Consider the following 55,472-nt stretch of genomic DNA (forward strand, 5'->3'; position numbering starts at 1 on the left):
TCAGGTCCTCCCCCCACAAGGCAGTATCTGTTTATGAAGGCCTTGGGGTTGTGCACCCCCCCCCCCCCCCCCCCCCCACCCCGAGCTCACAACGTCAGCAGACGCTGGAAGAACGCGCGGTAGCGCTGGAGCGCCGAGCGGAGATCCTCGGTCGAGGGCTCGCCGCTCGACCACTGCTGCTCGAGGTCCTGGTGCTGGCGGTCGAAACCGTCGGCCAGATGCTTGAGCACGTCGTCGACGAGCTTGTCTGCCTCGCTGACGGCGTTGCGCGGATTGTCGACAAACCCTTGCTGGATGACCTCCCAGCGGGCCCGGTAGTCAACGGCCGAGTCCTCGGCGACCAACGGCTCGTCGACGGCCGACGCGTGCTTCGCGGTGGCCGTCGTACGCTCGTCGCCACGGTCACGGTCGTCGTTGTCCAGGTCGCGGTCGTCCAGGTCGTTGACCCCGCCGCCCAGGTCGTTGCCCTCGTCGCCGAGGTTCCGGTCGCCGAGGTCCCGGTCGCCGCCGAGGTCGCGGCCGTCGTCACGCGCGTCCCGGCCGCCGCCCAGGTCGGGGTCGTTCTCGAGGTCGTCGTCGGTCATCGTGCGGTCGTCGTCCAGGGGGACGTTGTGACGGTCGGACGTGGTCATCGTTGCTCCTTGGTGTCGGTCCGGCGCGGGTGCCGCGCACGGGGCGTGGTCTGGCTGTCGTCGAGCAGGGCATCGACCAGGTGGCGGTACGCGGTGACTGCGCGCCGCAGGTCCTCGGTGTCGGCTTCGCCGCGTGCTTGTGCGACGGCGACCCGGTGTCCCTCGCGGTAGTGCGCGGCGACCTCCGGGTGCTCGACCGAGATGTCGTCGACCCGCTGGTCGAACTCGTCGACCGGGTAGCCGGACTCGCGCATCATCCGCAGTACCAGCTGGTCGGCGTCCGCGACCGCTCCGGCCGGCCGGTCGACGAAGCTCTGCTGTACCTCGGCCCACTCGGCCCGGTACATCGCCGCGGACGCCTGTGGTAGCGGCGTGATCTCCAACCGTGACACGCGGCGCTGCCGGCCGCGGAGCTCACGCTCGGCGCTACGACGATCGCCCGACTCCTCGACGGTGCGTTCGTACTCCGGCCCGAACCGGTCGCGCAGTTCGCCGGAACGTCTGCGCTGGTACAGGTAGAACAGGGCGGCCGCCGCGAGTAGCACGACGACGATGATCACGATGGTCAGGACGGTACCCATCAGAACTCCAGTCCGATCGCACGTGTGGATCCGCGATCCGCGGCCGCCGATCGCGAGGATCCCTGGCCGACGGTCCCCAGCGCCGCCTCATATCCCCGTGGTGCGGGACCGGTACCCAGGGCGAACGCCAACAAGCGTTCGGCAGGCCACTTGTGCGCGGTGCCCGGCCAAGCTGGACTTGCGATACGTGTTGGAGGAGTTCGAGTACGTCAGAGCTCCAGGGGTGGCTTCAGGACGCGCCGGAGATTGGGGTGGAGGCGTACCGGGTGTCGCAGGAGTGTGGGCCGCCGCAGGGCATGTGTCGGGCGCTGGAAGCGCTCGCTGCGTTGCCCGGACAAGACGCTCGCTGCGGTGTCCGGCCGAGGCGCTCGGATTGCTCGTCTGGCAATAGATGTTCTGTGGTTGAGATTATTTGTCTAGCGAAGTAGTTTTGCTCGCGAGCCAACTTCGACAGGTGAAGGTGAACCATGGACTACGGCCACGAGCTGGTCTTCGGAACGTTCCTGACCCCGGCGGTCGACGCCCCGGACCGCGTGATCGCCCTGGCCCAGCTGACCGAGCAGGTCGGGCTGGATCTGGTGAGCTTCCAGGACCATCCGTACCAGCCCAGACTGATGGACGCGTGGACGCTGCTGTCCGTGGTCGCCGCCCAGACCCAGCGGATCAAGGTGACCACGAACGTCGCCAACCTCCCGCTGCGGCATCCGGTCGTGCTCGCGCGGAGCGTCGCGACGCTCGACCTGATCACCGGTGGGCGGGTTGAGCTCGGCCTGGGCGCCGGTGGGTTCCTGGACGCCGTTGCGGCGAACGCCGGGCCGCGGTTGACGACCGGGCAGAGCATCACCGCGCTGGAGGAGGCCATCGCGATCATGCGCGAGGTCTGGACGCCTGGTGGCGGTGGGATCCGGCTGGCCGGCAAGCACTACACGGTGGCCGGTGCGAAACGCGGCCCGGCGCCTGCGCATGACGTGTCGATCTGGCTCGGTGCTTACAAGCCCCGGATGCTGGCACTGACAGGGCGACTCGCCGAGGGCTGGCTGCCGAGCAGTGGGTACGCCGGGCCGGATGAGCTCGCCGCGATGAACAAGGTGATCGACGAGGCGGCTGTAGACGCCGGCAGGGATCCTGCAGCGGTACGGCGGCTCTACAACATCGCTGGGCGCTTCAGTGGCAGCGGTGGGTTCCTGCAGGGACCGGAGGAGCTGTGGATCGACCAGCTGACCGAGTTGACGCTCGGGGAGGGCATGAGTACGTACATCCTTGCCTCGGACAACCCCGACGACATCAGGCGGTTCGCTGAGGTCGCGGCCGGCGTACGTGAGGCGGTGGAGGTAGCGCGCTCTGGAGCTGCTGTTCCTGCGGCACCTGCGGGGGCTGGTTTTGGTGTTGTGCCCACACCACCTCCGGCTGTGCGGCGTAGCGCCGTACAGCTATTGGACGAGTCGGAGCGGCCGACTGGTCCGGCGCAGGACCCGACGCGGACGTACACGCCGTACCAGCTCCAGTCCGGTCAGCATCTGGTCGACGTACACGACCACCTGCGCGCTGAGCTTGAGCAGGTGCGCGACCTGGTGGAGCAGGTCGCCGCAGGAACGCTAGGGGTCGGTGCAGCGCGGTCACACATCAACACGATGACCATGCGCCAGAACAACTGGACGCTGGGAACGTACTGCGAGTCGTACTGCCGACTGGTCACGACGCACCACTCGCTGGAGGACGCAGCGCTGTTCCCGCAACTGCGCCGGGCGGACCCTGCGCTCGTTCCGGTCGTGGACAGGCTGCAGGAGGAGCACAAGATCATCCACGACGTCCTCGAGGGTGTCGACAAGGCGCTGGTGGCCCTCGTTGACGGCTCAGGCAGCATCGACGGTCTGCGAGCAGCCGTGGACCTGCTCGACGACACGTTGCTCTCGCACCTGTCCTACGAGGAGCGCGAGCTGGTCGAGCCGCTGGCGCGGCTCGGGATCCTCTAGCTACTTCGCCTCGCCCAGCAGGGAGGCCAGGATGTCGAGCAGGCGGAGCGTCGGCACCTCGCCGAGCAGCCGGGCGGCGCTGGTCGCCGGCTCCGCGATCAGGCGGACCTGGAGCAGCTTGAAGTCACGGACGTTGGCCGGGTTCACCAGGTCGTCGCGGACGGCGGCCAGGAACGCGGAACCGGCTGCCGACGTGCCGTACGTCATCCGGATGAAGCTGTCGGTCACCGGGTACAGGTACGGCCGCTTGAGGTGCAGCAGCTTCGACTTCTTCGCGTGCCCGAACCCGCGGTGACCGGTGAATTTGTCGTCCAGCGCCATCGCGGCGTCGAACAGCGCGCTGCCCGGCGCCGCGTCCTCGAGCCGCGCGTCCAGCGGGATCGCGGCCAGTTCCTTCTCGACGTCGACCTCGATCAGCCATGGGATGTCCGCCGCGCGCAGGTCGGATCCGATCACCATCGTCCGGGCCAGGTCGTCGAGCGTGATCCGGTTCGGGTCGGAGCCGCCGGCGGTGGTCATCCCCGGCAGCCCGTCGTAGTACTGCAGCACGGCGCCGTTCGACTCGGCGTACAGCCGTAACTGCGCGATCGCCTCGTCGACGACGATCTTCCGGGTACCGATGTTCATGAGCCACACCCTCACACTCGTGGTGGCATACCCGCCAGCGGGCGGACCATCATTCGAACGTTCCTCACACACTGTTTCCGCAGATCGTAGCGACTTCCGGGCGACCCGCACGCCAGGGTCACTTCCCGTTATCCACAACCTGTAATCATCGCCTCCGCCAGGGTGCCGTTCTCCGTAAACTCTCTGTCACAACCCAACGACTGAGCGGAGGCGAATCATGCGGCATCGGCTACTTGCCTCCGAGGAACTGCTGGTGGGACATGGCTTCCTCCACGTGATCGATGGCGGCTTACGGAGTCGGCTGCATCTGGTGGCTCGGCCGGGACGCGTTCTTCTGGCGCCTGGCGACGATCACGGCGGCTGCGATCAGCCAGAAGGGCAGCAGCAGATAGTTCACAAGTCCACCAGGCGGGACGCCGGCGTTGCCCAGTGCGCTCAAGGCGCCGAGCACGACGGTCGTGATTGCGAACCACTTGGGCAGCACCGCGTTGCGCATCCCACCGAGGCCGGTGGCGAGGAAGGCGGTCGCGATGCCGATGCCCATACCCGCGAATCCGAAATACCCGACGTAGCTCAACACGTGGAGAGCCGCGTCGTCCTTGGCGTCGGCAGCCCCGTTGATCATGGCCCAGCTCGACACGACCATCTGCCCCAGGCCTGCGACGACCACGACCCAGCCGCTGTAGGTGATGCTGGAGTAGGTGGCTTCCCGGGCTTCGCTCGATCGGAGCAGATTCCGGATGGCCGTGGCGAAGAACAACAGGGCGATCCCCATCAGCACCAGGCAGCCCACGGCGGCGTAGTTGACGCCGAGGTTGTCGTGGATGACCGCCGTCGAGGCCGTTCCGGGGGCGTCACTGGTGTCGGTCCTCGCGAGGAGTTCGTGCCCGATCCAGCACAGACCAGCGATGACGCCGCTCCACGGGAGCAACCTTTCGAACTTGCTGAGCGGCATGTCCCGCTCCTTCCACTCCGAACGCCGGCGGCTTTCGCCGACGCGTTCACCCTGAGCGGCCCGCCGACCCGGCAGCACGATCCAGGTGTCCCGGTCGGCCCGGGAACAATTCCCGGGCCGCTTGGCGCAGCGCGCCTCGCGACCCAGACTTTGACCATGAGTCCCGTCATTGCCTTCGGGATGTCCGCCGTGCCGGTCGCGGTCGGCGTACTGGTGCTGTTACGCGCGAGCCAGCGTCTGATCGGGTGGCTGCTCATCGCACACGGACTCTTCTGGGGAGCCCTGCTCGCGTTCCCGAACCCTGGGACCAACGGCGCGAGCCACTTCGAGTTGGTCGTCGACCAACTCAGCGCCGGTAGCTGGGTGTTCCTGTTCCTCTGGTTGGCGCTGATCGCGTACCTGCTTCCCGACGGGCACCTGGCCTCACCGCGATGGCGGGCGTGGCTGCGGGTCGGGCTGGCCGGCGTCCTCGCCTTTCTACTCGGGGCAGCCGGAGACGCCGGCGGTTTTCGCGCTGAGCACCACGGCGCCGACCCGCCCCTGCCGTGGCTTCCTCAGCCGTTGTCGGGCCTGATGGGCGTGGTAGGCCTGCTGCTGACCGTCCTGCTCCTGCTGGGCAGCTTCGTCTCGGTGCGGGCCCGGCTGCGGCGCGCATCGGGTGAGCGGCGCCTGCAGTTGCTGTGGCTCGTGTGGGGAGCGACGAGCCTGCCGGTCGCGCTTGGCTTCGTCTGGGCTGCATACTTCCTGTTCGACCAGAATCGGGCCCTGATCAACGTCGCTCTCGGCTTGTGGGGAGTCGCCCTGCCGGTCACGATCGGCGTCGCGATCCTGCGACATCGCTTGTTCGACATCCAGGTGGTACTCAGCCGAACCCTCACCTACGGCGCGTTGGTGATCGCGGTGATCGCGCTCTATGCGCTGCTCCTGCTCGCCGCGGGCCGCCTGTTCGGCAACACGACGGCCGGCGGCCTGCTGGCCGTGGGCGTCGTAGCGATCGCCGTGCACCCGGCGTACGAGTTCCTGCGCCGGCGGATCGAGCGGTGGGTGTTCGGCTATCGCTCAGATCCAACGGTGGCTCTGCGCAGGCTCGGCGCAAGTCTGGACTCGGCCGACCCCCTTCACGTGGTCGACACGATCACTGCGTCCGTCGCCGAGGCAGTCAAGGTCGACCGCGTCTGGCTGGAGGACTCGGCGCCGCCAACGGCGAACGGCTTGCGAGTGATGCGGGTCCCGCTGGTCCATCGAGGCGATCACCTCGGCGACCTTGCCGTCGAGGTCCCGCCGGGCCGCACGTTGTCGGCGGCCGACACAGCCCTGCTGGAGGACCTGGCCCGGCACGCCGCGGTCACCGTCCGAGCGGCCCAACTCGCCACCGAGTTGAAGGCCTCGCGGGCGCGGATCGTCACCGCCCAGGAAGAGGAGCGGAAGCGGCTGCGCCGCGACCTGCACGACGGCGTAGGACCCTCGCTCGCCGCGATCGTCCTCAAGCTCAACGCGGTTCAGACCCGATCAGAGGAGTCCGAGCGCAACGCCCTGCTGGCCGAGATCCGTCACGAAACCAGGGCCGCCATCACCGACGTGCGCAGGCTCGTCGACGGCCTGCGGCCACCAGCTATCGACGAGGTCGGCCTTGCCAGTGCGATCCGGCAGCGTGCCGCCTCACTGTCGTCGGACACACTGAGCTATCAGGTGCACAGCCCCGAGGCCCTACCGCCCCTACCCGCCGCCGTCGAGGTGGCGGCATTCCTGATCGCATCCGAGGCGATGACCAACGTGGCCAGACACTCCGAAGCGACCCGATGCACAGTCGAGTTCACCATGGACGAAAGGCTGGCAGTGACTGTGTCCGACAACGGCCGCGGCATCGTCGAACCGGCCGGCGACGGCGTCGGCTGGACGTCGATGACCGAGCGCGCCGCCGAACTCGGCGGGTCGTGCACCATCTCGGCCAGACCCGCGGGCGGTCTCGTCGTCCGTGCCATCCTGCCGTTGCGAGCGGATGCCGGTGTGGAGCTCGTGCCGTGACCCGCATCCTCATCGCAGACGACCATCCCGCATTCCGGCGCGGGCTGGAGCTGATGATCGCCGACGCCGAAGACCTTGAGGTCATCGGTCAGGCGGCCACCGGCCACCGCGCTGTCGAACTTGCTTCCCAACTCAATCCGGACGTGGTCTTGATGGACCTGCGGATGCCCGACCTCGACGGCATCGAGGCGACCCGCCGGATCAGCCAGGAGACGTCGGGCACCGCCGTCGTCGTCCTGACCATGTTCGAAGACGACGACTCGGTCTTCGCTGCGATGCGCGCCGGAGCCCGCGGCTATCTGCTCAAGGGCGCGGACAGGGACGAGATCGTCCGCGCGATCCAGGCCGCGGCCGCAGGCGAGGCCATCTTCGGCCCCGAGATCGCCGCCAGAGTGATCAGCCACTTCGCCACCGGAACCGGATCGACCGCGGCGGCGTTCCCATCGCTCACCGACCGCGAGCGCGAGGTGCTGGAGATGGTCGCCGCCGGAAAGGGCAACGCCACGATCGCGCACGAGCTGATGATCAGCCTCAAGACCGTCCGGAACCACGTCTCCAACATCTTCACCAAACTCCAGGTACCCGACCGCTCGACCGCGATCGTGAGGGCCCGCCAGGCCGGCCTCGGCGAGACCTGAAGCTCAGTTCCGCGTCTCGGACTTTGTTCACCGAGCTGAATGCGTTGCCGGGACTATTCGGCGTCCTGTGTCTCGATCAGGTCGAGGTCACGGACGCAGAAGCCGTGGTGTTCGAAGGTTTCGCTGAGGACTGTGCGGAGGCATCGCTGCACCGAGCGGCCCCGGGCGTACGGCGGCCAGACATCGTCGTCGGGCACCGGCGCCTGGGCTGCGAGCTGGGCGGTGGTGACCTCGGCGAGCCAGGCCTCGAGCTCGGCGGCCTGAGCGTCGCGGACGCTCACGATCTCGTCGAGGGGCGGATCGAGCGAGAGGTCAAGACCATGCGCTTCACGGTGCGGCTCGACGGCCGGCCCGATGCCCATCGGCGTGAACAGCTCCTTCGAGCCCAGACAGCAGCGGCGGAACCACGTGTCGTGGACGAAGACCAGGTGGCGCATCGTCTGTACGGCCGACCACTCGTCGTTCACGCTGCGGCGCTCGATGCCGGGCGTACGGCGGATCCGCTCGATCGTCGCGGCCCAGTCCGCATGCAGCTGCCGCGCCGCCTCGCGCAGATCGGCAGGGTCCTCGGAGCGGATCAGTACCCGCACCGGATGACGCCGGTCGAGCTCTGCTTCCACGTACTCGGTGACCTCCACACCGTTCACCACGAGATTGGTTATCAGCCCGTCGATCACGGCATCCTGCATGACGACGCCGATCAGGCGCGCCCCGGTCAGATCGCACTCGCGGAACTCCGCGCCATGCAGGTCCTCTTCCATATATCGCGTCATGGCTCCGCATCCTAGGTCCGAGCACCGACAAGTCGGCCTGCCCGGCGACGCCCGGTCATAATTGGGTTGAGGGGCGGGGGCCGGGTGTTGATGATTGCGGCATGACTACGACCTACGGACTGTTGCTGACCGAACCTGTGGCCTTCTTGGCTCGGGTTCAGCAGCAGGCGGGTCGGCGTTGGGGGTCGATGCTCGGTCCGTTGTGATCGGGGTGGTGGTCGCGGGGCTCTTGGCTGGGTATGGCGTAGCTGTGCCGGTCGGGCCTGTCGGGACCTATTTGGTGGCGTTGACCGCGCGGAGTTCATTGCGGATCGGGGCGTTCGCGGCGCTCGGGATTGCCTCGGCTGATGGGGTGTACGCGGCGGTGGCCGCGGGTGCCGGTTCGGTGCTGGCTCCGTTGCTGGTGCCGATTGTCGAACCGTTGCGGTGGGTCTCGGTCGTGGTGCTGATCGGGCTTGCGGTGATGGGCGCGGCCCGGGCGGTACGGCGGTATCGCGAGCAGCGGATCGTCGCGTTGCACCAGGAGACGCCGGTCGGGGTGTGGACGGCGTACTTCGGGATGCTCGGGATGACGATGCTCAACCCGTGGACGATGATCTACTTCGCCGCGCTGGTGCTCGGCGGATCGGGTGTCGCAGGCGTTGGTGGGCGGATCGTGTTCGTGCTGGCGGCGTTCGTCGCGTCGGCGAGTTGGCAACTGTTGCTCGCGGGCGGTGGTGCGCTGCTCGGACGCGTACTGACCGGTCGGCTCGGACGCTTGGTGACGGCGCTGGCGTCATCGGTGCTGGTTGCCGTACTGGCATTACGGCTTGTCGCTTAGGATCGAGGTGTTACCCGGCCAGGAGCGAGTCCCTGGCCGGGTGACCCGTCGGCCGTCGGCGCAAGCTAGAGGCGTCGCTCGACGGCTGCGCCGGGGTTGAGGAACAGCAGGACCGGCGGGCCGGTGTTCGGGAGGATCTGTGCGTACGCCTGGAGTTGGGGCGCGTAGTACGCGACCCGGCTGTCCAGCGCCGCGGCGGGGATCGCGTCGGTCTTGTAGTCGACGATCGTGAGCCTGCCGTCGTCCTCGCGATAGATCAGGTCGACGAATCCCTCCAGGACAGTGCCGTCGGGCTGGACGGTGCCGACGTACGACTCGCGCCAGTGTTCGCGGGTGGCGGCTCGTCGTACGACGTCCGACGCCAACGCCGAGCGCACCAGCGCGGTGACGACGTCGGCGTACTCCAGGACACCTTCGGCCAGGCACTGCGTTGACACGGCGGCTTCGAGGCCGGCGCCGGTGGAGAGGTCGACGACCTGGAGTACGGCGTGGACGGCGCGGCCGATCGCGGTGCCGTAGCGGCCCTTCGACCACGGCGGGAGTTCCAGGTCGCGGGCGCCCTTCGCCGTACCGGGATCTACGTCGGCGAGGGCTACATCAGGGCCCGTGCCTTCGAGGCCGGAGGCGCTTTGCGCGGAGCGGGCGCGGCTCGCGGCCTGGGCTGCCGAGGCGCGTGCCTCCCATTCGGTGCGGGAGATCGGTGGGGAGACGTCCGGGCTGCCGGACGGTTCGCGATCGGGAACCGGCGGGCCGGCGAAGAGGGTGGAGTGCGGTGCTTCGACGCCGCCGGCCGTCGCGAGCAGCTCGGCATTACTGGCGTGGCGCCGGTTGCCTGAGCGGTGCAGCGAGACCACGAGGTGGTCGCGGGCGCGGGTCGCGGCGACGTACAGCAGACGGCGGCGTTCGTACTCGTCCATCTGCTCGTCCACAGGCTGTACGAGGTCGAAGTCCTCGGTCTGGACGGACGCCTTGAGCTTGACGGCGTACCCACCCGCCGGCGGCCACAGGACCTGCACGCCGCGCTGCCGGTTCGGGGAGGCGGTCATACCGGACAGGATCACGATCGGGAACTCGAGGCCCTTCGCGGCGTGGATCGTCATCACCCGAACGGCGTCGGCATCGGTCTCCGGCAGCACCGCCTCGGCGACACGGGACGTCTCCTCGCCCTGGTGGGCGGCCCAGGCGAGGTACGAACGCAGGCCGCCGTGCTCGACCTCGGACCACGCCCGCGCCTGATCGACGACGAAGCGGATCCGCCGCCATGCGTCGCGGGCGCGCGGGCCGATCGCGGCGACCTCGAGCATCCGGCGGTCGGCGACGATCTGCGCGAGCACCTCGCTCGGGGTGAGCCAGCGTGCGGCGTAGTACGTGCGCCGCAGCCACTCCATCGCCTCGCCGACCGGATGGGCGAGGAGCTGGTCAGGCACCGGCGCGGTCAGCGTGAACGTGCCCCCGTTGCGTTTCCACGTGTAGAGGTCGTCGTCGCCGCAGCCGAACAGCGGCGAGCGGAGCGTCGTGACCAGCGCGAGCTGGTCGCTCGGGTCGCCCAGCGCGCGGGCGCAGGCGAGCAGGTCGCGGACCTCGGCGGTCTGGTACACCAGCGAGCTGGCCTCGGCGCGGTACGGGATGTCGGCGCGGTCGAGGGCGTCCTCGAGGAACGGGAGCGAGGTGCGGGCGGGGACGAGTACGGCGATGTCACCGGCCTCGGCCGGGCGCCAGCTTTCGGCGCGGTCGTCGTACACGAGCCAGCCCTCGCGCAGCGCTTCCTCGATGACGGAGGCGACGTCGGTGGCCTCGCGTTCGCGGAGTACGGAGGCCTGTGCGCGGGGGAGGTCGTCGTGCGGTCCGGCGCCGAGGATCGTGACGGCGGGACCCGCAGCCGGGTCCTCAGGTTCGTCGGTGGGTGCGTCGGCGGCGTCGTCGCGGCGCCGGAACGGGAGGACCGCGGCGAGATCGTCGACCTCTTCCGGGGAAGGCTCGTCGAAGAGGCTGGGTTCATCGAAGATCGAGAGTTGGTCGCCCGCGACGGGGCTCGGGTCGGGGGTGTGGGGAGGCGGCGCGCCCGGGCCGGCACGTCGCGCTGGGGAGCCGGGCGAGCCGGCGGTGAGCGAGGCGCGGGTTGCGTTGGTGCGGTGCGGGGAGAGGGACTGGTACGACGGCTGGGCGGCTTCCTGGGCCTGGATCAAGGTGCCGAAGACGGTGTTGATCCAGTTGAGGATCGGTGGGACGGTGCGGAAGTTGGTCGTCAGGGCAACCGTTTCGCCGAGCAGGTCCTGGGCGGTCAGGTACGTCGCGATGTTCGCGCGGCGGAACCGGTAGATCGACTGCTTCGGGTCGCCGACGACGAACAGGCGGCCCTCGGGGACCTCGACGTCGTGCCAGTCGGGGGCATCGGCCTCGGCGCCGCCGGCGATGCGGACCGCGAGCTCGATCTGGATCGGGTCGGTGTCCTGGAACTCGTCGAGCAGCAGCCGTTCGTACCGTTCCTGCAGGTCTGCGCGTACCTCCGGATCGCGGCGGAGCAGGTCGCGGGCGAGTACGAGAAGGTCGTGAAACTCGAGCCGTCCGTCCGCACGGCGCAGCTCGGCCGACTCGAGCACCCGCTCGGCGATCCAGTGCGAAAGGTGCCGAAGGCAAGCGTCGAGAAGCAGTTCGACGAGAGAGCCGGCGACCTCGACGACCTCGGTGCAGTCGGCGCGGACCGATCCGATGTCCGGCCAGTTCTCCTTGCGCCCGATCCGGCCGATCTTCAGCCCGCGGAACGCGTGCAGGAACGACAGCTGAGTTTCCTGGTCGGACGCAGCCTCCAGCATCAGACCGAGCTCACGGATCTGTACGACCTTCGGCAGCAGGCGGTCCTCGGGATCCAGGCAGGACTCGGCCGCCGCACCGATCTTCGCGGCTGCGGCGATCAGCCCAGTGAGGTCCGGCATCGCGACGAGCTCGGGCGGGTCGACCAGGACCCGGTCGGCGATCAGGTCCCAGTCGTTGCCGAACAGGCGAGCCAGCGAGCGGAGATGCTTGAGCTCCACGCCGACTGCCATTGCCAGCAGCAACGGTTCGGCGATCGAGTCGTCGTCGAGGAGTTGCTGCTGCAGCTCGGCCCAGCGTTCCTCGAAGGCGACCGATGAACCGACCTCGTCGAGTACGTCGATGAGCGGCGGCAGGCCCGCCTCGATCGGATGCGCGAGCAGGATCTGCTGGGCAAAGGAATGCAGCGTGCCGATCGACGCCGAATCCAGGTCGTCCAGCGCCGCATCGGCCAGCTGCCGGTCCTCGCCCTTGCGGGCCTTCTCGAATTCGACGCGCAGCCGGTCGCGCAGCTCAGCGCCGGCCTTCTCGGTGAACGTCACGGCGGCGATGGTGCGCAGCGGTACGCCGTCGCGCAGGACCAGCGTTGTGACCCGGTCGACGAGCGCATGGGTCTTCCCCGAACCCGCGCCCGCCTCCACGAAGAGCGTGGTGTCGGTGTCGGACCGGATCCGTTCCCGCGCGGCTCCGTCGAGCAGCTGCTCACTCATCCGCAGCCTCCTCGGAGGCGAGGGCAGTGGGGTCGATCAGGCGGACCAACCGTTCCAAGACAGGGTCGTGGCGTTTCCGGTCCCAGCGGGCACGGACCTCGCTGTGGCCCAGGCCGTCGGGGTTGCAGTACGGGCACTGGACCCACAGGAAGTCGGGTACCTCGGGGGCCTTCGGCGGGAAGTAGCCGGCCGCGATCGAAGAGACGATGACGTCGAGCGTATCGACGTACCGCTCCTCCACCTCCGGCGTCAGCGGTACCGGGATTCGTTTGCCGCCGCGGCGTACGAACCAATACGACGCCTCGACCGGCGTGGACGCCTCGCCCAGACGCGCGCGGGCAGCGTACGCGTACACGGGAAGCTGCAGCTTCGTCCCGCCCGCGACCGGGTCGGTCTCGATGCCTTCGTACCGCGAGAAGCCGCCCGTCTTCACGTCGGTCACGTAGATCGTGCCGTCCGCGCCGAGGTCGACCTTGTCTGCGGAGCCCCGCAGCAGCACCCGCCCGGACGGTACAGGGATCTCCACCGGCGGCTCGCCGTCGAACCCGAACCGCAGCTCACTCGCCACCACCGAAGCGGAGCGTTCCGAGCGCCACCGATCGTCGTCGCTCAGCAGCACCATCAGATCGCCGAGGATCCGCAACCGCTCGCGCTGCCACAACCGTGGATGCCCGGTCAGCCCCTCCGCCTCGAACTGGTCCGCGAGATCCGCCCCGATCGCGAGCAACAACGACCGTTGCTCGTCCGTCCACGGCTCACCGTATCCAGGCAGCGAACCCGCCAGCCGCGTCACGAACGCATCCAGGCTGTTGTGGATCAGGTTCCCGATCTGCACCGGCGAGATGACCAGCAGATCCTCCGGCGCCTCGAGCGGCTCCACCTGAAGCAACCGCTCGACGAAGTACGCGTGCGGACAGGTCGCGTACGACTCCAGCGAGGTCGGCGACGCGATCCGGTCCTCGACCGCGAACTCGGGCAGCCCGGAAACCCCGGACAGATCCCCGTCGAACCGCGTGAACGCCATCGACGCCCGCCCGCGCAGCAACTCCCGAGCCCGTACGAGTACGCCGTCGTGCACCCACAACCGCGCCGCGGCCGCCCTCGTCTGCCACTCCTGCTCGGTCGCCGGCATCGTTGCCGTCGTCAACGAACCGGCGTACGACGCGGACGTCCGCAACACCTCGCCGTACCGGTCCCACTGGGTCGCGGGCAGCGCGTGATCACCGGTCAGCTCCCGCAGCGAACCGAGCAACCACCGCGTCGGCAACCGCCGCGATGACCGCCGCAGGTCGCCTCGCGGGAACGACGCCACCACCCTCGCACCCGCCGAGAACGCGACCAGCAGGTGCCGCTGCTTCTCGTCGAGCCGATCCCGGAACGAGGCCAGCTCCGGCGCGGCCGCTTCGCGTACGCGATGGGGGAGCAGCGCATCCTCGTGAACGCGTCCCGGATACAGATCCTCGGACAGGCCGACGACGTACACGAGGTCGGCCGACAGCCCGACGCTCGCGGACAACGGCGCCACGAGAACACCAGTACCAAAGGAACCGACGCGAGGAAGCGACTGCTGAAGCTCGAGATCGAGGACATCGCGCAGTACGGCGAGACTGGCCGGCGTGCCGAGCTCGTCGAGGGTCGACAACCCCTTCAACGACCCCTCCACCGCGGCCGCCGCGTACTGCTCCTCGACCGGCAATGACGAGTAGTCCCCGAGCAAGTCGTGGAAGAGCTGCAATACACCCTCAGACAGCGAGGACCAGGTCACCAACTCCGAAAGCTCGTTCAACCGACGGCGCAACGTGGACGCGAACGCGTGCAATCGCTCGGCTTTCGACGCGTTGTACTGCGCGCGGCGCACCGCGGCAGGCCGTGGATCCTCGGCCGCTTCCTCCTGATCCGCGGTCCGCCGCTCGGACTCGGCGTAGCGTGCCAACCGCAGATCCCAGTCGTCGCCGCGCACCACACCGGCCACCCGCGACATCCGCTCCCACTGCGGCACCGGGATCCGGTCGCCGGCGAAGTCCCGCGTCGGCGCGTTCGCCAGCGCCCGGAACACGTCCGCCCGCGGCAGATCCTGATCGACGAGAGCCAGTACTTCGAGCAGTGTCCGCGCGATCGCCCGCTCGTGCACCGGCCGCGTGCCCGGACCGTTGACCTCGATCTTCGCGGCGGACAGGTGCTCGTGGAGGAGCCGCGCGTACGGCGAGGCGGCCGCGTACAGCACCGCGATCCGATGCGCCGGCGTGTGCTCCAGCGCCGCCACCACGTCGCGGACCACGCACCGCACCTCGTCGTCGGCGTCGGACGCGTTCAGGATCTCGGTCGCGACCGGGTAGTTCTTCGAGATCGAGGTCGGCAGGTCGATACCGATCCGTTCGAGCGAACGCCGGACGGCGCGATCGGCCCGCCGGACATCGGTCAGGCCGACGATGACGGTGAGGTCCGCCGCGGCGTCCCCGAGCGCGGCGACGAACGCGGCCTCGGACTGCGTCAGCTCTTGCGGGAGATAGAGCACCAAGGCGCCGAGCTCGCGGACCGTGTCGGCCGTGACGGCGGCTGCGGCGGCCCGGAGCAGGTCGGTCTCGTCGTACCAGTCGGTGGCCAGCTCGGCCGTCACGTGACGATGCAGCCGGATCAGGTCAGGACCGAGCGCGGACGCCCCGGCGACCTTGTCCAGCGCTGGTTCGCTGAGGTCGCGGAGCTCGTTGTGTGCTGAGGCAAGCGCTTGGATGGTCGACGGGTGCTCGGCCACGTCCGCGAAGATGCCCGGCGCCTTCGCGAGCGCCGTACGCCAAGTGGCTGCGACGATCGGGCGGGTCGCGGGACGTCGCGGCGACAGTAGTCCGGCGGCGATCTGCTCGGCGAGCCGCTCGAGGGTGGCAAGGTACAGACCACCGATCGAGGTCTGCGCGAGATGGCGGCGAGCGATCACGCCGGACAGGTTGTTCGGCAGCAGCAACGTGACAGGCGTCATCGGATCGTCGGCCTTCAGCCGCGCGACCAGGGCCTGCAGGCGCTCCAGAGCCGCGGCGCCGTACGCCGTGCTCTCGATCCGCGTGCTGCTCATCGGAAAAGCCTCCCAACCTGTCATCGCAGACGCTAAACCCTGCCACGGACAGAAAGATGAAGGGGCGCGAAACGCCAAGTTTTCTGCAGGGTCGGTGGTGGCCTCGCACACTGGAGAAATGACGGGCACCGATAATGCTCCGATGACCGCTGCGGTGCATCACGTCGAGATCTGGGTGCCGGACCTGACCCGGGCAACCACGAGCTGGGGCTGGGTCCTGAACCGGCTGGGCTGGAAGGACGGTGACGGCTGGCCCGGTGGCATGACCTGGACCGCGCCGGACGGCAGTTACGTCGTGGTCGAGCAGAGCCCGGCGATGTCGGCCGCCGAGCACGACCGGATGCGGCCCGGGATGAACCACCTGGCGCTGAACGCGGCCAGTCGCGCGGAGGTCGACGGCATCGTCACCGAGGCGGGTGAGCACGGCTGGACGCTGATGTTCGCGGACCGTCATCCGTACGCCGGCGGCCCGCAGCATTACGCCGCCTTCCTGCACAACGACGACGGTTACGAGGTCGAGATCGTCGCGCCGGGCTAGCAGATGAGACGAGTGATACCGGAGTGACCACTGGGGCCACTGGTGTGACACGATTACCCCAGGCAAGAAGGTAGTCGCGGGGCAGAGTGTGGAAGGACCGATGCTCGTGACGGAGAAGCCTGACGGGGATCCGGCCGCGCCGGAGGTCCTGGAAGCGCGGATCCGGGGGTTGCAGCACGCGCTGGGGCAGTTGCTGGACAACGCGCGGCGGCTCACGTACGGCGAGCATCAGCGCGCCGTGAAGCTGCATCGTCAGCTGCAGGAGCAGACCGCGGCGGCGCGACGTGAATCCAGGTCGCTCGTCGACGCGAAGACCGCCGAGGCGTTGTCGGACGCCGAGCCGAAGGCGCGGTTGCTCGCGGACCGCCTCGCGCCCGGCCTGGCTGCCGTACCGCCGAACGACGCGCGCTGGCGTTCGCGCCAACTCGTCGGCGCGGGCGTCCCGTCGTACGTGCGGGTCGGCGAACTCGAGACCGGTACGCCGGTCGTCGCGCCGCTGCTCCGGACGAACGGCTGGAAGGTGACGGCCGACCGCAACGAGTCCGCGCGCCGGCTGCTCCAGAGCGTCGCGCTCCGGCTCGTCGCGGCGGCCGAACCGTTCCGGCTGCGGATCGACGCGTACGATCCCAAGCTCACCGGGACGATGGGGCTGCTCGGGCACCTGACCACGAAGTACCCGCAATTGGTGCCCAGGGCAACACATACCGCAGAGCAGTTGCACACGGTGCTGTCCGGTCTCGTCGACGTGTCGTCGCTGCGAGCCAGCCGGCAGGCGCAACTCGGGCACGAGCGGTTCGAGGACCTGCTGAAGGAGACCGGCCAGGTCACCGATCCTTATCGGGTCGTCGTCCTCTTCGACTACCCGTCGGGGATCGACACACTCGCGCAGCGTGACCTGCTCCGGCTCGCCGCGACCGCGGGCAAGCGGGGCATCTGCTTCCTCGTGCACTACGACGCGTCCACGGCCGCCGAGCTCGACGTCGACTCCAAACAGTTGCTCGAGCTCCTCAATCCGGTTGCCATTGTCAACGACCGGGTCGAGATCCCGCAGCTGCCGCCGGCCCGGCTGGACCGGCCGTTCGACGCGGGCATCGCCGCCGGCATCTGCGACGTGATCGCCGAGCAGGCCGACATCGCCGTACTGCCGACGATCGACTTCGACCGCACGCTTCCGGACCGATCGACCTGGTGGCAACCGGTCAAGGACGAGATCGGCACCGTGATCGGGTACGACGACCGCACCCCGGCGCTGGTGCGGTTGCGCAGCGGCAACCCGGCGCTTCCGCACGTCCTCGTCGGCGGCGCCGTCGGTCAGGGCAAGTCGAACCTGTTGCTCGTGATGATCCACGGTCTCGCGGCGCGGTACTCGCCGGCGGACCTGGAGATGTACCTGCTCGACTTCAAGCACGGTGTCGAGTTCTCGGCCCTCGGCCCGGGACCGGACCGGCCGCACTGGTTGCCGCAGATCCGTGTCCTCGGAGTGCACAGCGACCGCGCGTTCGGTCTCGCCGTACTGCGTCATCTGTCGGACGAACTCGCGCGCCGCAGCGAGGTGTTCAAGTCGCACGGGAACGTCGCCGACATCGCGGAGCTCCCGCCCGGACCGGAGCGCCCGCCGCGGATCCTCGTCGTACTGGACGAGTTCCAGGTGCTGCTCGAGGACGACGACGAACTGGCCGACGAGGCCGCGAAGCTGCTAGAACGACTCGTCCGGCTCGGGCGTGCGTACGGCGTCCACGTTGTTCTTGCGACGCAGACGATCGAGGGCGTGAAACGCCTGTCGACGCGGCGGGACTCGATCTTCGGCCAGGTGCCGTACCGGATCGCACTGAAGACGACACCGGCCGACTCGCAGGCGATCCTGCGCAGCGGGAACACGGCCGCGGCCGAGCTGCAGTTCCGCGGTGAGGCGGTACTGAACGCGAACTTCGGATCGCCCGACGACAACCAGCACGTGCTCGTGAGCTTCGCGGACAAGGGCGTACTGGATTCGTTGCGGGACGAGTTGTGGACGCGTGCCGGTTCGTCGACGCACCCGCCGCGGGTGTTCCATCTGGCGGAGCCGGCGCGGTTGACCGATACGGCGACGGCGGTGAAGCCGGAGCTGGGGCGGCCGTGGACCGGGCTTCCGATCGCGGTGACGGAGGAGCCTGTCGCTGTGGAGGTACGGCCTGAGCCCGGCGCGGGTGTGCTCGTGCTGGGGGACGGGCCTGCCGATGCGTTGGGCGTGTTGACCGGGCTGGCGGTGTCGACGGCGGCCGGTGCGGTGGAGCCGCCGAAGTTCCTGTTCGTCGACGGGACGAACTCGGCGCCGGCGGTTGCCGAGGGCAAGGATGCGCTGATCCAGGTACTGCGCGAACTCGGCTGCGTGGTCGAGACCGTCGACAAGCACGACGAGATCGCGCCACGGCTGTTCGCGCTGCGGGATGCGATGCGCAACGGACAGGCCGGCTCGACGTACCTGCTGGGCTTCGGGTTCCACGGCGTACCGCGGATGCAGTTGCACGCCGAGGGGTATTTCGAGAGCCCGGCGAACGCGCTGCAGGACATCGTGCGGGACGGTCCGGCGCATGGCCTCATCACGTACGGGTGGTGGAACCGGCTGCACGTCTGCACCGAGCAGCTCGGGTACGGGCGCGCCAACGTGGCGACACACGTGTTCCTTCGGCACCCGCAGGACGGCGTACGCGCGGTCGCCGGTCCGTTGGTGCGCTGGGCGTCCGAGCCGCACCGGGCGTTGCTGTGGGACGGGTTGCATCCCGAGGCGCAGGTCGTCGTACCGTTCGCGGCATTGCGGTCGGACGAAGTGGAACGTGCAGTGGAGTTGGTACGGCGATGAAGACCGACGAGGAGGTGTGGTCCGAGTACGTTCGCGCGTTGCGCACCGTTGCGATGGCGCGCGCCGACGCCCAGCAGGCGCAGGACCGGTTGACGGCGCACAAGTCGAAGGCCGAGGCGACCGCGGCCGCCGAGGCCGACGCGATGGCCGAGCGCGGACGGAAGCTGCAGACCCGGTTGAACGAGCTCGCCGAGAAGGCCGCCGAGAGCCTGCAGCGCGCCGGGCTGCCCGCGGAGGGCAAGCGGGCGAACCACACGTTGCCCGAGATCCGCGCGCTCAACGACATCGAGACCGTCGCGGAACGGATCACTTCACAGCTCGCTGACGCCGTCGACCAGTTGGAGTCGGTCCGCACCGCGGCCCGGGCGCTCCAGGAGCTTCGGCGGCGGCGTACCATCAGCGCGGTCCTGGCACTGGCCGGGTTCGTGCTGGTGTGGGTGGTCACCGGATCGTTCCTGGCCGGCGTCGAGGCTGCCGCGATCGCTGCCGTCACGATGCTGGCCGCGTCCCGGGTGCTGGGGCTGCCGCGGCTGCCCGTCGCGCGCTGGTGGGGCTGGGGTGGTGCCGGCCTCGTCTTCGTACTGATGGCGGCCGGACCGCCGTGGTGGCTCGGGATCCTGGTACCGGTCGTCGTGGCGGGTACGGCGATCGTGCTGCCGAAGAAGCGCAACTAGTTTGGGAGTGGGTTGAGGTGTCCGACGTACTGCGGCTCAAGGAACAGCTGCACCAGGTCTCGATGGAGGCCAAGCAGGCAGCGGGCGGCCTGGCCGGGTTCAGGCTCCGGTTCACGCAGCACAGCCAGCTCGTGGAGAGCCTGATCGCGGGCACCGCCACCGGCATCGACCGCGACATCACCGAGATCCTCGAGGCCGCGAGCAAGGCCGTGGAACAGGCCGCCGAGGCGCTGGAGATCGCGTCCGCCGGCTGCAAGAACTACGCCGACCAGATCTGACGCAGGCGTGCCGTCCGAGCTGCAGCGGGTCGCCCGCGGCCTGGTCGACTGCTTCGACGAGATCCCGCGCGTCGTCGACCAGTTGCTGCGTACGGCGGCCCGCTGCCGCGAGAACGCCCAGGTGGCCCTGATCGCCTCCCGCGGCCAGGCCACCGTCGCCGCCCAGCAACTCGACGCCGCCGCCCGCGCCTGCGAGGCCGCGGCGCACTACCTGCAGCTGGCACCCCCGAAGGCCCGCGGCTGGGCCGAGGCCTTGACCGGTACGCCGGGTCCGTCGACGTCACGCCCTTCGTCGGAGTCCGCCGACCGCAACAAGCCGACCAGCGGAACGGGTGCCGAGATCCGTACGAGCCGCCTGACGGTGACGTACGAAGACCTGGAAGTTGCCGAAGACAACGAACCCCCACTGGTCACAGTAGCCCGCAAAGCCTTCGAGAAGTACCGCAAGAGCCACGAGAAGGACGACGAGAACCAGGACCCGCAAGAGCCCCTGGAGATCGAGATCACGGTCAGTGAAACCGGCGAGATCATCCTCGAGGAACGCGACGAAAAAGCAGAAGCCGAACGCGCGGAACGCCTCACCCGCGACTTCGAACTCACGCCTGACCGCGACAACGACGACGAGCAACCCGAGTTCGAAGAACGCGACGAAAAGGAAGCCCAGAAACGCGCCGACCGGTTGACCGCCGACCACCAGATCGAAGTCGACCTCACCGAAGCGGTGAAGTCCCTTCTCGACTCCATGCCCATAGACCAGCAATGGCAACACGCCACCCTCACCATCACCACCAACAAACTCGAAGCCACGTTCGACCAGCGCGACCAACCCCGGCCTGCCCCGATAGCCGTGGACATCCACCTCCCGAACCAGCCGCCCCCACCCGACTTCGACCCAGCGTTCGACCCGCATCCCTTGGACGTGGACTTCGCCCCCGGCGTACACGACCCCGAGACCCCGTTCAAGCCGCACGAACGTGTCATCGCCGATCGGCTGGCGGAGGAAGGATGGCGCATCGACGCCCGGAGGGAGGACCATTCCTCGGGCGACAAGAACCCGGACGCGATGGTGCGCAAGGAGTCGGGCAGGTCTGGAACGATCGTTGAGTTCAAGACTCCGAACCGGAACGGGGCGACCACCGTCAGACGAAACATCAACGATGCGAGCGATCAAGCCGCCGAGATCGTGGTCGACGGACGGGTCATAGATCTTTCCGAGGCCGACGCGCTGCGTGCCTACCGCCGAGCTCTCGGCCAGCCAGGGAAGACTGTCGCTGACATCGTCCACGTCATCCTTGGTGACGGACGGCTGATCACTTATCGAAAGGAGAAATGATGTCCGTCGTCGACAGTGTCTTCCTGGCCGGGTCTGGGGGGCTTGCGGAGGTGGCGGATTGGCTGGTCGACGGCGTCGGCGCGGAGGTGATGTCGGTCGAGGCGGGGACGGTTCGGCTGCGGATGCGGGGGGAGACCGGGCAGGACTGGTTCGGGGTGGTTGTGCAGCCGAACGGGTACGTCGTGCCGGACCCTGAGCCGGACGAGGTACAGGCGATGGACCGATATCCGATCGAGATTCAAGTGCGCGGTGGTTCCGACGACGCTCTCCATCGGGAAGCTGGGCGCCTGTTCGAAGGACAGGTCGCAGCGCGTCCCGACGTACCCGCGCTGCTTGTGCACAACCTCGACACGTTGGTGTCCGCGTATCTGCCAGGCGCGGGCGCGCACACGTTCGATCCGCCGATCACGCCTGACATCGAAGACGTCGACACCTGGCGACCCTGGATTCGCCGCTGATGTCGACTGACGACGACATCTTTTTCGCGCTCCGTGGGCGGTTGCTGAGGGTGCGGAATGGATGGCGGGGGTGCTCGGGCCCGAGACGATGGTCGGCTCGGATCGGGCGAGAGGTGAGTACTTCTACAAGATGCAGTCCCGGCTGGTCGAAGGACGGCTCGTGCGCCTGCAGGTTGGTCCGAACATCCACGCGGTCGCAGATCCGGAGCCGGACGAGGTGTCGGCGATCGACCGGTACACGGGCCAGATCAGCGTTTGGCTTGCTGGCATGCGCGACGAGGAGGAGCAAGCACGCGAGGCCTGCGCGCTCTTCAACGAGTTGGCGGCGGCGCGGCCGGGTGTCGGCCTGGTGCTGAGCCATGGGTTGTCGTGGATCGTGGCGGCCTACCTCCCGGGCGCCGGCGTGGATGGGGAGCGGGTTGGGGAGGTTCTTGTGCCGGAATCAGGAGGGGATCCTCCCCAAGCCGGCTGTCCCCGCCGTATGCGAGCCAGGTGGGGGTTTCACGGTGTGTGAGATTTTTCTGGGAAGTCGCGTCATGAAGCGTGGGCGGGGCCGTCACTACCTGTGAACCCATCCCCACAGGGAAGTGGAAGTGATTGACGTGAAGGGTTGTCTTGCGAGGTCGCTGATGGGAACCGGCTCGACTCGGCGCCGGGTGTATTGAGATGGGCGACGGTGGTGATCCTCCCTCTGCCCTTCAGGTGGACGCCGGGCGGGTGGAGCGTCGTCGGGTTCGGGTCTGGTTCGGGGACCATGTGGTGGCGGACTACCGGGCCGAGGCGGAACTGGCCGAGCGGTACGCGGAGGCGATGTCGCGGCGGTTCGCCGGGCTGCGGGTGACCAGTGATCCGTTGCCTGAGCACGATCCGGGACCGGAACGCAGACTGCCGGGGGAGCGGCTCTGGGAGGTGGCGCCGAAATGACTTCCCGGCGCTTCCGGCTGATCCGGCATCAGGACGTCTCCGGGGTCAGCGGTACGGGTCCTGTCGCCGAAGGTGTGCAGTTCACCGACGGCGCGGTCGCGCTCCGCTGGTACGGCGACTATCCGACCACGACCGTGTGGGACGGCATCGACTCCGTCGTCGCCATCCACGGTCACGGCGGGGCGACCGTGGTCGAGTGGCTCGACCCGGAGCCCGGCCCGGACCCCGATCTGAAGTTACCGCCGCGCGAATCCCTGCCGCCCCGTCCGTGGCCGGACCTGCACTCCACGCCCGAGCGACAGGACCCGGACCCGCTGCACTCCGAGCGCGACCTGGGTTCGCACGGCTCGGCGCCGCCCTGGTCGGCGGCCCGCGTCTTCCGCTGAGCACCTGATCGACCGGTGCCGGGTCAACCCCCTCCTGGCACCGGTTCACCTCGGTACGGCGTACTCCTGGGCGAGCCGGAGTACGCCGTACCTGAGGATGCCCGGGTCAGCTGTAGTCCATCCGGTCCAGCAGATCGAGGTTGTAGAACGTTCCCGGACCGTCGCACAGTTCCATCATTCGTTCCGACATCTCGGTGGTGTCGGGGCGTTGTGAGTTCGCCATCGCCTCCTCGTAGGAGTTGAACTCGACGATCGCGAAGTACCGGCCCTTGTCGTCGCGATCGGCGCAGGTGAGGCCGCGGACCGGAGTGTTGCCGTCGGCATCGGCTTCGCGCTTGGCGCGGAACTCCTCCATCAGCGCGGCCACCTCGTCCGGTTTCGACGTCCGGTACTCGATGATCTGAACGAAACCAGCCATCTCTCCCCCTAGCTCTGAACAGACACCCACACCTGGGTGTCTCCTGCTCCGACAGTGCGCCCGGATCGCCTGCCTGGCAAGGGCGGAGTGCTTACGGTGACGTGACGAGGGCAACGGGTCACGCGCCGTCGTTTCTGCCGTCGGCAGAGGATCCTGGGAATTGTCGGCGGCGCCTGATTTGCTGGTCCGCATGGAGATCCTGATCCTCGGTGGTACGGCGTTCGTCGGACGCGAGCTCGCGACGCAGGCACTCGCGCGCGGTCATGCGGTGACCTGCGTGGCGCGTGGTGAGAGCGGCGCTGTGGCGCCCGGCGCGACGCTGGTGACGGCCGATCGAAGCCTTCCGGATGCGCTCGACGCGGTGCCCGACCACGACTGGGACGCGGTGTTCGAGGTGTCGTGGCAACCAGGTTTCGTGAAGGGCGCACTGGCCGCGTTCGGCCCGCGGGCGAAGCATTGGACGTACATCTCGTCGGCCAACGTGTACGAGAAGTACGACACGCCCGGCGCGGACGAGTCGGCGGAACTGCGAAAGCCCGCCGAGCAGGACGTGGTGGACCGGGGGCAGTACGGCGAGGCGAAGGTCGCGTGTGAGGCTGCGTCGATCGAGGCCGTCGGTGATCGGCTGGTGATCGCGCGCGCCGGGCTGATCGGCGGGCCGGGTGACTCCAGCGACCGGGCCGGTGCGTGGGTGGCGCGGGCGGCCCTGGCGCCGGAGGAGCCCCTGCTGGTGCCCGACACGCCCGACCTCGCCACGGCGGTGATCGACGTACGGGATCTCGCGAGCTGGTTGCTGGACAACGCGGAGTCCGGGCGGACCGGGACCTTCGACACGTTCGGGCCGGTCGTGCCGTTCGGGGAGTGGATCGCGATGGCGCGGGAGATCGGCGGGCATACCGGCCCGGTGGTGCTCGCGCCGCGGACGTGGCTGGAAGAGCAGAAGGTCGAGCAGTACATGGGTCCGGAGTCGCTGGCGATGTGGATCACCGAGCCGGGGTACGAGGGCTGGTCGGAGCGCAGCGGTGCGGCCGCGGCGGCGGCCGGGCTGACGCACCGGTCGCGCAAGGACTTCATGGTCGACTCGCTCGCCTGGGAGCGCGAGCTCGGCCTGGACCGCGAACGCCGCGCCGGCCTGAGCCTCGCCAAGGAGAAGGAGTTGATCGCGGCCCTGAAGGCATAGAGAGTGGGCGCATGCGTCTGGTGCTGATCTCGGACACTCACCTGCCGGTGCGGGCGAAGAAGTTGCCGGCGTCGGTATGGGAGGCGATCGAGCGTGCCGACGTGGTCATCCACGCCGGCGACTGGGTGGACGTCGGACTGCTGGACGAGTTGGAGTCCCGCGCCGCCCGCCTGATCGGGTGCTGGGGCAACAACGACGGGCCGGAGTTGCGGGCGCGGCTGCCTGAGGTCGCGCGCGTGACACTCGACGGGCTGTCGGTTGCCGTCGTCCACGAAACCGGTCCGGCGAAGGGGCGCGAGGAGCGCTGCGAGGCGGCGTACCCCGGGGTCGACCTGCTCGTGTTCGGGCACAGCCACATCCCGTGGGACACCACGAGCGCGGGTGGGTTGCGGCTGCTGAATCCGGGCTCGCCGACGGACCGCCGGCGGCAGCCGTACTGCACCTACCAGACCGCCACCATCGCGGCCGGCCGCCTGGAAGAAGTTGCCTTACACAACCTTTAACGCAGGACGGCCGGGCACGCGTGGCCGACGCCGTACCACCGAGTTACGGCGCACCCACGCGTGCCCGGCCGATTGGGCCCGGGAGTCAGGCGTTCGCTGCTTCCTTGACCCGGGTCTTGAGCCGATCGCGGACCTCTTCCGGGGTGTACGCCCGGCGTTTGCGCTCGCCCCGTGCGACCACAACGCCCGTAGCGGCCACGCCGACGAGCCCCGCAAGCCCTACCACCTTCCATACCTTCATGCCGACTAACCTAGCGATGTGAACAGCCGGATTTCACTGGATGACGCTACGGAACTGACACGAACAGGTGACATTTGGCTGTTCCGTGGTGCGAGCGCGGCGGATCGCGCGATCCAGTTGACCACGAACAGCCCGGTCAACCACGTCGGAATGGCGATCGTCGTCGAGGACCTCCCGCCGCTGATGTGGCACGCCGAACTGGGGCGTTCGCTGCCGGACGTGTGGACCGGTACGCACCACCGCGGCGTACAGCTGCACGACCTGCGAGACGCCGTGCTCGTCTGGGGCCGTAAGTACGGTCAGCAGGCGTGGTTGCGCCAGCTGGACCACCCGGTCACGCGGGAGCTGGAGGACGCTGTACTGCGGATCGTGGCGCGCCTGGACGGTACGCCGTTCCCGTCGACGGCACGGCTCGCGTCGAGGTGGGTCCGCGGCCGGATTCCCGCGGTCCGCAAGGGTTCCCGCGAGCTCGAGCTCGAGTCGGCGTACTGCGCCGAGGTGGTCGCGTTGACGTACGAAGGGATGGGACTGCTGCGCGGCCGGCAACCGAACTGGTACGACCCGGGCCGGTTCTGGAGCGGCGACGAACTACGGCTGGCCCACGGCGCGAAACTCGGCGCCGAGATTGCCGTCGACCTCCCCGAACCAGACGCTGAATCCTGAGGTCGCAGAAACTGTCGGCGGCCTGTGATTGGCTTGTTCCAGTCGGTCATCGACCGGAGGAGGCCCTGGATGTACGCAGTCATCGACACCGAGACGACCGGCCTGTCGCCGAGCCATCGGCATCGGGTGATCGAGGTCGCGGTCGTGCTGCTGGACGCGCGCGGGCAGGTCGAGCGCGAGTGGGTCACGTTGCTGAATCCCCAACGGGACATGGGACCTCAGCACATCCACGGCATCCTCACGTCGGACGTGCTGGCGGCGCCGCAGTTCGGCGACATCGCGGCGCAGCTGGGTGAGCTGCTCGCCGGGCGGATGGTTGTCGGGCACAACGTCGAGTTCGATCTCGGGTTCCTGCGGGCGGAGTTCGCCCGGCTCGGGGTCACGGTGCCGCTGATCACCGAGCGGTCGATGTGCACGATGGCGCTCGCGGGTTACCTGCATCCGGGCGCGAAGCGGACGCTCGGTGCGTGCTGTGCGGCAGCGGGGATCTCGATCGAGGGCTGGCATTCGGCGCTCGCGGACACGCGGGCGACGGCGGAGCTGTTCGCGCAGTACCTCGGGGCGTTCGCGGCGCCGCCGCCGTGGCAGTGGGCGTACGAGGAGGTTCGCCGGTTGCCGTGGCCGGAGCTGCCCGGGCGGGACGTCGCGCCGACGGTCCGGCCGGTGCATGCCGGCGGGCGGCACGGGTGGATGAGCCGGCTCGTCGACCAGCTGCCGCGAGTACCGGAGCCGCCGCAGGCCGACTCGTACCTGGTGCTCCTCGACACGATCCTCGCCAACCGCGAGATCACGGCCGCGGACGCCGACCAGCTCGTACAGGTGGCGAACGAGCTCGGCCTGACCCGTCCGCAGGTGGACCACCTCCATCGGTACTACGTTTCCGCGCTGGCGGACGTTTCGTGGGCGAGTGGCGCGATCACTCCCGATCAGCGCATCGACCTCGACAAGGTCGCGGTGATGCTCGGGCGCCGGGCCTCCGACGTCGACGACGCGTTGCTCCGCGCGAGCAGCGGCCGGTACGTCGTACCCGATCGTCCTGGGGCGCGCGGGTTCCCGCGGGGGAGCACGCTGGTGTTCACCGGGGACATGGTCGAGCCGCGGGAGGTGTGGTGGGACCGCGCGGTGGCGGCCGGGTTCGCGCCGCAGGAGGCGGTGCGGCCGGACACGACGTTCGTGGTCGCGGCCGACGTCGACAGCCTGTCGGTGAAGGCCCGCGCGGCCCGCGAGCTCAACGTGCCGATCATCTCGGCCGAGGACTTCCGCCGTCTCCTTCCGGAAGACCGGCGCAAGGCGGGGTAGGTCCGGGCCGGATCGGCCTAGGCCTTGAGCTGTTCCGGGGTGAGGAGGGCGTGCAGGGTCAGGCCGGCGGCGGTGAGTGGTTCGGGGGTGGTGGGGTTGCGGTTGATGACGCAGACGGCGTCGGTGACGGTGGCGCCGAGGGCGCGCAGTTCGTTGGTGGACAAGACGATCTGCCCGCCGGTGGTGACGACGTCCTCGACGATCGTGACCCGGCGGCCCTTGGTCTCGGCGCCCTCGGCCAGGCGGCACGTGCCGTACGGCTTGGCCTCCTTGCGGACGAAGGCGCACGGCAGCCCGGTGTGCCGGCCCAGTGCGGTCACGACCGGTATGCCGCCCATCTCCAGTCCGGCGAGCACCTCGGTACCGTCCGGCACGAGCGGGACCAGCGCGGCGGCGAGCTCGTCGAGCAGCACCGGGTCGGCCTCGAAGCGGTACTTGTCGAAGTACTCGTTCGTCGTCTGTCCGGAGCGGAGCACGAACTCCCCGGTCAGGTGTGCGGTCGTCTGTACCCGACGTCCCAGCTCAGCAAGATCCACGCCCGCACCTTATCCGGGTCTGCCTTCACCCCTCGTCGGGTGCCGGTTCGATCTCGAAGAGCAGTTGCTTCCCGGAGCGGATCCGCTCGATCGCGGACAGGCAGGCGGGTTCGCTGATCTGGACGCCGATCTCGCCGAGCTTGTGGCGCAGGACCCGGGCCGCGTCCTCGGGCGAGCGCGCGCTGGACTCGTTGATCGCCTCGATCGTGGTGGCGGTGAGTCGCTCGCGGATGTCCGGGTGCGCCTCGGCGATGTCATGCGTAATGCGGAACTCGGTCATCGCGACTCGCTCTCTCTCGCGTCCACCTGCGGGCCGGCTGGGTGTTTCCAGGATAGTGCTGGAGGCCTAGCGAAGGACCCGCTGGACGAAGCTTTCGAGCCGTGTCGTGAGGCGCTCCGCGCGGACCTCCGGCGTGGCGGTCTCGCCCTGCGGTACGTCGAGCTCCTTCAGCCCGCGGATGTACAGCGAGCAGGCGAGATCCGCGCAGATGTACATGCCGACGGTGTTGCCTTCGCGGCCCGCCGAGCCCGCGCGCCGGGCCGCGAACAGCGCGACGTCGCTGACGTGGTGTGCGGTGTTGCACAGGTCGCACAAGCCCGCGAACCGGCGCGCCGCGCCCGACGTCTGGGTGCTGACCGCGATCCCGGTCACGCCGTCGTCACGCCGGACGACGAGATAGCCCCGGTTCGGGGCCTTGCCGTCCCGCCAGCCGAGGAAGTCCAGCGACTCCCAGGGCAGCTCGGTGAACCTCGGGGGCAGGGCGATCGCCTTGACCTGGCTCTTGGTCGAGTTGACGAACGAGCGCCTGATCTCGTCCGCGCTGAGCGGTTCCACGGGTGGTCCTCCGATCCTTCGACTGACCATCAGACCTGCCGCCCGGCCCGCCGCGCAACCGGATTACCGGGCCGGATCACCAGCCGGATCTAGTTGCTGCGGGCAACGATCAGGAGTCGGCGTACGACGTGCTCCGGGCCGGGTCGTGGTTGCGCAGGTCGACGCCGAAGTCGACCGATGCTTTCAGCCGGAGCAGCAGCGAGACGAACTCGGGAGCGTCGGCCGGCTCGTCGAACTCCAGCGTCAGGTCGGTGCCCAGGTCGGCCGGCGCGAGCGTGAACGTCAGCCGGCGGCCGAAGTACCGCAGCCGGTAACGGCGATCCAGTACGGCCTCCTCGATCGGACTCGTGTCGGTACGGCCGTCGGCGAGGACGAACGAGATCGCCCCGCCGGACTCCGCTGCCGACGCGGCCCAGAACCGTTCGCGGCCGAGGACCGTACTGATCGCCCGGTAGACGTCGGCGGCCGCCGACGCGCAGTACACCTTCTGCTGCACCACCCACACCTTTCAGAGCTGGACCAGTTCATTGTCCGATCCTGACGGGTCCAGCCGGTGGGCACGCCGGGTGTGGGGTAGACATCTCAGCGTCAAAGGTGAAATCTGTACTGTGTAAAGTTCAACTAGTTAACTCTGGAGGAATCCGCGATGTCCACCGAGTACGCCGCCCTGAGCGGTGACTACACCCTCGACGCCGCCCACACCCGGATCGGCTTCAGTGCCCGGCACGCGATGGTGACCAAGGTTCGCGGTGCCTTCGACGAGTTCGAGGGCTCCTTCCACATCGACGGTGAGAACCCGGAGAACTCGTCCGGCACGGTGACGATCCAGGCGAAGAGCATCAACACCCGCAACGGCCAGCGCGACGAGCACCTCCGCAGCAACGACTTCCTGGCGATGGACGAGCACCCGGAGATCACGTTCACGTCCACCGGGATCAAGAAGACCGGCGACGCCGAGTTCCTGGTCACCGGCGACCTGACGATCCGCGGCGTGACCAAGTCGGTCGACGTCGAGTTCGAGTACACCGGTTCGGCGACCGACCCGTTCGGCAACCAGCGCGTCGGGCTCGAGGGCTCGGTGCAGATCAACCGCAAGGACTTCGGCGTCAGCTGGAACGCGGCGCTCGAGGGCGGCGGCGTCCTGGTCAGCGAGAAGGTCACGCTCGAGCTCGAGGTCTCGGCGATCAAGTCCGCCTGACCGCTTTACCTCACGACGGGGACCTCTCAGGAGGTCCCCGTCGTCACGCGTGGCGGGTGGTTTGCCGGAGGAGGGCTTCGACGGCCTGGCGGAGTTCGGTGTCGTGGTGCGGTCCGGACCAGACCACGATCCGGCCTTTGTCGCCGAGCCTGGTGCTGATCAGATCGCGGGCCGGTGCGGGGTCGCCCTGGTTGACGAGGACGACGAGCCGCCGGCCGTCGCGCTGCAGCCGGTCCAGCAGCGGCGGAAGGGTGGAGCCGCGGAACACGCCGGGGTCGCTCTTGACCTTGGTCTCGATCATCACGCCGCGGCCGCGGACCACCAGCAGGAAGTCGGCTCGGTCCCGGGTGAACTCGCGGTCGTGGTAGATCCGCGCCTTCGGCCACAGGCGTTGCAGCGCGGCGTCGACCTCGGCGTCGTACTGCGCCGCCAGTCTGCTGACCTTCGAACTCGTGCCGCGCGGGCGGAACGTGTCCGGTGGTCGGCGGCCGAACCAGGACGGCAGCAAGCCGCGAATGTGTGTGTCGATCATGGTGGACCCCTCGACCTCGCCGGCACTCACGTGGAGTCTTCCCGGGACTACGCTGCGGAACCCGATGAGCACGCGATCGTGATCGCACCGCCATAAACCCGAGGCAAAAGGCGCTGCGGTGGGGTTCAGCAAGCGGTTGGCGTGGTGGTGCCGCCGTCGACGATCCAGCGGGAGTCCTGGTTGACGACGCGCATCTGATCGAGCCAGCGTGTCGGGGTGGTGTTCGGCAGAACGCCACGGCCGCGGGCGTTCACCGTCCGGGCCGCGGTGGTGTCGTAGCAGGCGCTGACCAGGACGCCGTTCGAGGCGAGCGTGCGCTTGGCCCAGACGACCTTGGTGAGGCCGGTGTTGTGCAGCCGGTTCGTCCGGAAGTACTTCGCCTGCGCGCTGATCGCCAGGTACATCTTCGGCGTCATCACCGGCTCGAGCTGCTTGGTCTTGCCGCCACCGCTGCGCATCATCACGTCGAGCGCGACCCGGTACGCGTAGTACGCGTTCAGCACCGGATCGTCGGATCCGATCGCGTCGTCGGTGGTCGCGGCCCGGGTCGCCTTGTGGGCGGCGGGTGCCGCGGCGACCATGCCGGTGTCGTTGCCGCACCCCGGGAGCAGCAAAACCGGGAGCAGCGCGACTGCCACCGCCAGGTTCCGCATGCGCATCAGTACCTCCTGTCGGACGAAGATCCCCCGTCCTGGCCCGATCGGCGCACAGCGCACCGTCCGGCACTGACCGTGTAACGCGGCGGCACGCATCGTGGTCACTGTGACCTGGATCACAGCGACCCCCTACCCGGGTACCGGTCCACGATCGGCTCCCTGGCCGGAGGTGCCGCGGCGGTCCGGTTCCTAACCTCGATCTCAGGACTTGAGACCGAGGAGAATCCGATGACGCACGCACCGACCCGGCCGAGCCGACCGACCACCGAGACGCCCGGGCGCCGGACCCGCTGGCAGCGTTCGGTCGTGTACGACGTACTGCTGCTGCCGGCCGGCATTCTGACGCTGGCGGACGCGATCCTCGGCGAGCCTGAGACCGCCGCGCGGCGCTGGCGCCGGCTGGGGGAGTACCGCCTGGGGCGGAGCGACGTGCAGCCGATGAGCAATGCGCGGACCTTCGGCTACGGGCTGCTCAGCGCCGTGCTCGGACTGGCCGGCCTGTTCGTACTGTTCCTGACCGTGCTGGCTGTCGTCCGCGGACCCTTCTGGGGGTTCGTGGAACACGGCGCCGTGGAACCGGGCACATGGGGCGGCCCGTCGCGCGCTGGTGCGTGGCTGACGCACGGCTTGATCGCCCTACCTTGCGTCGTGGCGTTCTTGTTCGTACTACGTGGCATCGCCGCCCTGCAGTCACTCCTGGTCCAGGGGGTTCACAAGTGGGTGCTGCCGGCAACTATCGTGCTGGCCGCCGGTGCGTGCGCCTTCTTCCGGGCCTGGCTGCAGCAGGTGTGAGTAGGGTCCAACTGTGCAGATGCCGAACGGGTGGCCGCGTGGCCGGTGGTCATGGGTCGCAGGCCTGGGCGTCGCGGGACTGCTCTTCCTGACGGTCCTGGATCTCGGACAGCACTACGAGGTAGCGCTGGGGGCCGTACTCGCTCTGGCCATCGCGCGTGCGTTGGCGCTGTCCCTGTCGTGGCTGCGTCCACGCGCGGCGGTCGTGGTCTCACTGATCACCACAGCGGTCACGGCTGCGCTCACCACACCTGTGAGCTCGAGTGAGCCTTGGCCGTGGGGTACTACGGCGGCGTTCGGCCACTCGTTCGTTGTAGCTATCGCAGGTGCGCGCGGACTTGGCCGGCGGGAGCAGGTCGGCTGGTGGGTCGCTACGCAAGCCCTGGGCGTCGTAGCGATCACGCTGGCGCCGGACCGTGGCGGCTGGCGCGGACTGATCACGATGGCCGTACTGTCCGCCGTTGCTGTCGTTGTCGGAGACCTGCTGCGTTCCCGTGGTGAGGCGAGCCGACGCCTCGCTGAGCAGGAGACGATCAGCAAGGCGGAGCGGGCCGAGCGGGAGCGGCTGCAAGAGCGCGCAAGGATCGCCCGCGAGTTGCATGACGTCGTGGCGCACCACCTGTCCGTCGTGGTCGTTCGCGCGGACAGTGCCCCGCACAGGCTGGTCGACGTACCGGACGCTGTGCGCGAGGAGTTCACCGGCATTGCCGACGAGGCACGGGCTTCGCTGACCGAGATGCGTCGGGTACTGCGGTTGCTGCGCGAGCCGTCCGAACAGCCGCAGGAACTGGGACCGCAGCCTGGGCTCTCGGACGTTGCTGAGCTCGTCGAGAGCACCCGGCGTGCTGGAGCGGACGTGCGGCTGACGAGTGACCTCCCGTCCGGTCTGGACCCGGCTGTCGAGCTGACGGCCTACCGCGTCGTACAGGAAGGTCTGAGCAACGCAGTACGACACGCGCTGCACGCAGTAGTAGAGGTGACGGTACGGCGTACTGCGGGCGAGCTGGAGGTGACGGTGCAGAACGAGAGGCCGCCGCGGCCCGTAGTGCCGGCTCCTGGTGGCGGGCAGGGGTTGCGGGGGATGCGGGAGCGGGTGGCGCTCGTCGACGGGAGGGTTAGTACGGGGCCGACCCCTGCAGGCGGTTATCTGGTACAGGCAGTGATCCCGGTCGGAGAGGAGGTGGCGGGTGGCGATCACGGTCTTGGTGGTTGACGACCAGGAGATGGTGCGCGCCGGCTTCGGTGCACTGCTCGACGCGCAGCCGGACATCCAGGTGGTCGGCCAGGCCGGTGACGGCGCGCAGGCGGTGGCCCTGGCGGCGGAGCTGACGCCGGACGTGATCCTGATGGACGTACGCATGCCTGTGCTCGACGGACTCGCCGCGACCCAGCGCATCCTCGCGGGTAGTACGCCGGGCGAGCCGCCGCGGGTCGTGATGCTGACGACGTTCGATCTTGATGACTACGTGTACGCCGCGCTCCGCGCCGGTGCCAGCGGGTTCCTGCTGAAGCACTCCACTCCGGACGAGCTCGCAGCCGCAGTACGGGTCGTGGCGGCAGGAGACGCGCTCCTTGCCCCGTCCGTTACGCGCCGGCTCGTAGAGGACTTCACTCGCGCGCAACCCGTCGTACCGATCAAGCCGACGCGCTTGACGCCCCGCGAGACCGACGTACTGCGGCTGGTCGCTCGAGGGCTGTCCAACCGGGAGATCGCCGACGAGCTCGTGCTGGCCGAGCAGACGGTCAAGACCCATGTGAGCAACATCCTGACCAAGCTGGACCTGCGAGACCGCGCACAGGCGGTCGTGTACGCGTACGAGTCCGGTGTGGTCATCCCCGGTCCACGACACTAGTCGGATGGACGTTCTGGAACGCGTACGCAGCCTGTGCCTGGCACTGCCCGAGGTGACCGAGCGGCCGAGCCACGGCGAGCCGACCTGGTTCGTTCGGGACAAGAAGACGTTCGTGATGTACGCCGACCACCATCACGACGACCGCCTCGGCGTCTGGATGGCGGCCCCGCCCGGCGTCCAGGAGTCGCTGGTGGCGGAGGACCCGGAGCACTTCTACCGCCCGCCGTACGTCGGCCACCGCGGCTGGCTGGGTGTGTTCCTGGACGTGGACGTCGACTGGGAGCACTTCGAGGACCTGGTCGAGAACGCGTACCGCCAGATCGCCCCGAAGACTCTGATAGCCCGCCTGGACGCCGGCGAGTAGCCCTATAAGGTGTCGTGGTGAACAAGCCGGTAGGACAGAAACTGGCCGTGGGACTGGCGTTCGGGAGTTCGGCTGCTGTCATGGTGCTGGAGCTGGTGTCGCTCCGCTTGGTGGCGCCGTACATCGGTCTGACGCTGGAGACCAACACTGCCGTCATCGGGGTAGCCCTGGCGGCTATTGCGACCGGTGCTGCCATGGGCGGCCGGTTCGCGGATGCGGTGCCGCCACAGCGCACACTCGGGCCGCTGTTCATGCTCAGTGGCGCCCTGGTGATGCTGATCCTCCCAGTGGTCCGCTGGACCGGTCAGGCGCTGCAGGGTGCTGACGCGAGCAACCTGGTGTTTCTGGTGCTTGCCATCACCCTCTTCGCACCGGCCTCACTGCTGGCCGCCGTCACGCCAATGGTCACCAAGCTGCGGCTGGCGACGCTGGAGCAGACAGGAACCGTTGTAGGCAGGCTGTCTGCTTTCGCAACGGTCGGCGGCATCGTCGGCACGGTGTTGACCGGCTTCGTGTTCGTGGCCACTGTGCCGATCAGTGCGATCGTTCTTACGCTTGGAGCCGCACTGGTCGTCGTAGGCGCCGTACTGACGCTCCTGCTGCGTGGAGTGCGTGAGGCGGTCAAGCCTGTCGTCCTAGCGGTCATCGGCGCCACCCTGACTCTCGTCGCACCGCGCCCGTGTGAGGTCGAGACGGCGTACCACTGTGCTCGTGTGGTCGCGGACCCGGCGCGAGAGGGCGGACGGACGCTGTACCTGGACCGGCTGCGGCACTCGTACGTCGACCTCGACGACCCGACGTACCTGCAGTTCGAGTACATCAAGAACTTCGCCGCCGCGATCAACGGCAGCCGTCCGGAAGGGCAGCCGGTGAGCGCGCTGCACATCGGTGGCGGCGGTCTGACCATGCCGCGATACCTGACGGCGACGCGTCCGGGCAGCAGGAACCAGGTGTACGAGATCGACCCGGCCGTGGTGGACCTCGACAAGCGCGAACTCGGCGTACGGACCGGTCCGGACCTGAACATCACCGTGAAGGACGGGCGGCTCGGCATCCGCGACGAGGCGACGGACAGCCGCGACGTGGTTCTGATGGATGCGTTCAGCGGGGTGTCGGTGCCGTGGCACCTGACCACGCGCGAGGTGGTGGCCGACGTACGGCGGGTGCTGCGGCCGGACGGGATCTACCTGATCAACGTGATCGACTACGGGCCGGAGAAGTTCGCGAAGGCCGAGCTCAAGACCGTGCAGGCCGAGTTCCCGTACGTCGCACTGATCGCCCGCGCGGACGAGTTCGCCGGCACCGGCGGCGGCAACTTCGTCGTCCTCGCGTCCGACCGGCCGATCGCCGTCCCCGCGATCGCGAGCAAGCTGGCACCGAACATGCAGATCCGCGACCAGCTGGATTCGTTCGTCGGAGACGCCCCGATCCTGACCGACGACTACGCACCCGTGGACCAGTTGCTTACGCCGTACAGCAGCTGACCTTCTTGTGATTGCATGTGGTCATGCATCCACGCGCAGGCCAGCCAGCACAACCCGAGGACCTCGTCGACGTCGACGCCATGCTGGCGGCGTACCACGACCTCACCCCGGACGTGGAGAACCCGGCCCAGAAGGTCGTGTTCGGTACGTCGGGGCACCGCGGCTCGAGTCTCGACGGCGCCTTCAACGAGGCGCACATCCTGGCGATCACCCAGGCCGTCTGCGAGTACCGGGCCGGCCAAGGTACGACGGGTCCGCTGCTGGTCGGACGGGACAGCCACGGTCTGTCCGAGCCCGCGTGGCGGACGGTGCTCGAGGTGCTGGCGGGCAACGACGTGCAGACGCTGGTGGACAGCGCGGACCGGCTCACACCTACGCCGGCCGTGTCGCACGCGATCCTGCGGCTGAACCGCGGTGCGGGCGCGGACGCCGACGGTATCGTCATCACGCCGTCGCACAACCCGCCACGGGACGGCGGTATCAAGTACAACCCGCCGCACGGCGGCCCGGCCGACTCCGATGCGACCAGGTGGATCGCGGATCGTGCCAACCAGCTGATCGCCGGCGACAACCGTGAGGTACGGCGCAAGCCGTTCGAGCAGGCACGTCAGCACGCGGGGGAGTACGACTTCGTCGGGCACTACGTCGACGACCTGCCGTCGGTACTGAACCTGGCCGCGATCCGCGACGCCGGCGTGAAGATCGGCGCCGACCCGCTGGGCGGCGCGAGCGTCGACTACTGGGCGGCGATCGCCGAGCGGCACGGCCTCGATCTGACCGTGGTGAACCCGCGGGTGGACCCGTCCTGGTCGTTCATGACGCTGGACCACGACGGCAAGATCCGGATGGACTGCTCCTCGCCGTACGCGATGGCTTCGCTGGTCGCGCAGCGGGACAAGTACGACGTCGCGACCGGGAACGACGCGGACGCGGACCGGCACGGCATCGTCACGCCGGACGCAGGGCTGATGAACCCGAACCACTACTTGGCTGTAGCGATCTCCTACCTGTTCAGCAACCGGCAATGGGGTCCGGATGTCGCAGTGGGGAAGACGCTGGTTTCTTCTTCGCTGATCGACCGGGTGGTTGCTGACCTGGGCCGCAGGTTGTGGGAGGTACCTGTGGGCTTCAAATGGTTCGTACCGGGGCTGGTCGACGGTTCTGTCGGGTTCGGTGGTGAAGAATCAGCAGGGGCGAGCTTCTTGCGCTTCGACGGCACTGTGTGGACCACCGACAAGGACGGGATCCTGCTCGCGCTACTGGCGAGTGAGATCACCGCGGTGACAGGGGAGACTCCGTCTGTCGCTCACGCCAAGCTGGTGGACCGCTTCGGTGCTTCGGCGTACTCGCGGGTCGACGCACCGGCGAGTCGTGAGCAGAAGGCCAAGCTGGCCGCTCTCACGCCAGAAGCGGTCACCGCGACCGAACTGGCCGGAGAGCCGATCGTCGACCGGCTCACCCACGCTCCTGGCAACGATGCGGCGATCGGCGGACTCAAGGTCACTACGGAGTCTGCGTGGTTCGCTGCACGTCCGTCCGGGACAGAGGACCTCTACAAGATCTACGGCGAGTCCTTCAAGGGCGCAGAGCACCTGGAGGAGGTGTTCACCGAAGCCCGTGACGTGGTGTCCAAGGCTTTGGGCTAACGCACGAACGAGTCGAGCAACCGCTCCAGCTCCGCAGCGGGGTCCGTGGTGATCCCGCTGTGGATCGGTCCCGGATGTACGACGGTACTCCGCGGCGCAGCCAGCCACCGGAACCGCTCGCCGATCTTCGTCGCGGCAGCTGGTCCACCCGCCGGATCGCCGGCGCAAATGGCCCGTACCTGTTCCAACGACGCGCACACCACGTCAACGTCCACATCTGGGTCCAGCGCCATCAGACGCTCCGGCCGAACGTCCCAACCGGCTCCGAGGTAGTCCAGCGCCCGGCAGTAGAGCACCGCACCGACGTTGATGAACTCACCCCGTTGAATCCTCGGGGCGGCCCGCAGAATCACGTAGTCGAAGGGCTTCACCGCACACCTCCCGGCACCCAAGCGGCCCGTCCTTCGAGCCGCGCCAGCAGGTGTCCGACGTACCGCTCGCGGCTGCCGTCGCCCAGCCACTCGTCCGGCACGAGTCCTACCACCTCTTCGAGCAACGACGGGCTGATCGCCGCGGCCAGCTCTGCATCCACCTTCGCCACATCCGGTACCGCAACGGAGAAGACGTGGTCCGAGGCGTCGTACGGCAGCGACGCGAACTTCTCCGCCGACATCCACGAGTGGTGGAAGTACAGGGCCGCGCCGTGGTCGATCAGCCACAGGTTCTTGTGCCAGACCAGCAGGTTCGTGTTCCGCCACGAACGGTCGACGTTCGCGACGTACGCGTCCAGCCAGAGGATCCGCGCCATCGCGTCGTCGCCGGGGTTGCCGGCCGAGCCGTCGTACCCGAAGGAGCCCGGCAGGAAGTCGACGGCCAGGTTCAGCCCGGCGCTGCGGATCAGCAGCTCCTGGATCTCGAAGTCCGGCTCCGACTTCCCGATCGCCGGATCGAGCTCGATCAGCTTCAGCTCCGGCACCCGCAGCCCGAGCCGGCGGAACAGCTCGCCGACGATCACCTCCGCCACCAGCGCCTTCGGCCCCTGGCCGGCGCCGTGGAACTTGATCACGTACGTCCCGAGGTCGTTGCCTTCGACAACACCAGGCAACGAACCACCTTCGCGCAGCGGCAACACGTACCGCGTCGCGGTGACAACAGGCAGACTCACGGTGCAGAGCCTAACCGGTTGGCGGTGGGTACCTGTGGAAGGTGAAACTTCCCTCCTTCGGAGTAGAGGAAGAGCTACTCCTCGTGTCCGCGAGCGGCGACCCGCTGCCGCGGAGCCGTGCCGTGGCCGCCGACGCGAAAGAACTGGATGTCGCGCTGGAGCTGAGCAGGGCGATGGTGGAGATCAACACGCCCGTCTGCTCGACTGCTGACGAGCTCCGCGACCACCTGATCCGGATGCGTTCCCAGCTGGCCTCCGCCGCCGCAGAGGAAGGCGCTCGGCTGCTGGCGATCGCCGTACCCCCGCACGGACGGGCAGCGCAGCCGATCACCAAGAAGCCGCGATACCAGGAGCTGGCACGTAAATGGGGTCTGCTGGCTCGTGAGCAGGGCGTGTGCGGCTGTCACGTCCATGTGGGTGTGCCGGACAAGGAGGCTGCGACAAGGGTCAGTAACCACCTGCGTCCGTGGTTACCGGTTCTGCTCGCTCTGAGTGCGAACTCGCCGATCTACATCGGCCAGGACACCGGGTTCGCCAGCTGGCGCTGGCTGATGACGACACGGTGGCCGAGCGCCGGCCCACCGCCGTACCTGGAATCGGCCGACCACTACGACGCCCTGGTCGCCATGCATCTGGCGGCCGGGACGCTGATCGACGAGAAGATGGTCTACTGGGACATCAGGCCGTCGACGCACCTGCCGACGGTGGAGGTGCGCGTCAGCGACATCCCGCTCACGATCGACGAGACCGTGCTGATCGCGACACTCGTCAGAGCGATCGTGCTGACCGCACTGGAGGACGGTTCGAAGGGTCCGACGCTGGAGCCGGAAGTACTCCGTGCCGCGTACTGGCTGGCGGCCCGGGACGGGCTGACGGCGCAGGGCCTCGACGTACTGAGCGCGGAGGCGATGCCGATGGCCGAGGTGATCGAGCAACTGCAGCGGCACGTCGATCCCGCGCTACAACAGCTGGACGCGGTCGAGCTGGTACGCGACGGCGTCGCGCGTTCGTTGCGGGAGGGGAACGGTGCCGTGAAACAGCGGAAGGCGTTCCGTGAGGGCAACGACCTGGTCGCTCTCACCGAGGTAAGGCCTTGAGGGCGGGCGTTCAGGGTGCCGAGTTGATCTGCCGGGTCGACTCGGTCTGGGCCGTGATCGAGCCGTCCTTGAAGGCCTTGTCGAGGGTGCCTTCGGTACGGCGGGTCAGCATCAGGGTGACCTGACAGGTCGTGGCCGGTTTACGGCCCGGGGTTGGCGTTCCGGTCACGGGGCGGAGCGACCCGGGCGGGATGCTGGCCTCGGTACGGCCGGGCTCCAGCTGCAGGCTGCCCGGCTGGATGCAGTCGCCGGCCCAGGTGACCAGCGACGACAGGTCGGACGGGCCGCTGTCGAAACGGACGGGGATCGCGGCACGGCGGGAGTACGTCGTACCGGTCTGGGGTGCCGTCAGCTTGACGCGTTCGGGGAGCTTCACCGTGGACTTGGGCGCGGAGTCGTCGTTGCTGTTGCGGGTGAGGTCGAACGTGATCTCGGTACCGGCTTGGACCACACCGTCGAGCTGACCGTCGTAGTCGGTGACGCCGGCGGACTTGTGGTGCTGGAGCTTCACGTCCTTCCCGCCGCCCGACGCGGTCACCGATTCCCCGTCGCCGAGCTCGATGAACGTCAGCGTGCCGACCCGGTACGACGCACTCACGTTCGCAACGTCCGCCGAGTCGGGCAACGTGACCACGTACGTCGCGCTGATCCCACCGGTCCGAACATCTTTCGACTGAACCGTGGAACACCCCGCGACGACCAGCACCATCGCCACCACACCAATCCTCTTCACAGTCAGCGAAGCTAACAGCGCAGGGGGTTAGGGGTCCTGAGTACAACTACTCGTACTGCAGCGCCTCCAGGGGGTTGAGTTTGGCGGCGCGGCGGGCGGGCCAGATCGCGGCGAAGATGCCGACGACCACCGAGACGCCCGCGAAGATCGCGAGTTGCCCGACCGGCACGACGAACGAGATCTCGTCCAGGCGGGCGGCCAACAGCGCGGCGAGCACGAGACCCAGGACGATCCCGATGACCGCGCCGATCAGCGCGGTGATCACGCTCTCCTGCCGGATCATCCGTTTCACCTGGCCCCGGGTGAGACCGATCGCGCGCAGCATGCCGAGCTCGCGGGTGCGCTCGAAGACGGTCAGCACCAAGGTGTTCACGATGCCGAACAGGCTGACCAGCACCGACAGTGCGAGCAGCACGTAGAGCACGTTCAGCAAGCTCTTGATGCCTTGCGCCTGGGCCTTCTTGAACTCCTCGATGGTCTGCGCCTTCGCGTTCGGGAACGAGCTCAGGGAGGTCTTCAGGGCGTCGGTGTTGGCGGGGGTGACGCCGCCGTGAACGGTCAGGAAGGTGTAGATGTTCTGCGGTTGCGGAGTCCCGGAGTCGAACGTCGTCGTCGCGATCGTCACGTTCCCGAACGGCGATCCGCCCGCCGGCGGCTTGAAGATCCCGCGGACCTGGAACTGCAGCATCTTGCCGGTCACCATCTGCAGCGTGACCTTCGAGCCGAGGGTGAGCGAGTGCTCGTCGGCATAGTTCGCGTCGACGATCGCGCCGTTCGGTTCGAGCTGCGACAGGGACGCCTGGGAGCCGGCTCGCCAGTCGAACCTGAGCAGCCGCGGCGCGATCCGGTCGATGGCGGTGATCGTGATGGTCTTGCCGAAGGCCCTGGCCTGTCCGCCGCGGACACTGGTGACCTCCGCTACCGAAGGTACCCGCGCCACCGTGGCCGCCACCGCAGGCGGCAGCGGGCTGAAGTTGTTCTGCGCCGTGATCGCATAGTCCGAGCTCGAGATCCGGTCGACTGCGTCCTCGAAGGGCTTGATGATCCCGGCGCCGAGGGCGGCGACCAGCGTGACGAGTGCCAGCCCGATCATCAGAGCGGCCGCGGTCGACGCCGTACGGTGCGGGTCACGCCGGCTGTTCTGACCACCGATCGCCACCGCGGGCCGGTCCGGCAGCACGTGCGGGAACTCCGGGTGCCGACCGAAGAGCCGCCGTACCGCCCAGAACGGAACCAGCACGAACGGCCAGATCAGGGCGGTCAGTACGACGACCGCCCATCGCGCGACGGGATCCGACACGGCCGCCAGCGGTCGCACGAGTCGCGCGGAGAACAGGGCGATCCCGATGAACAGCAGCAGTACCCCGGCGCCGAGGAGCGACAGCAACGTCCTGGTCCGCAAACCACTGGCGAACAGCCCGATCACCACCAGCGCGACGCCACCGGCGGCGAGCAGCGCGGCACCCAGGGGACGGTAGCGGTGGAACCGCCCCGGTGCGAGCGTCGCACCTTCCCGGACCGCCGCGATCGGTGGCACCCGGGTCGCCCGCCAGGCCGGCCGCAAGCTCGCCAGCACGGTGACGAGTACGCCGACCAGCAGTGCGACGACAATGGTCCGGGTCCGGAAGACCAGGCCGTTGTTCGGCAGCGTGAGCCCGATCGTGTCGAAGAGCTTGAACAGACCGGTCGCGATGCCGAGCCCGAGGAACAGGCCGGCGACCGCCGAGATCGCGCCGGTGACCAGTGCCTCGAGGACCACCGTGCCGAGGATCTGCCGTCGGGAGGCGCCGAGTGTCCGCAGCGTGGCGAACTCGCGGGTGCGCTGGGCGATCGTGATCGAGAGCGAGTTCGCGATCACGAACGAGCCCACGAACAACGCGATCGCGCCGAACACGAGCAGGAACGTCTGCAGGAAGCTCAGGAACGCCGTCGTACCGGCGGCGTCCTCGGCGGCCTGGTCGTCGGCGGTACGGACCTGGGTCGCCGGGGGCAGGATTCGCCGGACCGCGTCGACGAGCTGTTGCGGGTTGGTGCCGGACTTGGCGGCGATCAGGATCTGGTCGAGCTCGCCGGGCTTGTCGAAGAGCCGTTGCGCCGTGGGCAGCTCGAACCCGGCCAGCGTCGCGCCGCCGATCGACGACACCGCGCCGAACTCGACCAGTCCGGAGATCCGCATCCGCTCGACCGCACCACGTGCTTGGACGCCGATCGTGTCACCGGCCACGAACCCCTTCGCCTTGGCGGTTTTCGTGTCGATCACGACCTCCTCCGGCGCCGGCCAGGACCCCGCGACCAGCTTGAGCGAGTTGAACTGCGGCAGCGCGGGGTCGACGCTGAAGCCGAGGTTCGGGGCGCCGCCGAAGACGATCGCCTTGCCGTCCTTGCCGATCAGCTGCGCCTCGCCGGCGACCGCACCGCCGGCGGCGCCGACCTCGGGCAGGTCGCGGACCTGCTGCAGCAGGCTCTGGGGAAACGCCGGCGCCGTCACCGTGCCGCCCTGGGACGCGTCGAAGGGAGTCTTCCCGGTGATCGCGGCATCGGTGTTCTTGTAGTTCTGGGCGAAGATCGAGTCGAACGCGGACGTGATCGAGTCAGTCAGCACATACGTCCCGGAGATCAGCGCCACACCCAGTACGACGCCGATCGCGGTCAGCGCCGTCCGCAACTTGCGGGCCAGCAGGCCCTGGAGCGCGAACCTGATCACTGTAGGTCCAGCGTGTCGATGATCTGCAGGATCTCGTGCTGGCTGGACCGGCCGGTCTCCTTCACGATCTCGCCGTCTGCCAGGTAGAGGACCCGATCGGCCATCGCGGCCGCCTTGGCGTCGTGCGTCACCATCACCGTGGTCTGGCCGTACTCGTCGACCGACGATCGCATCAGCGTGAGGATCTCGCCGCTGGTCCGGGAGTCGAGGTTGCCGGTCGGCTCGTCGGCGAACACCACAGTCGGCCGGGACACCAGCGCACGTGCGATCGCCACCCGCTGCTGCTGACCGCCGGACAACTCGGCCGGGCGGTGCGCGAGACGATCGGCGAGACCGACCCGCTCGACCAGGCCGTCGAAGAACTGCGTATCCGGCTTCGTACCGGCGATCGTCAGCGGCAGCAGGATGTTGTCACGCGCACTCAGCATCGGCAGCAGGTTGAAGAACTGGAAGATGAAGCCGATGTGCTGCCGGCGCAGCTTGGTCAGCGCGTCGTCACCGAGTGTGGTGATCTCCGTGCCGTCGATTCGCACCGAGCCTGACGTCGGCCGGTCCAGCCCGGCCAGGATGTGCATCAGCGTCGACTTGCCGGAGCCGGACGGCCCCATCACCGCGGTCAGCTGCCCGGACTCGATCTCCACGTCCACACCGTGCAATGCGCGCACTGCGGTGTCGCCTTCGCCGTACACGCGGACCACTGCTTCCGCGTGCACAACTGCGGTATTCCCCTCCATTGCCGATCGCCCTCCCCGGCTGATCAGCGGTCGCCCCAGTCAACCGGCGGTCATCTCCCGACGAGTCTGCCCGCGTTCGGCCCGGATCGACAGGGACTTTTGCCCTTGTTCGACCCCGATCCGACCCTGACTGGCTGCGGGCATGCCGAGTTGCAGGCGGGCGCTCGCGCGCAGGCAGCGAGGCGACGGGGAAAGAGTAGGGGTGTCGGGCCGGGAAGCGCCTCACGGCGCGTGGCCGCTCGTAGCGGCTTAATTTGGGACCCGGGGCTTGCACCGGCCCGACACCTCGAACAGTGTAGCGGGTGCTCAAACGCCTTGTCCTGTTGGGATTGCGGGGTCCGGGACGCTATAACATCCGCTGGACCTGCGTGCAACTACCAGAGTTGTCCGGCGCGTTCCGAGCGGGCGGCGGTCTGGAGTTGGTCTGCGGTCTCGACCAGTTTGGCGGCGGACAGGACGCGGTCGTGGCCGTCGTCGGCGAGGTGGGCGCGGCCGGTGGCGATGATGCGGGCGAAGGCGGCGGCGCGGTCCAGCGTGGTGGCGAAGTCGCCGGTTGCGACGCCGCGCAGTACGGCGTCGACCATGTCGCGGACCTCGGCGGGGCCGGGGGGTTCGGCGACGCCGGCGACGACGGCGTGGACTTCGGCGTACTCGCGGCCGGTCGTGAACTCGCGGGAGACCTCTTCGGCGTTGGCGTGCACCCAGGAGCGCAGTACGTACAGCCGCCAGAGTGCGCCGGGTAGCGAGTCGGCGGGGGAGTCGGACCACAGTTCGGCGAGCTCGTCGAGGCCGTACTCGTCGGCGAGTTTGACGACCCGCGCGTGCACCTCGGCGTCCTCGGACTTGCGCACCCCGCGGACCAGCAGTTCGGCGGTCCGGTGCGCGGCCTCGGTCACGGTGGCCGGGTCGGCGGCACCGGGCAGCGACTCGAACAGCTTGTTGCCGGGCAGGATCGGCCGACGCGGATTGGGGGTACTCACGGCCTCCATGGTGCCTGACCCCACCGACAGCCGCATGCCGACGCGCGAAATCCGGTTGCGGTGCCGGACTTCGGGCCTGGTCTACTGATCCCGTGATTCCTCTCGACGACTCTCCGCAGGCGGTTGCGCTCCGGACCGCGTACGACCAGCAGATCCGCACCCGTCCGGGCAGTGCGAACGGCGGTACCGTCGACCGGTTCGACGCGCTGATCCGCAAGGTCGGCTTCGAGGGCGACGGCTTCGTCCAGTACCTCGGCGGCGTCGACGGGGCCGAGCTGGACCAGCTGATCGCCGACCAGGTCGCGTACTTCGCGAAACTCGGCGCCAAGTTCGAGTGGAAGTACTACAGCCACGACCTGCCGGCGGACCTGCCGCAGCGGCTGACCGCGGCCGGCTTCGTACCGGACGAGGAGGAATGCCTGCTCATCGGCGACGTCGCCGAACTGCCCACCGAGGTCGTGCTTCCGGACGGGATCCGGATCCGCGAGATCACCGAGCGCGCCGACCTGGAGCGGATGCAGGCGATGGAAGAAGAGGTGTGGGGCTACTCACACGACTGGTTGCCGGACGCGTTGAGCCGGGACCTCGCCGACGCCGAGGAGCCGGCCACCGTGATCGTGGCCGAGACCGACGAGGACGACCCGAAGGTGGTCTGCGGGTCCTGGATCCGGTTCCACACCGGCACCGACTTCGCGTCGCTGTGGGGTGGCTCGACGCTGGCCGAGTGGCGCGGCAAGGGTATCTACCGCGCGCACGTCGCGTACCGCCGGAACCTGGCGGCCGAGCGCGGCTACCGGTACCTGCAGGTCGACGCCTCGCCGGACAGCCGCGGCATCCTCGCCCGCCTCGGTCTACGCCCGGTCTCGGTGACCGTCCCGTACATCTGGAAACCCTGATCAGCCTCGGCACCTAGCAGGGTTACAGCCAGCCGCGTTCCTCGGCGACCCGGAGTGCTTCGATCCGGTTGCGGGTGCCGGTTTTCGAGGTGGCGCCGGAGAGGTAGTTCCGTACGGTGCCCTCGGCGAGGTAGAGGCGTGCCGCGATCTGGGCGACGCTGGCGTCGGTGCGGGCCGCGATCAGTACGTCTCGTTCGCGGGCGGTGAGCGGCGACTCGCCTGCCGCCAGGGTGGCGGCGGCCAGGGCGGGGTCCACTACCCGCTCGCCGGCCGCGACCCTCCGGATGGCGTCGACGAGCGTCTCGGCCGGAGCGTCCTTGACGACAAAGCCGACAGCGCCCGCCTCCATCGCGCGGCGCAGGTAGCCGGTACGGCCGAAGGTGGTCAGGATGACCACACGGCAGTCGGGCACCTGCGCGGCGAGCACTGAGGCCGCTGCGAGCCCGTCCAGCCCCGGCATGTCGATATCCAGCAACGCGACGTCCGGGGTGTGCTCCAGCGCCGAGGCCGCGACCTCGTCACCGCGGCCGACGGAGGCCACCACCTCGAAGTCCGGTTCGAGGTTCAGCAGTGTGCTCAACGCCTGCCGGATCAGTTCCTGGTCGTCGGCGAGCAGCAGCCGGATCGTCATACCGGCGCCTCCACTCGCACGGACCAGCCGTGGGGGTCGATCGGGCCGGCGGTCAGCTCGCCACCTGCCGCGGCCACCCTGGCCCGGAGGCCGTCGAGCCCGGAACCGGCGCCGCGCGGGCCGCCGACGCCGTCGTCGCGCACCTCCACAGAGGACGCGGTGAGCGCCACCGTGCAGCGGCCGGCGCGCGCATGTCGTACCACGTTCGTGAGCCCTTCCCGAACGACCCAGCCGAACAGCTCCTGGCGTTCCGGCGGTACCACCTCGCAGGCGGTGGGCAGATCGGCGGCGACTCCGGCTGCCCGCAGCAACTCCCGGCCTCGGGCGAGTTCGCCGGCGAGCGTGACGTCCTGTTCACCGGATACCGCGGCCCGTACGTCGGCCAGCGTCTGGCGAGCCAGTTGCTCGACCGATTCGATCTCGGCCAGCGCGGCAGGCGGGCCGCCTGCGGACAGCCGCCGGGCCAGCCCACTCTTGACGGTGATCGCGGTGAGCGAATGGCCGAGCAGGTCGTGCAGGTCTCGCGCGATCCGATTGCGTTCGGTCTCGGAGGCGAGTCTGGCAACCTCCGCCCTGGCTTCGCGCAGCTGCTGGTTCGCCGTGGCAGTACGGCTGAAGGCATGCACCAGCAGAGCGGTGAAGACGACAGCGACGGCGTAGTACCAACCTTGGCCGGTGCTCCAACCGGGCACGACCATCGGTATCACGATGCACGCCGCCGCACCGAGGCACACGAGGGCGGCGGCCAGTCGATCGCCGACGCGCGCCGCGGCCGCAGGCACGATCACCGCGGTGAGGATCATGGCGGACTCGTGGGCCAGCGGGGCGACCAGGACGGCCAACACCGTCATCAACGCCAGTAGCGACCAGTAGACCCGCCAGGCCGATCGCATCGACGCCATCACGACGGCCAGGTAGCCGACGGAGATTCCGGCGAGCAGTACGTAGCCGGCGACGAGGCCGGCGCCTTGCGTGTACTGAGCGACACCGGCGGCTGCCAGGAACGGGTAGCAGAGCATGCCCAGCGAGAGCAGCAGCCTGCGCCGCTCGTCCGAACCACGCGGTTCTGCGGAGTCCAGCCGTCGGTCCACGTCGCTCACCGTACCGGTACCAGGCTCAACGGGTGCCGAAGGCTGCGCGGACGGGTCGGGTGAGGATCACCAGGAAGACGATGAGCAGCATGGTGCCGCAGATCCAGTTCTCCGCCTTGAACCACACCGGGAAGCTGCCAGGGATGGCAATGACCACGACAACAGCCACCACTTGGGCCAGCGAAATGATCTGCACCCTGCGGTAGCTGCTCCGCGAGCCGTTCGCCATCGAAAGGCCGAGCGCGAAGGTGATCAATGAGGCGACGGCAAGGATGGAACCACGGATCCAGACCGCACTGGTCACGAGGTGGGGGTTTCCACTGAAGACCACGATCGCCAGCAGAGTGAGCACGCTCACCACCGCGTAGCCACCGAGCAGTGTCCGGGCGAAGCGCAGCTTGAGGCGGACGTCGGGGTCGGTCATGGTCAGGCTGTTCTGGTTCGTCATGATCACGATCCTGAGCGATCCCCGGTCGCTCTGAGTAGCGACGTACTTCATCGATCCGTCGTGACATTTGTCAGACGCGGACAGCCTGGGTCCAGTCGGTACGCTCGGGCTATGGCTGGTGGCGCGGGGCAGGGGAAGCTGGCGAAGAACCTGGTGAAGTACGGCGTGCGGTACGGACCGATCGTCGTCGAGGCGGTGCGGCACGGGCGCGAACCCGCGCAGCACGCGGTCCAGGCCGCGTGGGCGAGACGGACCGCGCGCCGCAAGGCGTTCGAGCACGCGACGACGGTGCGCGACGGGACGCTGCTCAAGGTGATCAAGGACGGTCAGGCGATCTTCTTCGTGTTCTCCGGCGACGCGATCGTCACGACGTACCCCGCAGTACCGCAGGCCACCTACCCCGAGCTGCTCCGGCACGCGGACCTCGACAAGCGCGAGACCCCGGTGATCCTCCCTCCGCGCCGCCCGCACCTGCCCAGGATCCGCAGGAAACGTTGACGCGCGTGTAACATTCCGGACCCGGCCGGGCAACAGGTGCGACGCACAGTGGGAAGCACGTTTCCACGAGGGAGGGCGTCCGCATGCTCTGGAAGATCAGGACCGAACTCGCCGACCGGCCCGGCGCGCTGGCCGAACTCGCTGCACGGTGTGGTGCGGACGACATCAACATCCTTCACCTGGAGGTCTTCACCTCCGAGAACGGCGCGATCGACGAGCTGGTGGTCTCCACCGGCGTCGGCTGGACCGCCGACGACCTGGCCGCGCTGGTCGCGGAGGCGGGGTGCGTCGCTACGACGGTCCGCCCGTGCCAGGCCGACGTACTCCATGACGCCCCGACCCGGTACCTGCGCGCCGTACTGCGGCTGATCGACGACCCGGTGTCCGTCGACGACGAGCTAGGGAACCTGCAGGGGTTCGACGAGTACACGCCCGCGGAGTGGGCGCGCGCCGACGTACTCGTGGAGATCGCCGGCCGGCTGGCCGAGCGCCGCGAGACGCCCGTCGGCCCGCGGCCCGGTAGCGGCGTGCCCATGCTGCGTACGGCGACCGTCGACGACGCCGACGCTGTCGTGGCGATGCACGACCGGTGCTCGTACGAGAGCCGCACCCGCCGGTACCACGTACCGATGCCGAGGCTCACCGCCCGGACCGCGCGGCACCTGTCCGCGCCGGCCGGTGGCGTGTCGATCGTGGCGTGTGTCGGCGACGCGGTGATCGGGATGGCGACGGCCGCGCCGTGGGAGGAGCTGGGCAGTACGACGATGGAGGTCGCCGTACTCGTCGAGGACGGCTGGCAGGGACAGGGGCTCGGGCTCCGGCTGCTGCGTGAGGTGGTCAACGCGGCCCGTGCGCTCGGCGCCGACCGGGTGGTGTGCATGGTGCAGCCGGAGAACGCGGCGATGCTCCGCACGCTGGAGCGGTTGCGGATGCGATCGCGGGTGGTGCAGGACGGCGACAGCCTGATGGTCAGTGTCGCTCTGTCCGAGCTGAGCCTGTCGCATGCGGTGGATCGGCCCGGGGTGCAATATCGTCATACGCGTGCCACCCCCTCCCACTGGTCGGAACCCTCACGGTCTGCTGGTCAACCTGCCCGCGAGCACACGCTCGCCGCTCTTTCAGCTCTTCAGCCGGTTTCTGATCGCGCTGGGGCTGCTGACCGTGATGGTGCTGATCGTGGTGGTCGACCGTGACGGCTACAAGGACAGTTACGACGGCAAAGTCGGGCTGATCGACAGCATCTACTACGCAACTGTCACGCTCACCACGACCGGGTACGGCGACATCACACCGGTGACGCCCACTGCCCGGCTGGTGAACGCCTTCATCGTGACTCCGCTGCGGATCGCGTTCCTGGTGGTTCTGGTCGGTACGACACTGGAAGTGCTGGCCAACGAGGGTCGCCGGGTCATGCGCGACACGCGCTGGAGGAAACGGATGAAGGATCACACCATCGTCGTCGGCTACGGCACCAAGGGCCGCTCCGCCGTACAGACGCTGATCAGCAACGGGGTCAAGCGCGACAACATCGTCGTGATCGACCCGCGGGCGCAGGCGATCGGTGACGCGGGCAACGACCAGATGGCCGCCTTCCACGGCGACGCGACCAACCGGACCGTACTGCGGCGGGCCGAGGTGATGACCGCGCGCGAGGTGATCGTGACGACCGACCGGGACGACTCGGCCGTACTGGTCACGCTCGCGGTCCGGCAACTGAACCCGAACGCGCACGTCGTGGTCGCGGTACGGGAAGAGGACAACGTCCCGCTGCTCCGGCAGAGCGGTGCGGATGCCGTCGTCACGTCGTCGGAGGCGGTCGGCCGGCTGCTCGGCCTGACCTCGGTCAGCCCGAACCTCGGCGAGGTGATGGAGGACCTGCTGACGTACGGCGAGGGGCTCGAGGTCGCGGAGCGCCCGGTCCTCGGCCGCGAGGTCGGCAAGCCGCCGTCCGCGCTGCCGGACCGGGTCGTCTCGGTGGTCCGCGACGGCAAGGTCCACCGGTACTACGACTCCAACGTCTCGGTACTTGCCGCCGGCGACAAGTTGATCGTCGTCCGTCCCGCCAAGGAAACCCCGTGGGCCGAACGTCCGGGCGCCGACGAGAACGAGGACTGAGCCCCGCTGAGAAGCGTGTTCATCTATTGACAGTGGGTGACGGCGGGAACAAGCCTGGGCCTGTTGCACCGACGGCGACCCACTAGGGGCCCTGAGCCGTCGCCGGCCCAGCCCCGGGCCCCCGCGGCGTGCTGATGCAGGACGAGCTCGGGCACTTCGAGGCCTGCAAGAGCTTTTCCAGCCGGTTGCCGGTCAACGCCACCTTCCCGGACGGTCAGAGCTTCTCCGACCCGAGCGTCTACCAGGTCTGCAACGGTGGTGCCGAGGGCAACGGTTCCGGTGAGGGTCCGTGTGATCCGGCGACAGGTCTCTGTCAGAACGCGACCACCGAGGGCGGGGTCGCGTGTCCGACCAACGACTCCGCGTCCGGGGTGAACTGTGAGTTCTCCGATACGAACTGCATCATCGCCGGACCGCGGATCACCCTGGTGAACGGCAAGGCAGTGGTCGAACGCTGGCCGATGCCGGTTGCGAGCTGAACGTGTTCCAGAACGGCGATCCGGACTTCGACGGGTCCTCGCACCAGGCCGACTGGCCGGACGGGTCCCGTGGTCATCCGACCTCGTTCGAGTATCTCGGGCCGTTCACCGGCGGTTGAAGGGACTTTGAGAACCCACCGACCGTTTTCGCACCCTGCGAATGGTTGGTGGGTTCTCAAAGTCGTGCTTGCGGCGGGTCACGGTACGGTTTCGCGCGGGTGATGTTGCGGTTGTGAGGTTGACGGGGTTTGGGCGGCGGCTTAATGTCTGGCCTGTAAACGATTACAAGAACGATTACAGGAGCTGACCGTGAGTCGTCCGACGATCGCTGGGGTGGCCCGTGCGGCTGGGGTCTCGGTGGCGTCGGTGTCGCGCGTACTGAACGGTCTGCCGGCCACCGAGGAGATGGCCGAGCGGGTGCAGCGCGCGGTCGCCGAGCTCGGGTACGTGCCGGATGCGCGGGCGCGGTCGTTGAAGGTCGGGCGGACGTTCCAGCTGACGCTGGCGGTCGCCGACGTCGGCAACCCGGTGTACGTGACGATGATGCGCGCGGTCGAGGAGGTCGTGTCCGCGGCCGGGTACCGGCTCGTCGTCACGACGACCGGTGCGGACGTGGTGGACGAGGTCGCGCTGGTCCGGGGAATGGCGCGCGGGTACGCCGACGGGTTGCTGATCAGCCCGATCCGCGTCGACGAGGACCTGATCAAGTCGATCCGCGAGTGCGAGGTGCCGGTGGTCGTCGCCGGTAACGTCCCGGCGAAGGCGGGCGTCGACACGGTCCGAGCCAACTCCCCGAAGGGCATGCTCCTCGCCGTCGACCACCTGGTAGCCCGAGGCCGTACTCACATCGTGTTCCTCAACGGCCCCGCCGACACAGTCCCCGGCGCCGCCCGCGCGAAGGGCTTCGCCGAAGCCCTGAAAGCCCACAACCTCAAGCCCGTCGCGGTTGTCGAGGCGAACGACTTCACCTTCGCCGCAGGACGCGCCGCAGGGCCACAACTGTTCGGCAGCCATCCAAATGGAGAGGGTTCGGCGAGCGTGGCGTTCGACGCCGCGATCTGCGCGAACGATCTGCTGGCGGTGGGGTTGATGCATGAGCTGGCGGCAGTGGGGCTTGAGGTGCCGCGGGATGTCGCTGTGGTGGGGATGGACGACAGTGAACTGGCTGAGCAGAGTTTTCCGCCGTTGACGAGTGTGAACCTGGGGTCGGCGGAGCGGGGGCGGCGGGCGGCCGAGTTGCTGTTGGCAAGGATCGAGGACAACGAACGGGCGCCGCGGCGGATCGTCGTACAGCCGTCGCTGAGTATCCGGAGGTCCACCCCGTGACGGCGACTCTCACCGCGCCGGCGCCGGTCAAGAAGAAGACGGGCCGACCGAAGCAGAACCGCGAGGCAATTCTGCTGTTCCTGCCCGCGTTGCTGCCGGTGCTGATCCTCAGCGTTTACCCGCTGATCCGCGGCATCGCGCTCGGCTTCACCAATGCCCGCGCCGGCCTGCACGTCGAGACGAACTTCGTCGGCGTCGACAACTTCGCCAAACTCCTGCACAACAACCTGTTCTGGGACTCGTTCCGGATCGGCGTGGTCTGGACGTTGTCGGTGACGATCCTGCAGTTCGTCGCCGCGCTCGGCCTCGCGCTGCTGCTGAACACCGACCTCAAGTTCCGCGGCGTCGCCCGTACGCTCGCGCTGATCCCGTGGGCGATGCCGCCGGTGGTCGTCGCGATCATGTGGCGGCTGCTGCTGCACCCGACGAACGGCCCGGTCAACGAGATCCTGCAGAAGCTGCACCTGACCGACCACCCGATCAACTTCCTCGGCGACTTCAGTACGGCGCTCCCGGCCGTGATCGTGGTCGGGATCTGGGTCGGCATGCCGATGACCACGGTCACGCTGCTCGCCGGCCTACAAGGCATCGACCGCACGCTGTACGAAGCGGCCGCCGTCGACGGTGCCGGCGCGTGGAGCCAGTTCTGGAACATCACGCTGCCGCAGCTCCGGACCGTGATCGTCGCGATCACCAGCCTGGACATGATCTGGAACTTCAACTCGTTCGGCCTGGTCTACGTACTGACCGCGGGCGGCCCCGGCGGCAAGACCATGCTGCCGATGCTGTTCGCGTACAACGAGGCGTTCCGCTACGGCAACTTCGGGATGGCCGCCGCGATGGGTGACGTGATGGTGGTCATCATCATCCTGTTCCTCTTCTTCTACCTGCGGAACCGGCTGAGGAGCGAGGCATGAGAACGCGCCCAGGCACCCGCTTCCTGCAGTACGTCGCTGTCATCGCGTATCTGGTCTTCCTCAGCTTCCCGTTGCTGTGGCTGATCTCCAGCTCGCTCAAGTCGCCGCGGGAGTTCGCCAGCGTCACCCCGTCGATCCTGCCGAAGCACTTCGACCTGTCGAACTACACCGACGCGCTCAACGAACAGGGCCTGGTGCGCGGCCTCGGCAACAGCCTGCAGATCTCTATCTACAGCACGATCCTCGTACTGATCGTCGCGCTCCCGGTGTCGTATGCGCTAGCCCGTTTCCGCAGCCGGCTGCGGCCGCTGACGAACGGCTGGATCCTGGTCAGCCAGGTTTTCCCGGTGATCCTGATCGTGATCCCGCTGTTCATGATCCTCCGGCCGCTGCACCTGACGAACACGATCCCCGGTGTGGTGATCGTGTACATGGTCTGGTCGCTTCCGTTCGCGCTGTGGATGCTGCAGGGGTACGTCGCCGCAGTACCGCGGGAACTGGAAGAGGCCGCGTCGGTAGACGGCGCTTCGCGACTGCGCACGATCGTGTCGATCGTGATGCCGCTGCTCCGGCCGGGGCTGATCGCGACCGCGATGTTCACCTTCATCTCGGCGTGGAACGAGTTCTTCTTCGCCCTGGTCCTGCTCCAGGACCCGCAGCTCAAAACACTTCCGCTGGTGCTCGCCCGCTTCGTCGGGGCCGAGGGCCAGGTGCAGTTCGGCCCGCTCGCCGCCGCATCGGTTCTGGCGACCGTGCCAAGTCTCGTGTTCTTCGCCTTCCTCCAGAGGCGCCTGACCTCAGGTTTGCTGAGCGGTGCGGTCAAGGGTTGAGAAAGAAAAGAATGAAAGAAGTAGGGGCGTAAGCCGGCCTGCTGAGCGGCGCAGTCAAAGGTTAGGAGAGGTAATGAAGAAGGTCATGACCGCGTTGTTCGCGGCGGGTGCACTGGTGGCGCTCGCGGCGTGTGGGGGCAACAGCAACGACAGCAACAGCTCGGGTTCCGGGTCGAACGAGAAGGTGACGCTCAAGTTCCAGAGTCTCGCCTTCCAGAAGAGCACCGTCGCGGCGACCAAGAAGATTGTCGACGATTGGAATGCCAACAATCCGAACATCCAGGTCGAGTACGTCCAGGGCAGCTGGGACTCGGTCCACGACCAGCTGGTGACCCAGTTCCAGGGCGGGACGGCGCCGGACATCATCCACGACGAGTCCGCCGACATCACCGGGTTCATCAACCAGGGCTACCTCGCCGACCTCTCGCCGTACCTGAGCCAGCAGACCAAGGACGCCGTCTCCCAGGGCGTCTGGGACACCACCTCCAAGGACGGCAAGATCTACGGCGCGCCGACGCTGCTGCAGTCGTACGTCGTGTTCGGCAACTCGGCAATGCTCGGGGCCGCCGGGATCAGCGCGACCGGTGACTCGCTGAGCTGGGACGACCTGGCCGCGGACGCGAAGAAGCTGACCGCGGGCGGCAAGTACGGTCTGGGCTGGGGCCTGAAGAGCCCGACCGCGACGATGCTGAACCTGGGCCTGAACTTCGACGCGAAGTACTTCGACGGGACCGGCCAGGACGCGAAGGCGACCGTCGGCGACGCCGAGCTCGAGGTGCCGAAGCGGATCCACGCGATGGCCTACGACGACAAGTCGATCGACCCGACCTCGCTGACCCAGGGCGGTACCGACGTACTGCCCGGCTTCTACGCGGGGAAGTACGGAATGATTGTCGCCGGCAACTATGTCGGACAGCAGATCCTCTCCGAGGCGCCGAAGGGTTTCCAGTGGGAGGTGCTGCCGCCGCTGAAGGGCACCAGCAGCAAGCAGGCCGCGAACCCGCAGACCCTGTCGGTACCGGCCGAGGGCAAGCACATCGAGCAGTCGGCGAAGTTCATCGACTACTTCATGAAGGCCGAGAACCTGGCCGCGGTCGGCCAGGGTGACTGGCTGATCCCGAGTACGCAGGCGGCCCGGGACGCGATCCAGAAGGCCACCGGCGGGAAGAACGGCTGGCAGCAGACGCTTGCTTCCGGCACCGAACTCACCAAGGCGCCGTTCCAGGGCGTGGACAACTACCCGAAGTGGAAGGACCAGATCGCGACGCCGGCGTTCCAGGAGTTCCTGGCGAACAAGACCGACCTCGCGGGGCTGGGCAAGAAACTGAGCGACGGATGGGGTCAGGTCAACAACTGATGTCCTTGCTGGAGGAAAAGGCAACGGGGGCCCTCGCCGGCGCTGCGGTCGGTGACGCGATCGGTGGAGCCGTCGAGGGCTGGACGCCGGAGGCGATCCGGGAGCGGCACGGCGGCTGGGTGACCGGCATCGTCGGCCCGTGGTACGACGACTGGCGCACCGCGCGCCCGATCGCGCCGTACCACAAGGGCGACGGGCACATCACCGACGACACGTTGATGACGCACGCGCTGGTCGAGGTGTACGACGAACGCCGTACCCACCTGGACGCCTACGCGGTGGCCGAGTC

At 68.5% G+C, this 55,472-nt stretch carries 59 protein-coding genes (1 of these 59 cut by a window edge); 35 read left to right on the forward strand and 24 right to left on the reverse strand.

Annotated elements, in window-relative coordinates; all coding sequences use genetic code 11:
* Positions 1-86: 86 nt before the first annotated feature.
* Positions 87-632 carry a hypothetical protein gene (locus ACZ5BU_RS21025; protein ID WP_465701216.1) on the reverse strand — a complete coding sequence of 182 codons (546 nt, stop codon included), beginning with the start codon at positions 630-632 and terminating at the stop codon, positions 87-89.
* Positions 629-1,213, reverse strand: coding sequence for a hypothetical protein (locus ACZ5BU_RS21030; protein WP_465701218.1), 585 nt, complete (start codon positions 1,211-1,213; stop codon positions 629-631). Before ACZ5BU_RS21030 ends, ACZ5BU_RS21025 begins: the two co-directional genes overlap by 4 nt.
* Before the next feature lie 467 nt (positions 1,214-1,680).
* On the opposite strand from ACZ5BU_RS21030, the gene ACZ5BU_RS21035 reads away from it, so the two are divergent.
* Entirely contained in the window at positions 1,681-3,186 is a 1,506-nt protein-coding gene (locus tag ACZ5BU_RS21035) for an LLM class flavin-dependent oxidoreductase (protein WP_465701220.1), read from the forward strand.
* Here ACZ5BU_RS21035 and ACZ5BU_RS21040 read toward each other — a convergent pair whose 3' ends face one another.
* Both ACZ5BU_RS21040 and ACZ5BU_RS21045 read right to left on the reverse strand, forming a co-directional pair.
* Complete coding sequence (locus ACZ5BU_RS21040) at positions 3,187-3,813, reverse strand: DUF6308 family protein (protein WP_465701222.1); 627 nt, start codon at positions 3,811-3,813, stop codon at positions 3,187-3,189. It lies immediately after the preceding gene.
* A gap of 289 nt (positions 3,814-4,102) precedes the next feature.
* On the reverse strand, positions 4,103-4,768 hold the full coding sequence (locus ACZ5BU_RS21045; RefSeq protein ID WP_465701223.1) for a hypothetical protein: 666 nt from the start codon (positions 4,766-4,768) through the stop codon (positions 4,103-4,105).
* Positions 4,769-4,924: 156 nt separating this feature from the next.
* On the opposite strand from ACZ5BU_RS21045, the gene ACZ5BU_RS21050 reads away from it, so the two are divergent.
* Both ACZ5BU_RS21050 and ACZ5BU_RS21055 read left to right on the forward strand, forming a co-directional pair.
* Positions 4,925-6,793, forward strand: coding sequence for a sensor histidine kinase (locus ACZ5BU_RS21050; protein WP_465701225.1), 1,869 nt, complete (start codon positions 4,925-4,927; stop codon positions 6,791-6,793).
* Entirely contained in the window at positions 6,790-7,431 is a 642-nt protein-coding gene (locus ACZ5BU_RS21055; protein WP_465701227.1) for a response regulator transcription factor, read from the forward strand. The genes ACZ5BU_RS21050 and ACZ5BU_RS21055 overlap by 4 nt, the downstream gene beginning before the upstream one ends.
* Positions 7,432-7,484: 53 nt before the next feature.
* On the opposite strand, the gene ACZ5BU_RS21060 is transcribed toward ACZ5BU_RS21055, so the two are convergent.
* On the reverse strand, positions 7,485-8,204 hold the full coding sequence (locus ACZ5BU_RS21060) for a DinB family protein (RefSeq protein ID WP_465701229.1): 720 nt from the start codon (positions 8,202-8,204) through the stop codon (positions 7,485-7,487).
* Positions 8,205-8,454: 250 nt separating this feature from the next.
* Between ACZ5BU_RS21060 and ACZ5BU_RS21065 the strand changes: the two genes are divergently transcribed.
* The gene (locus ACZ5BU_RS21065) at positions 8,455-9,024 is read left to right on the forward strand and encodes a LysE family transporter (RefSeq protein WP_465701231.1); all 570 of its coding nucleotides are present in this window, start codon (positions 8,455-8,457) and stop codon (positions 9,022-9,024) included.
* A gap of 65 nt (positions 9,025-9,089) precedes the next feature.
* Here ACZ5BU_RS21065 and ACZ5BU_RS21070 read toward each other — a convergent pair whose 3' ends face one another.
* Positions 9,090-12,545, reverse strand: a complete 3,456-nt coding sequence (locus ACZ5BU_RS21070; RefSeq protein WP_465701233.1) for a UvrD-helicase domain-containing protein — start codon at positions 12,543-12,545, stop codon at positions 9,090-9,092.
* Positions 12,538-15,612 (reverse strand): PD-(D/E)XK nuclease family protein, encoded by a 3,075-nt coding sequence (locus tag ACZ5BU_RS21075; RefSeq protein ID WP_465701235.1) that lies wholly within the window; start codon positions 15,610-15,612, stop codon positions 12,538-12,540. The genes ACZ5BU_RS21070 and ACZ5BU_RS21075 overlap by 8 nt, the downstream gene beginning before the upstream one ends.
* Before the next feature lie 142 nt (positions 15,613-15,754).
* Here ACZ5BU_RS21075 and ACZ5BU_RS21080 point away from each other — a divergent pair, with 142 nt between their 5' ends.
* The 9 genes from ACZ5BU_RS21080 to ACZ5BU_RS21120 all read left to right on the forward strand — a co-directional run bounded on the left by ACZ5BU_RS21080 (position 15,755) and on the right by ACZ5BU_RS21120 (position 23,042).
* Positions 15,755-16,150, forward strand: coding sequence for a VOC family protein (locus ACZ5BU_RS21080; protein WP_465701236.1), 396 nt, complete (start codon positions 15,755-15,757; stop codon positions 16,148-16,150).
* 106 nt (positions 16,151-16,256) lie between these two features.
* Positions 16,257-18,989: an FtsK/SpoIIIE domain-containing protein gene (locus ACZ5BU_RS21085; protein WP_465701238.1), complete on the forward strand. Its 2,733-nt coding sequence runs from the start codon at positions 16,257-16,259 to the stop codon at positions 18,987-18,989.
* Positions 18,986-19,663: a hypothetical protein gene (locus ACZ5BU_RS21090; protein WP_465701240.1), complete on the forward strand. Its 678-nt coding sequence runs from the start codon at positions 18,986-18,988 to the stop codon at positions 19,661-19,663. The genes ACZ5BU_RS21085 and ACZ5BU_RS21090 overlap by 4 nt, the downstream gene beginning before the upstream one ends.
* Positions 19,664-19,680: 17 nt before the next feature.
* The gene (locus ACZ5BU_RS21095; RefSeq protein ID WP_465701242.1) at positions 19,681-19,941 is read left to right on the forward strand and encodes a hypothetical protein; all 261 of its coding nucleotides are present in this window, start codon (positions 19,681-19,683) and stop codon (positions 19,939-19,941) included.
* A 7-nt stretch (positions 19,942-19,948) separates the two neighbouring features.
* Entirely contained in the window at positions 19,949-21,274 is a 1,326-nt protein-coding gene (locus ACZ5BU_RS21100; protein WP_465701243.1) for a CdiA C-terminal domain-containing protein, read from the forward strand.
* On the forward strand, positions 21,274-21,732 hold the full coding sequence (locus ACZ5BU_RS21105; protein WP_465701245.1) for a hypothetical protein: 459 nt from the start codon (positions 21,274-21,276) through the stop codon (positions 21,730-21,732). The genes ACZ5BU_RS21100 and ACZ5BU_RS21105 overlap by 1 nt, the downstream gene beginning before the upstream one ends.
* A gap of 61 nt (positions 21,733-21,793) precedes the next feature.
* On the forward strand, positions 21,794-22,246 hold the full coding sequence (locus ACZ5BU_RS21110) for a hypothetical protein (RefSeq protein ID WP_465701247.1): 453 nt from the start codon (positions 21,794-21,796) through the stop codon (positions 22,244-22,246).
* Positions 22,247-22,491: 245 nt separating this feature from the next.
* Complete coding sequence (locus ACZ5BU_RS21115; protein ID WP_465701249.1) at positions 22,492-22,656, forward strand: hypothetical protein; 165 nt, start codon at positions 22,492-22,494, stop codon at positions 22,654-22,656.
* Positions 22,653-23,042, forward strand: a complete 390-nt coding sequence (locus ACZ5BU_RS21120; RefSeq protein ID WP_465701250.1) for a hypothetical protein — start codon at positions 22,653-22,655, stop codon at positions 23,040-23,042. The genes ACZ5BU_RS21115 and ACZ5BU_RS21120 overlap by 4 nt, the downstream gene beginning before the upstream one ends.
* A gap of 106 nt (positions 23,043-23,148) precedes the next feature.
* On the opposite strand, the gene ACZ5BU_RS21125 is transcribed toward ACZ5BU_RS21120, so the two are convergent.
* Positions 23,149-23,460: a hypothetical protein gene (locus ACZ5BU_RS21125; RefSeq protein WP_465701251.1), complete on the reverse strand. Its 312-nt coding sequence runs from the start codon at positions 23,458-23,460 to the stop codon at positions 23,149-23,151.
* 190 nt (positions 23,461-23,650) lie between these two features.
* Between ACZ5BU_RS21125 and ACZ5BU_RS21130 the strand changes: the two genes are divergently transcribed.
* Complete coding sequence (locus tag ACZ5BU_RS21130; protein ID WP_465701253.1) at positions 23,651-24,640, forward strand: NAD-dependent epimerase/dehydratase family protein; 990 nt, start codon at positions 23,651-23,653, stop codon at positions 24,638-24,640.
* A gap of 11 nt (positions 24,641-24,651) precedes the next feature.
* A complete protein-coding gene (locus ACZ5BU_RS21135; protein WP_465701254.1) occupies positions 24,652-25,143 on the forward strand; it encodes a metallophosphoesterase family protein in 492 nt (163 codons plus the stop codon).
* An 85-nt stretch (positions 25,144-25,228) separates the two neighbouring features.
* On the opposite strand, the gene ACZ5BU_RS21140 is transcribed toward ACZ5BU_RS21135, so the two are convergent.
* Positions 25,229-25,384, reverse strand: a complete 156-nt coding sequence (locus ACZ5BU_RS21140; protein WP_166677970.1) for a hypothetical protein — start codon at positions 25,382-25,384, stop codon at positions 25,229-25,231.
* Between the two features lie 117 nt (positions 25,385-25,501).
* On the opposite strand from ACZ5BU_RS21140, the gene ACZ5BU_RS21145 reads away from it, so the two are divergent.
* Together ACZ5BU_RS21145 and ACZ5BU_RS21150 are read left to right on the forward strand one after the other, a co-directional pair.
* Positions 25,502-26,047, forward strand: a complete 546-nt coding sequence (locus ACZ5BU_RS21145) for a hypothetical protein (protein ID WP_465701255.1) — start codon at positions 25,502-25,504, stop codon at positions 26,045-26,047.
* Positions 26,048-26,116: 69 nt separating this feature from the next.
* Positions 26,117-27,346 carry an exonuclease domain-containing protein gene (locus ACZ5BU_RS21150; RefSeq protein ID WP_465701257.1) on the forward strand — a complete coding sequence of 410 codons (1,230 nt, stop codon included), beginning with the start codon at positions 26,117-26,119 and terminating at the stop codon, positions 27,344-27,346.
* 17 nt (positions 27,347-27,363) lie between these two features.
* Here the strand turns inward: ACZ5BU_RS21150 and ACZ5BU_RS21155 are convergent, their stop codons facing one another.
* From ACZ5BU_RS21155 to ACZ5BU_RS21170, 4 genes are all read right to left on the reverse strand, one after another.
* Positions 27,364-27,882: an orotate phosphoribosyltransferase gene (locus ACZ5BU_RS21155; RefSeq protein ID WP_465701258.1), complete on the reverse strand. Its 519-nt coding sequence runs from the start codon at positions 27,880-27,882 to the stop codon at positions 27,364-27,366.
* A gap of 25 nt (positions 27,883-27,907) precedes the next feature.
* Positions 27,908-28,162 (reverse strand): hypothetical protein, encoded by a 255-nt coding sequence (locus tag ACZ5BU_RS21160; protein WP_465701259.1) that lies wholly within the window; start codon positions 28,160-28,162, stop codon positions 27,908-27,910.
* Between the two features lie 66 nt (positions 28,163-28,228).
* Positions 28,229-28,717 (reverse strand): FBP domain-containing protein, encoded by a 489-nt coding sequence (locus ACZ5BU_RS21165; protein WP_465701260.1) that lies wholly within the window; start codon positions 28,715-28,717, stop codon positions 28,229-28,231.
* A gap of 109 nt (positions 28,718-28,826) precedes the next feature.
* Positions 28,827-29,213, reverse strand: coding sequence for a hypothetical protein (locus tag ACZ5BU_RS21170; RefSeq protein ID WP_465701262.1), 387 nt, complete (start codon positions 29,211-29,213; stop codon positions 28,827-28,829).
* Positions 29,214-29,363: 150 nt separating this feature from the next.
* Here ACZ5BU_RS21170 and ACZ5BU_RS21175 point away from each other — a divergent pair, with 150 nt between their 5' ends.
* Positions 29,364-29,915, forward strand: coding sequence for a YceI family protein (locus tag ACZ5BU_RS21175; protein ID WP_465701263.1), 552 nt, complete (start codon positions 29,364-29,366; stop codon positions 29,913-29,915).
* 43 nt (positions 29,916-29,958) lie between these two features.
* On the opposite strand, the gene ACZ5BU_RS21180 is transcribed toward ACZ5BU_RS21175, so the two are convergent.
* On the reverse strand, positions 29,959-30,447 hold the full coding sequence (locus ACZ5BU_RS21180) for a hypothetical protein (RefSeq protein ID WP_465701264.1): 489 nt from the start codon (positions 30,445-30,447) through the stop codon (positions 29,959-29,961).
* A 125-nt stretch (positions 30,448-30,572) separates the two neighbouring features.
* Positions 30,573-31,106 (reverse strand): hypothetical protein, encoded by a 534-nt coding sequence (locus tag ACZ5BU_RS21185; RefSeq protein WP_465701266.1) that lies wholly within the window; start codon positions 31,104-31,106, stop codon positions 30,573-30,575.
* Between the two features lie 225 nt (positions 31,107-31,331).
* Between ACZ5BU_RS21185 and ACZ5BU_RS21190 the strand changes: the two genes are divergently transcribed.
* The 6 genes from ACZ5BU_RS21190 to pgm are packed head-to-tail and all read left to right on the forward strand — an operon-like array spanning position 31,332 to position 37,242.
* A complete protein-coding gene (locus ACZ5BU_RS21190; protein ID WP_465701267.1) occupies positions 31,332-31,895 on the forward strand; it encodes a hypothetical protein in 564 nt (187 codons plus the stop codon).
* A 19-nt stretch (positions 31,896-31,914) separates the two neighbouring features.
* Entirely contained in the window at positions 31,915-33,108 is a 1,194-nt protein-coding gene (locus tag ACZ5BU_RS21195; RefSeq protein WP_465702665.1) for a sensor histidine kinase, read from the forward strand.
* On the forward strand, positions 33,083-33,748 hold the full coding sequence (locus ACZ5BU_RS21200; protein ID WP_465701268.1) for a response regulator: 666 nt from the start codon (positions 33,083-33,085) through the stop codon (positions 33,746-33,748). Before ACZ5BU_RS21195 ends, ACZ5BU_RS21200 begins: the two co-directional genes overlap by 26 nt.
* 4 nt (positions 33,749-33,752) lie before the next feature.
* Positions 33,753-34,112 carry an MmcQ/YjbR family DNA-binding protein gene (locus ACZ5BU_RS21205; RefSeq protein ID WP_465701269.1) on the forward strand — a complete coding sequence of 120 codons (360 nt, stop codon included), beginning with the start codon at positions 33,753-33,755 and terminating at the stop codon, positions 34,110-34,112.
* A gap of 17 nt (positions 34,113-34,129) precedes the next feature.
* Positions 34,130-35,596 carry a fused MFS/spermidine synthase gene (locus ACZ5BU_RS21210; RefSeq protein WP_465701271.1) on the forward strand — a complete coding sequence of 489 codons (1,467 nt, stop codon included), beginning with the start codon at positions 34,130-34,132 and terminating at the stop codon, positions 35,594-35,596.
* 23 nt (positions 35,597-35,619) lie between these two features.
* Positions 35,620-37,242: a phosphoglucomutase (alpha-D-glucose-1,6-bisphosphate-dependent) gene (gene pgm / locus ACZ5BU_RS21215; protein ID WP_465701272.1), complete on the forward strand. Its 1,623-nt coding sequence runs from the start codon at positions 35,620-35,622 to the stop codon at positions 37,240-37,242.
* Here the strand turns inward: pgm and ACZ5BU_RS21220 are convergent.
* Positions 37,239-37,613 carry a DUF3037 domain-containing protein gene (locus ACZ5BU_RS21220; RefSeq protein ID WP_465701274.1) on the reverse strand — a complete coding sequence of 125 codons (375 nt, stop codon included), beginning with the start codon at positions 37,611-37,613 and terminating at the stop codon, positions 37,239-37,241. The genes pgm and ACZ5BU_RS21220 overlap by 4 nt on opposite strands.
* Positions 37,610-38,347 carry a HipA family kinase gene (locus tag ACZ5BU_RS21225; protein ID WP_465701275.1) on the reverse strand — a complete coding sequence of 246 codons (738 nt, stop codon included), beginning with the start codon at positions 38,345-38,347 and terminating at the stop codon, positions 37,610-37,612. The genes ACZ5BU_RS21220 and ACZ5BU_RS21225 overlap by 4 nt, the downstream gene beginning before the upstream one ends.
* Before the next feature lie 41 nt (positions 38,348-38,388).
* Here ACZ5BU_RS21225 and ACZ5BU_RS21230 point away from each other — a divergent pair, with 41 nt between their 5' ends.
* On the forward strand, positions 38,389-39,444 hold the full coding sequence (locus ACZ5BU_RS21230; protein ID WP_465701277.1) for a carboxylate-amine ligase: 1,056 nt from the start codon (positions 38,389-38,391) through the stop codon (positions 39,442-39,444).
* A gap of 10 nt (positions 39,445-39,454) precedes the next feature.
* Here ACZ5BU_RS21230 and ACZ5BU_RS21235 read toward each other — a convergent pair whose 3' ends face one another.
* The 4 genes from ACZ5BU_RS21235 to ACZ5BU_RS21250 all read right to left on the reverse strand — a co-directional run bounded on the left by ACZ5BU_RS21235 (position 39,455) and on the right by ACZ5BU_RS21250 (position 44,595).
* Positions 39,455-40,177, reverse strand: coding sequence for a hypothetical protein (locus ACZ5BU_RS21235; RefSeq protein WP_465701279.1), 723 nt, complete (start codon positions 40,175-40,177; stop codon positions 39,455-39,457).
* 46 nt (positions 40,178-40,223) lie between these two features.
* The gene (locus ACZ5BU_RS21240; protein WP_465701281.1) at positions 40,224-42,881 is read right to left on the reverse strand and encodes an ABC transporter permease; all 2,658 of its coding nucleotides are present in this window, start codon (positions 42,879-42,881) and stop codon (positions 40,224-40,226) included.
* Positions 42,878-43,615 carry an ABC transporter ATP-binding protein gene (locus tag ACZ5BU_RS21245; RefSeq protein ID WP_465701283.1) on the reverse strand — a complete coding sequence of 246 codons (738 nt, stop codon included), beginning with the start codon at positions 43,613-43,615 and terminating at the stop codon, positions 42,878-42,880. Before ACZ5BU_RS21245 ends, ACZ5BU_RS21240 begins: the two co-directional genes overlap by 4 nt.
* A gap of 374 nt (positions 43,616-43,989) precedes the next feature.
* Complete coding sequence (locus ACZ5BU_RS21250; protein WP_465701285.1) at positions 43,990-44,595, reverse strand: hypothetical protein; 606 nt, start codon at positions 44,593-44,595, stop codon at positions 43,990-43,992.
* Positions 44,596-44,687: 92 nt separating this feature from the next.
* Between ACZ5BU_RS21250 and ACZ5BU_RS21255 the strand changes: the two genes are divergently transcribed.
* Positions 44,688-45,491, forward strand: coding sequence for a GNAT family N-acetyltransferase (locus ACZ5BU_RS21255; protein ID WP_465701287.1), 804 nt, complete (start codon positions 44,688-44,690; stop codon positions 45,489-45,491).
* A 22-nt stretch (positions 45,492-45,513) separates the two neighbouring features.
* Here the strand turns inward: ACZ5BU_RS21255 and ACZ5BU_RS21260 are convergent, their stop codons facing one another.
* The 3 genes from ACZ5BU_RS21260 to ACZ5BU_RS21270 are packed head-to-tail and all read right to left on the reverse strand — an operon-like array spanning position 45,514 to position 47,661.
* A complete protein-coding gene (locus ACZ5BU_RS21260; RefSeq protein WP_465701289.1) occupies positions 45,514-46,122 on the reverse strand; it encodes a response regulator in 609 nt (202 codons plus the stop codon).
* Positions 46,119-47,213, reverse strand: coding sequence for a sensor histidine kinase (locus ACZ5BU_RS21265; protein ID WP_465701291.1), 1,095 nt, complete (start codon positions 47,211-47,213; stop codon positions 46,119-46,121). The genes ACZ5BU_RS21260 and ACZ5BU_RS21265 overlap by 4 nt, the downstream gene beginning before the upstream one ends.
* A gap of 25 nt (positions 47,214-47,238) precedes the next feature.
* The gene (locus ACZ5BU_RS21270; RefSeq protein ID WP_465701293.1) at positions 47,239-47,661 is read right to left on the reverse strand and encodes a hypothetical protein; all 423 of its coding nucleotides are present in this window, start codon (positions 47,659-47,661) and stop codon (positions 47,239-47,241) included.
* Positions 47,662-47,772: 111 nt separating this feature from the next.
* Between ACZ5BU_RS21270 and ACZ5BU_RS21275 the strand changes: the two genes are divergently transcribed.
* The 9 genes from ACZ5BU_RS21275 to ACZ5BU_RS21315 form a co-directional block, all read left to right on the forward strand.
* Complete coding sequence (locus ACZ5BU_RS21275) at positions 47,773-48,159, forward strand: hypothetical protein (RefSeq protein ID WP_465701295.1); 387 nt, start codon at positions 47,773-47,775, stop codon at positions 48,157-48,159.
* Between the two features lie 83 nt (positions 48,160-48,242).
* Positions 48,243-49,352 carry a GNAT family N-acetyltransferase gene (locus tag ACZ5BU_RS21280; RefSeq protein ID WP_465701297.1) on the forward strand — a complete coding sequence of 370 codons (1,110 nt, stop codon included), beginning with the start codon at positions 48,243-48,245 and terminating at the stop codon, positions 49,350-49,352.
* Complete coding sequence (locus tag ACZ5BU_RS21285) at positions 49,324-50,274, forward strand: potassium channel family protein (protein WP_465701299.1); 951 nt, start codon at positions 49,324-49,326, stop codon at positions 50,272-50,274. Before ACZ5BU_RS21280 ends, ACZ5BU_RS21285 begins: the two co-directional genes overlap by 29 nt.
* 134 nt (positions 50,275-50,408) lie before the next feature.
* Positions 50,409-50,753 (forward strand): hypothetical protein, encoded by a 345-nt coding sequence (locus tag ACZ5BU_RS21290; protein ID WP_465701301.1) that lies wholly within the window; start codon positions 50,409-50,411, stop codon positions 50,751-50,753.
* A gap of 309 nt (positions 50,754-51,062) precedes the next feature.
* The gene (locus tag ACZ5BU_RS21295; protein WP_465701302.1) at positions 51,063-52,079 is read left to right on the forward strand and encodes a LacI family DNA-binding transcriptional regulator; all 1,017 of its coding nucleotides are present in this window, start codon (positions 51,063-51,065) and stop codon (positions 52,077-52,079) included.
* Complete coding sequence (locus ACZ5BU_RS21300; RefSeq protein ID WP_465701304.1) at positions 52,076-52,996, forward strand: carbohydrate ABC transporter permease; 921 nt, start codon at positions 52,076-52,078, stop codon at positions 52,994-52,996. The genes ACZ5BU_RS21295 and ACZ5BU_RS21300 overlap by 4 nt, the downstream gene beginning before the upstream one ends.
* On the forward strand, positions 52,993-53,826 hold the full coding sequence (locus ACZ5BU_RS21305; protein ID WP_465701306.1) for a carbohydrate ABC transporter permease: 834 nt from the start codon (positions 52,993-52,995) through the stop codon (positions 53,824-53,826). Before ACZ5BU_RS21300 ends, ACZ5BU_RS21305 begins: the two co-directional genes overlap by 4 nt.
* A gap of 73 nt (positions 53,827-53,899) precedes the next feature.
* Positions 53,900-55,183, forward strand: coding sequence for an ABC transporter substrate-binding protein (locus ACZ5BU_RS21310; RefSeq protein ID WP_465701308.1), 1,284 nt, complete (start codon positions 53,900-53,902; stop codon positions 55,181-55,183).
* A protein-coding gene (locus ACZ5BU_RS21315) for an ADP-ribosylglycohydrolase family protein (protein WP_465701310.1) crosses the window boundary here: on the forward strand, positions 55,183-55,472 show its 5' end (the start). 847 nt of this gene lie beyond the right edge of the window; only the first 290 of its 1,137 coding nucleotides appear in the window; its start codon is at positions 55,183-55,185; the stop codon falls past the right edge of the window. The genes ACZ5BU_RS21310 and ACZ5BU_RS21315 overlap by 1 nt, the downstream gene beginning before the upstream one ends.

The sequence above is a fragment of the Kribbella sp. NPDC031520 genome (assembly GCF_055580825.1).

Bases quoted from the DNA above. Each gene is read 5' to 3' on its own strand.
- ACZ5BU_RS21025 (WP_465701216.1), bottom strand. From the start codon at position 632: ATGACCACGTCCGACCGTCACAACGTCCCCCTGGACGACGACCGCACG.
- ACZ5BU_RS21030 (WP_465701218.1), bottom strand. From the start codon at position 1,213: ATGGGTACCGTCCTGACCATCGTGATCATCGTCGTCGTGCTACTCGCG.
- ACZ5BU_RS21035 (WP_465701220.1), top strand. From the start codon at position 1,681: ATGGACTACGGCCACGAGCTGGTCTTCGGAACGTTCCTGACCCCGGCG.
- ACZ5BU_RS21040 (WP_465701222.1), bottom strand. From the start codon at position 3,813: ATGAACATCGGTACCCGGAAGATCGTCGTCGACGAGGCGATCGCGCAG.
- ACZ5BU_RS21045 (WP_465701223.1), bottom strand. From the start codon at position 4,768: ATGCCGCTCAGCAAGTTCGAAAGGTTGCTCCCGTGGAGCGGCGTCATC.
- ACZ5BU_RS21050 (WP_465701225.1), top strand. From the start codon at position 4,925: ATGAGTCCCGTCATTGCCTTCGGGATGTCCGCCGTGCCGGTCGCGGTC.
- ACZ5BU_RS21060 (WP_465701229.1), bottom strand. From the start codon at position 8,204: ATGACGCGATATATGGAAGAGGACCTGCATGGCGCGGAGTTCCGCGAG.
- ACZ5BU_RS21070 (WP_465701233.1), bottom strand. From the start codon at position 12,545: ATGAGTGAGCAGCTGCTCGACGGAGCCGCGCGGGAACGGATCCGGTCC.
- ACZ5BU_RS21075 (WP_465701235.1), bottom strand. From the start codon at position 15,612: ATGAGCAGCACGCGGATCGAGAGCACGGCGTACGGCGCCGCGGCTCTG.
- ACZ5BU_RS21080 (WP_465701236.1), top strand. From the start codon at position 15,755: ATGACCGCTGCGGTGCATCACGTCGAGATCTGGGTGCCGGACCTGACC.
- ACZ5BU_RS21090 (WP_465701240.1), top strand. From the start codon at position 18,986: ATGAAGACCGACGAGGAGGTGTGGTCCGAGTACGTTCGCGCGTTGCGC.
- ACZ5BU_RS21105 (WP_465701245.1), top strand. From the start codon at position 21,274: ATGTCCGTCGTCGACAGTGTCTTCCTGGCCGGGTCTGGGGGGCTTGCG.
- ACZ5BU_RS21110 (WP_465701247.1), top strand. From the start codon at position 21,794: ATGGCGGGGGTGCTCGGGCCCGAGACGATGGTCGGCTCGGATCGGGCG.
- ACZ5BU_RS21120 (WP_465701250.1), top strand. From the start codon at position 22,653: ATGACTTCCCGGCGCTTCCGGCTGATCCGGCATCAGGACGTCTCCGGG.
- ACZ5BU_RS21125 (WP_465701251.1), bottom strand. From the start codon at position 23,460: ATGGCTGGTTTCGTTCAGATCATCGAGTACCGGACGTCGAAACCGGAC.
- ACZ5BU_RS21130 (WP_465701253.1), top strand. From the start codon at position 23,651: ATGGAGATCCTGATCCTCGGTGGTACGGCGTTCGTCGGACGCGAGCTC.
- ACZ5BU_RS21135 (WP_465701254.1), top strand. From the start codon at position 24,652: ATGCGTCTGGTGCTGATCTCGGACACTCACCTGCCGGTGCGGGCGAAG.
- ACZ5BU_RS21140 (WP_166677970.1), bottom strand. From the start codon at position 25,384: ATGAAGGTATGGAAGGTGGTAGGGCTTGCGGGGCTCGTCGGCGTGGCC.
- ACZ5BU_RS21150 (WP_465701257.1), top strand. From the start codon at position 26,117: ATGTACGCAGTCATCGACACCGAGACGACCGGCCTGTCGCCGAGCCAT.
- ACZ5BU_RS21160 (WP_465701259.1), bottom strand. From the start codon at position 28,162: ATGACCGAGTTCCGCATTACGCATGACATCGCCGAGGCGCACCCGGAC.
- ACZ5BU_RS21175 (WP_465701263.1), top strand. From the start codon at position 29,364: ATGTCCACCGAGTACGCCGCCCTGAGCGGTGACTACACCCTCGACGCC.
- ACZ5BU_RS21180 (WP_465701264.1), bottom strand. From the start codon at position 30,447: ATGATCGACACACACATTCGCGGCTTGCTGCCGTCCTGGTTCGGCCGC.
- ACZ5BU_RS21185 (WP_465701266.1), bottom strand. From the start codon at position 31,106: ATGCGCATGCGGAACCTGGCGGTGGCAGTCGCGCTGCTCCCGGTTTTG.
- ACZ5BU_RS21190 (WP_465701267.1), top strand. From the start codon at position 31,332: ATGACGCACGCACCGACCCGGCCGAGCCGACCGACCACCGAGACGCCC.
- ACZ5BU_RS21195 (WP_465702665.1), top strand. From the start codon at position 31,915: ATGCCGAACGGGTGGCCGCGTGGCCGGTGGTCATGGGTCGCAGGCCTG.
- ACZ5BU_RS21205 (WP_465701269.1), top strand. From the start codon at position 33,753: ATGGACGTTCTGGAACGCGTACGCAGCCTGTGCCTGGCACTGCCCGAG.
- pgm (WP_465701272.1), top strand. From the start codon at position 35,620: ATGCATCCACGCGCAGGCCAGCCAGCACAACCCGAGGACCTCGTCGAC.
- ACZ5BU_RS21245 (WP_465701283.1), bottom strand. From the start codon at position 43,615: ATGGAGGGGAATACCGCAGTTGTGCACGCGGAAGCAGTGGTCCGCGTG.
- ACZ5BU_RS21260 (WP_465701289.1), bottom strand. From the start codon at position 46,122: ATGACGATCCGGCTGCTGCTCGCCGACGACCAGGAACTGATCCGGCAG.
- ACZ5BU_RS21270 (WP_465701293.1), bottom strand. From the start codon at position 47,661: ATGACGAACCAGAACAGCCTGACCATGACCGACCCCGACGTCCGCCTC.
- ACZ5BU_RS21275 (WP_465701295.1), top strand. From the start codon at position 47,773: ATGGCTGGTGGCGCGGGGCAGGGGAAGCTGGCGAAGAACCTGGTGAAG.
- ACZ5BU_RS21280 (WP_465701297.1), top strand. From the start codon at position 48,243: ATGCTCTGGAAGATCAGGACCGAACTCGCCGACCGGCCCGGCGCGCTG.
- ACZ5BU_RS21285 (WP_465701299.1), top strand. From the start codon at position 49,324: ATGGTGCTGATCGTGGTGGTCGACCGTGACGGCTACAAGGACAGTTAC.
- ACZ5BU_RS21290 (WP_465701301.1), top strand. From the start codon at position 50,409: ATGCAGGACGAGCTCGGGCACTTCGAGGCCTGCAAGAGCTTTTCCAGC.
- ACZ5BU_RS21305 (WP_465701306.1), top strand. From the start codon at position 52,993: ATGAGAACGCGCCCAGGCACCCGCTTCCTGCAGTACGTCGCTGTCATC.
- ACZ5BU_RS21310 (WP_465701308.1), top strand. From the start codon at position 53,900: ATGAAGAAGGTCATGACCGCGTTGTTCGCGGCGGGTGCACTGGTGGCG.